Annotated in this window: 51 protein-coding genes (2 of these 51 cut by a window edge); 24 read left to right on the top strand and 27 right to left on the bottom strand. The window is 72.4% G+C overall.

Annotated features, from left to right (window positions below; genetic code table 11):
• The 3 genes from MKW14_RS20340 to MKW14_RS20330 all read left to right on the top strand — a co-directional run.
• A protein-coding gene (locus MKW14_RS20340; protein WP_240864246.1) for a Pls/PosA family non-ribosomal peptide synthetase crosses the window boundary here: on the top strand, window positions 1-2682 show its 3' portion. Its footprint begins 1185 nt before the window's first position; only the last 2682 of its 3867 coding nucleotides appear in the window; the start codon falls outside the window, past its left edge; its stop codon occupies window positions 2680-2682.
• A gap of 119 nt (window positions 2683-2801) precedes the next feature.
• Window positions 2802-4172, top strand: coding sequence for a M1 family metallopeptidase (locus tag MKW14_RS20335; RefSeq protein WP_240864244.1), 1371 nt, complete (start codon window positions 2802-2804; stop codon window positions 4170-4172).
• Window positions 4173-4199: 27 nt separating this feature from the next.
• Window positions 4200-4625 (top strand): YchJ family protein, encoded by a 426-nt coding sequence (locus tag MKW14_RS20330; protein WP_240864242.1) that lies wholly within the window; start codon window positions 4200-4202, stop codon window positions 4623-4625.
• A gap of 15 nt (window positions 4626-4640) precedes the next feature.
• Here the strand turns inward: MKW14_RS20330 and MKW14_RS20325 are convergent, their stop codons facing one another.
• The 6 genes from MKW14_RS20325 to MKW14_RS20300 form a co-directional block, all read right to left on the bottom strand.
• Window positions 4641-6026, bottom strand: coding sequence for a M20/M25/M40 family metallo-hydrolase (locus tag MKW14_RS20325; protein WP_240864240.1), 1386 nt, complete (start codon window positions 6024-6026; stop codon window positions 4641-4643).
• Between the two features lie 92 nt (window positions 6027-6118).
• Entirely contained in the window at window positions 6119-7333 is a 1215-nt protein-coding gene (locus MKW14_RS20320) for a hypothetical protein (RefSeq protein WP_165955031.1), read from the bottom strand.
• 12 nt (window positions 7334-7345) lie between these two features.
• Complete coding sequence (locus MKW14_RS20315; protein ID WP_240864238.1) at window positions 7346-10354, bottom strand: carboxypeptidase regulatory-like domain-containing protein; 3009 nt, start codon at window positions 10352-10354, stop codon at window positions 7346-7348.
• Between the two features lie 120 nt (window positions 10355-10474).
• The gene (locus MKW14_RS20310) at window positions 10475-11884 is read right to left on the bottom strand and encodes a hypothetical protein (protein WP_240864236.1); all 1410 of its coding nucleotides are present in this window, start codon (window positions 11882-11884) and stop codon (window positions 10475-10477) included.
• A 275-nt stretch (window positions 11885-12159) separates the two neighbouring features.
• Entirely contained in the window at window positions 12160-13215 is a 1056-nt protein-coding gene (locus MKW14_RS20305) for a hypothetical protein (RefSeq protein WP_240864234.1), read from the bottom strand.
• A 22-nt stretch (window positions 13216-13237) separates the two neighbouring features.
• Entirely contained in the window at window positions 13238-14191 is a 954-nt protein-coding gene (locus MKW14_RS20300) for a hypothetical protein (RefSeq protein ID WP_240864232.1), read from the bottom strand.
• Between the two features lie 228 nt (window positions 14192-14419).
• Here MKW14_RS20300 and MKW14_RS20295 point away from each other — a divergent pair, with 228 nt between their 5' ends.
• Entirely contained in the window at window positions 14420-14815 is a 396-nt protein-coding gene (locus MKW14_RS20295) for a response regulator transcription factor (RefSeq protein ID WP_240864229.1), read from the top strand.
• Window positions 14816-14970: 155 nt separating this feature from the next.
• Here the strand turns inward: MKW14_RS20295 and MKW14_RS20290 are convergent, their stop codons facing one another.
• Complete coding sequence (locus tag MKW14_RS20290; RefSeq protein ID WP_240864227.1) at window positions 14971-15672, bottom strand: FadR/GntR family transcriptional regulator; 702 nt, start codon at window positions 15670-15672, stop codon at window positions 14971-14973.
• A 130-nt stretch (window positions 15673-15802) separates the two neighbouring features.
• Between MKW14_RS20290 and MKW14_RS20285 the strand changes: the two genes are divergently transcribed.
• The 5 genes from MKW14_RS20285 (at window position 15803) to MKW14_RS20265 (ending at window position 20774) form a co-directional block, all read left to right on the top strand.
• Entirely contained in the window at window positions 15803-16321 is a 519-nt protein-coding gene (locus MKW14_RS20285; protein WP_240864226.1) for a gluconokinase, read from the top strand.
• Between the two features lie 39 nt (window positions 16322-16360).
• Window positions 16361-17758: a GntP family permease gene (locus tag MKW14_RS20280; RefSeq protein WP_240864224.1), complete on the top strand. Its 1398-nt coding sequence runs from the start codon at window positions 16361-16363 to the stop codon at window positions 17756-17758.
• Window positions 17759-17772: 14 nt separating this feature from the next.
• A complete protein-coding gene (locus tag MKW14_RS20275; RefSeq protein ID WP_240864222.1) occupies window positions 17773-18531 on the top strand; it encodes an SDR family oxidoreductase in 759 nt (252 codons plus the stop codon).
• A gap of 14 nt (window positions 18532-18545) precedes the next feature.
• Window positions 18546-19577 (top strand): L-idonate 5-dehydrogenase, encoded by a 1032-nt coding sequence (locus MKW14_RS20270; protein ID WP_240864220.1) that lies wholly within the window; start codon window positions 18546-18548, stop codon window positions 19575-19577.
• A gap of 111 nt (window positions 19578-19688) precedes the next feature.
• Entirely contained in the window at window positions 19689-20774 is a 1086-nt protein-coding gene (locus MKW14_RS20265; RefSeq protein ID WP_240864219.1) for a hypothetical protein, read from the top strand.
• Here MKW14_RS20265 and MKW14_RS20260 read toward each other — a convergent pair.
• From MKW14_RS20260 to MKW14_RS20245, 4 genes are all read right to left on the bottom strand, one after another.
• The gene (locus MKW14_RS20260) at window positions 20712-21338 is read right to left on the bottom strand and encodes a cytochrome b/b6 domain-containing protein (RefSeq protein ID WP_240864217.1); all 627 of its coding nucleotides are present in this window, start codon (window positions 21336-21338) and stop codon (window positions 20712-20714) included. The two genes, MKW14_RS20265 and MKW14_RS20260, sit on opposite strands and share 63 nt — an antisense overlap.
• Window positions 21322-22074 carry a molybdopterin-dependent oxidoreductase gene (locus MKW14_RS20255; protein WP_240864215.1) on the bottom strand — a complete coding sequence of 251 codons (753 nt, stop codon included), beginning with the start codon at window positions 22072-22074 and terminating at the stop codon, window positions 21322-21324. Before MKW14_RS20255 ends, MKW14_RS20260 begins: the two co-directional genes overlap by 17 nt.
• Window positions 22075-22198: 124 nt before the next feature.
• The gene (locus MKW14_RS20250) at window positions 22199-23737 is read right to left on the bottom strand and encodes an APC family permease (protein ID WP_240864213.1); all 1539 of its coding nucleotides are present in this window, start codon (window positions 23735-23737) and stop codon (window positions 22199-22201) included.
• Window positions 23738-23770: 33 nt separating this feature from the next.
• Complete coding sequence (locus MKW14_RS20245; protein ID WP_240864211.1) at window positions 23771-24712, bottom strand: hypothetical protein; 942 nt, start codon at window positions 24710-24712, stop codon at window positions 23771-23773.
• A 394-nt stretch (window positions 24713-25106) separates the two neighbouring features.
• On the opposite strand from MKW14_RS20245, the gene MKW14_RS20240 reads away from it, so the two are divergent.
• The 7 genes from MKW14_RS20240 (at window position 25107) to MKW14_RS20210 (ending at window position 30305) form a co-directional block, all read left to right on the top strand.
• On the top strand, window positions 25107-26000 hold the full coding sequence (locus tag MKW14_RS20240) for a DMT family transporter (RefSeq protein WP_240864209.1): 894 nt from the start codon (window positions 25107-25109) through the stop codon (window positions 25998-26000).
• Between the two features lie 621 nt (window positions 26001-26621).
• Window positions 26622-27146, top strand: coding sequence for an NUDIX hydrolase (locus tag MKW14_RS20235; protein WP_240864207.1), 525 nt, complete (start codon window positions 26622-26624; stop codon window positions 27144-27146).
• On the top strand, window positions 27143-27535 hold the full coding sequence (locus tag MKW14_RS20230) for a YidH family protein (RefSeq protein ID WP_240864205.1): 393 nt from the start codon (window positions 27143-27145) through the stop codon (window positions 27533-27535). Before MKW14_RS20235 ends, MKW14_RS20230 begins: the two co-directional genes overlap by 4 nt.
• Complete coding sequence (locus MKW14_RS20225) at window positions 27532-27849, top strand: DUF202 domain-containing protein (protein ID WP_240864203.1); 318 nt, start codon at window positions 27532-27534, stop codon at window positions 27847-27849. Before MKW14_RS20230 ends, MKW14_RS20225 begins: the two co-directional genes overlap by 4 nt.
• A gap of 2 nt (window positions 27850-27851) precedes the next feature.
• The gene (locus MKW14_RS20220) at window positions 27852-28022 is read left to right on the top strand and encodes a hypothetical protein (RefSeq protein ID WP_240864201.1); all 171 of its coding nucleotides are present in this window, start codon (window positions 27852-27854) and stop codon (window positions 28020-28022) included.
• A 39-nt stretch (window positions 28023-28061) separates the two neighbouring features.
• A complete protein-coding gene (locus MKW14_RS20215; protein WP_240864199.1) occupies window positions 28062-29084 on the top strand; it encodes a phosphotransferase family protein in 1023 nt (340 codons plus the stop codon).
• 6 nt (window positions 29085-29090) lie between these two features.
• On the top strand, window positions 29091-30305 hold the full coding sequence (locus MKW14_RS20210; protein WP_240864197.1) for an acyl-CoA dehydrogenase family protein: 1215 nt from the start codon (window positions 29091-29093) through the stop codon (window positions 30303-30305).
• 30 nt (window positions 30306-30335) lie between these two features.
• Here MKW14_RS20210 and MKW14_RS20205 read toward each other — a convergent pair whose 3' ends face one another.
• The 3 genes from MKW14_RS20205 to MKW14_RS20195 are packed head-to-tail and all read right to left on the bottom strand — an operon-like array spanning window position 30336 to window position 33412.
• Entirely contained in the window at window positions 30336-30929 is a 594-nt protein-coding gene (locus MKW14_RS20205) for a TetR/AcrR family transcriptional regulator (RefSeq protein ID WP_133047194.1), read from the bottom strand.
• A 45-nt stretch (window positions 30930-30974) separates the two neighbouring features.
• Window positions 30975-32642, bottom strand: a complete 1668-nt coding sequence (locus MKW14_RS20200; RefSeq protein ID WP_240864195.1) for a class I adenylate-forming enzyme family protein — start codon at window positions 32640-32642, stop codon at window positions 30975-30977.
• On the bottom strand, window positions 32639-33412 hold the full coding sequence (locus MKW14_RS20195) for an SDR family oxidoreductase (RefSeq protein WP_240864193.1): 774 nt from the start codon (window positions 33410-33412) through the stop codon (window positions 32639-32641). Before MKW14_RS20195 ends, MKW14_RS20200 begins: the two co-directional genes overlap by 4 nt.
• 212 nt (window positions 33413-33624) lie before the next feature.
• Between MKW14_RS20195 and MKW14_RS20190 the strand changes: the two genes are divergently transcribed.
• Window positions 33625-34947, top strand: coding sequence for a serine-threonine protein kinase (locus MKW14_RS20190; RefSeq protein ID WP_240864191.1), 1323 nt, complete (start codon window positions 33625-33627; stop codon window positions 34945-34947).
• Between the two features lie 16 nt (window positions 34948-34963).
• Here the strand turns inward: MKW14_RS20190 and MKW14_RS20185 are convergent, their stop codons facing one another.
• Complete coding sequence (locus MKW14_RS20185) at window positions 34964-37744, bottom strand: penicillin acylase family protein (RefSeq protein WP_240864189.1); 2781 nt, start codon at window positions 37742-37744, stop codon at window positions 34964-34966.
• A 286-nt stretch (window positions 37745-38030) separates the two neighbouring features.
• Here MKW14_RS20185 and MKW14_RS20180 point away from each other — a divergent pair, with 286 nt between their 5' ends.
• The 3 genes from MKW14_RS20180 to MKW14_RS20170 all read left to right on the top strand — a co-directional run bounded on the left by MKW14_RS20180 (window position 38031) and on the right by MKW14_RS20170 (window position 40627).
• Window positions 38031-38633 carry a hypothetical protein gene (locus tag MKW14_RS20180; RefSeq protein ID WP_240864187.1) on the top strand — a complete coding sequence of 201 codons (603 nt, stop codon included), beginning with the start codon at window positions 38031-38033 and terminating at the stop codon, window positions 38631-38633.
• Window positions 38634-38744: 111 nt separating this feature from the next.
• Complete coding sequence (locus MKW14_RS20175; protein WP_240864185.1) at window positions 38745-39467, top strand: 3-keto-5-aminohexanoate cleavage protein; 723 nt, start codon at window positions 38745-38747, stop codon at window positions 39465-39467.
• A 92-nt stretch (window positions 39468-39559) separates the two neighbouring features.
• Window positions 39560-40627, top strand: a complete 1068-nt coding sequence (locus MKW14_RS20170) for an RNA ligase (ATP) (RefSeq protein WP_240864182.1) — start codon at window positions 39560-39562, stop codon at window positions 40625-40627.
• 33 nt (window positions 40628-40660) lie between these two features.
• Here MKW14_RS20170 and soxR read toward each other — a convergent pair whose 3' ends face one another.
• The gene (gene soxR, locus MKW14_RS20165; RefSeq protein ID WP_240864181.1) at window positions 40661-41143 is read right to left on the bottom strand and encodes a redox-sensitive transcriptional activator SoxR; all 483 of its coding nucleotides are present in this window, start codon (window positions 41141-41143) and stop codon (window positions 40661-40663) included.
• Window positions 41144-41297: 154 nt separating this feature from the next.
• On the opposite strand from soxR, the gene MKW14_RS20160 reads away from it, so the two are divergent.
• The gene (locus MKW14_RS20160; RefSeq protein WP_240864177.1) at window positions 41298-41759 is read left to right on the top strand and encodes a MaoC family dehydratase; all 462 of its coding nucleotides are present in this window, start codon (window positions 41298-41300) and stop codon (window positions 41757-41759) included.
• A 7-nt stretch (window positions 41760-41766) separates the two neighbouring features.
• Here MKW14_RS20160 and MKW14_RS20155 read toward each other — a convergent pair whose 3' ends face one another.
• The 3 genes from MKW14_RS20155 to MKW14_RS20145 form a co-directional block, all read right to left on the bottom strand.
• Window positions 41767-42393, bottom strand: coding sequence for a TetR/AcrR family transcriptional regulator (locus tag MKW14_RS20155; RefSeq protein ID WP_240864175.1), 627 nt, complete (start codon window positions 42391-42393; stop codon window positions 41767-41769).
• Between the two features lie 99 nt (window positions 42394-42492).
• Window positions 42493-42738 (bottom strand): YiaA/YiaB family inner membrane protein, encoded by a 246-nt coding sequence (locus tag MKW14_RS20150; protein ID WP_133047205.1) that lies wholly within the window; start codon window positions 42736-42738, stop codon window positions 42493-42495.
• Between the two features lie 76 nt (window positions 42739-42814).
• Window positions 42815-43966: an acyl-CoA dehydrogenase family protein gene (locus MKW14_RS20145; protein ID WP_240864387.1), complete on the bottom strand. Its 1152-nt coding sequence runs from the start codon at window positions 43964-43966 to the stop codon at window positions 42815-42817.
• Between the two features lie 93 nt (window positions 43967-44059).
• On the opposite strand from MKW14_RS20145, the gene MKW14_RS20140 reads away from it, so the two are divergent.
• The 3 genes from MKW14_RS20140 (at window position 44060) to MKW14_RS20130 (ending at window position 46635) form a co-directional block, all read left to right on the top strand.
• On the top strand, window positions 44060-44701 hold the full coding sequence (locus MKW14_RS20140; protein WP_240864174.1) for a TetR/AcrR family transcriptional regulator: 642 nt from the start codon (window positions 44060-44062) through the stop codon (window positions 44699-44701).
• Between the two features lie 47 nt (window positions 44702-44748).
• Window positions 44749-45459 carry an ArsR/SmtB family transcription factor gene (locus MKW14_RS20135; RefSeq protein ID WP_240864172.1) on the top strand — a complete coding sequence of 237 codons (711 nt, stop codon included), beginning with the start codon at window positions 44749-44751 and terminating at the stop codon, window positions 45457-45459.
• Between the two features lie 237 nt (window positions 45460-45696).
• Window positions 45697-46635: a DMT family transporter gene (locus MKW14_RS20130; protein ID WP_374116578.1), complete on the top strand. Its 939-nt coding sequence runs from the start codon at window positions 45697-45699 to the stop codon at window positions 46633-46635.
• A gap of 12 nt (window positions 46636-46647) precedes the next feature.
• Here MKW14_RS20130 and MKW14_RS20125 read toward each other — a convergent pair whose 3' ends face one another.
• The 8 genes from MKW14_RS20125 to MKW14_RS20090 all read right to left on the bottom strand — a co-directional run.
• A complete protein-coding gene (locus tag MKW14_RS20125; RefSeq protein WP_240864171.1) occupies window positions 46648-47727 on the bottom strand; it encodes a Zn-dependent alcohol dehydrogenase in 1080 nt (359 codons plus the stop codon).
• A gap of 11 nt (window positions 47728-47738) precedes the next feature.
• Entirely contained in the window at window positions 47739-49127 is a 1389-nt protein-coding gene (locus tag MKW14_RS20120; RefSeq protein ID WP_240864169.1) for an aldehyde dehydrogenase family protein, read from the bottom strand.
• Window positions 49128-49233: 106 nt separating this feature from the next.
• A complete protein-coding gene (locus MKW14_RS20115) occupies window positions 49234-50574 on the bottom strand; it encodes an ABC transporter ATP-binding protein (RefSeq protein WP_240864167.1) in 1341 nt (446 codons plus the stop codon).
• A gap of 161 nt (window positions 50575-50735) precedes the next feature.
• Window positions 50736-51458 carry a class F sortase gene (locus MKW14_RS20110; RefSeq protein ID WP_240864165.1) on the bottom strand — a complete coding sequence of 241 codons (723 nt, stop codon included), beginning with the start codon at window positions 51456-51458 and terminating at the stop codon, window positions 50736-50738.
• Window positions 51445-52170: a hypothetical protein gene (locus tag MKW14_RS20105; protein ID WP_240864163.1), complete on the bottom strand. Its 726-nt coding sequence runs from the start codon at window positions 52168-52170 to the stop codon at window positions 51445-51447. Before MKW14_RS20105 ends, MKW14_RS20110 begins: the two co-directional genes overlap by 14 nt.
• A 102-nt stretch (window positions 52171-52272) precedes the next feature.
• Complete coding sequence (locus MKW14_RS20100; RefSeq protein WP_240864161.1) at window positions 52273-53517, bottom strand: MFS transporter; 1245 nt, start codon at window positions 53515-53517, stop codon at window positions 52273-52275.
• 22 nt (window positions 53518-53539) lie between these two features.
• Window positions 53540-54937, bottom strand: coding sequence for a CitMHS family transporter (locus tag MKW14_RS20095; RefSeq protein ID WP_240864159.1), 1398 nt, complete (start codon window positions 54935-54937; stop codon window positions 53540-53542).
• A 138-nt stretch (window positions 54938-55075) separates the two neighbouring features.
• Window positions 55076-56232 carry the 3' portion of a molybdopterin oxidoreductase family protein gene (locus MKW14_RS20090; protein ID WP_240864158.1) on the bottom strand. The gene runs 1081 nt beyond the window's last position, so only the last 1157 of its 2238 coding nucleotides appear in the window; its start codon lies beyond the right edge, outside the window; the stop codon is at window positions 55076-55078.

Here is a 56232-nt window from a genome sequence, read left to right as displayed (position 1 = left end):
GACCTGGTGAAGGCCGAGCCGGAGGGGCTGGTGTTCCTCGGCCGCGCCGACGAGCAGATCAAGCTCGGCGGGCGGCGGATCGAGCTCGGCGAGGTGGACGCCGCGCTGCAGGCGCTGCCCGGGGTGGCCGGCGCGGCCGCCGCCGTGCGCACCGCCCGCAGCGGCAACCAGCTCCTCGTCGGCTATGTCGTCACCCAGGACGGCTGGGACCACGCGGCCGCGGTGGAGAAGCTGCGCGCCGAACTGCCCGCCGCGCTCGTGCCGTTGATCGCCCCCGTCGAGGACCTGCCGACCCGTACGTCCGGCAAGGTCGACCGCAACGCGCTGCCCTGGCCGCTGGAGGGTCTGGAGACCGGTGGTCCGGCCGAGCGGCTCTACGGCACCGAGGCGTGGCTGGCCGAGCAGTGGACGGAAGTCCTCGGCATCCCGGTCACCGGCGCCCGCGACGACTTCTTCGCGATCGGCGGCAGCAGCCTGGCCGCCGCCCAGCTGACGACGAGGCTGCGCACCCGCTACCCGAGCGCGGCCGTCCTCGACATCTACCAGCAGCCCACGCTGCGCAAGCTGGCCCGCCATCTGGAGGCGTCGGCGCAGGACGACGGCGCCCGGCGCACGATCGCCCCGGTGCCGGTCCGCGCCAAGGCGGTCCAACTGCTGCTCCTGGTGCCGCTGTTCACACTGCTCGGTCTGCGCTGGACGATCGTGCTGGCCGCGCTCGGCAATCTGCTGCCCGCCTGGTCCTGGCTGCCGACGGCGCCCTGGTGGCTGCTCGCGCTCGGCGGCGTCGCGCTGTTCAGCCCGCCCGGACGGCTCGCGATCGCCGCGGGCGGCGCCCGGCTGCTGCTGCGGGGCGTCGAGCCCGGCCGGTACGCGCGCGGTGGCGGTGTCCATCTGCGGCTGTGGACGGCCGAGCGGCTGGCCGAGTTCAGCGGGGCGACCACGCTGACCGGTTCCTGGCTGGAGCGGTACGCCCGCGCGCTGGGCGCCAAGGTCGGCCAGGACGTCGACCTGCACTCGCTGCCGCCGGTCACCGGCATGCTCAAGCTGGGCCGGGGCGCCGCCGTGGAGTCCGAGGTGGATCTGTCCGGCTGGTGGCTGGACGGCGACCGGCTGGAGATCGGGCAGGTCAAGGTCGGCGCGCACGCCACCGTCGGCACTCGCAGCATGCTCTTCCCGGGCGCCCGCGTCGGCAAGCGCGCCGAAGTGGCCCCCGGTTCCGCGGTGAACGGGCAGATCCCGACCGGCCAGCGCTGGGCGGGCGCGCCCGCGGTCAAGCTGGGCAAGGCCAAGCGGAACTGGCCCAAGGAGCGCCCGCAGCGCGGCACGTACTGGCGGGTGATGTACGGCCTGACGGGCCTGGTGCTGTCCGCGCTGCCCCTGATCGCGGGCGGGGCCGCCCTCCTCGTGGCGTACGCCCTGATCGATCCGGCCGCGCCCCTGCGCGGTGCGGCGGTCGCCCTCGTCCCGGCGACGCTGGCGTTCGGGGCGGCGTACGCGCTGCTGATCCTCGTCGGCGTGCGGCTGCTGAGCCTGGGCCTGCGGGAGGGGACGTATCCGACGCACAGCCGGACCGGCTGGCAGGCCTGGACGGTCACGCAGCTGATGGACCGCTCGCGCGAGACGCTGTTCCCGCTGTACGCCGGGCTGGTCACGCCGGTGTGGCTGCGGCTGCTGGGGATGCGGATCGGGCGGGGCGCCGAGGTGTCCACCGTGCTGGCGCTGCCCAGCCTGACGACGGTCGGCGAGGGCGCGTTCCTGGCCGACGACACGCTGACCGCGCCGTACGAGCTCGGTGGCGGCTGGTTGCGGATCGGGCGCGCGGAGATCGGGCGGCGGGCGTTCCTGGGGAACTCCGGGATGACCGCGCCGGGGCGCAGCGTGCCGGACGGCGGGCTGGTGGGCGTGCTGTCCGCGACGCCGAAGAAGGCGAAGAAGGGCAGTTCCTATCTGGGGCTGCCGCCGGTGAAGCTGCCGCGGAACGCCGAGAGCGGCGACCAGAGCCGGACGTACGACCCGCCGGCCCGGCTGCTGTGGGCGCGCGGGCTGGTGGAGCTGTGCCGGATCGTGCCGGTGTTCTGCTCGGCGGCGATCGCGGCCGGTACGGCGGCCGTGCTGTGTCTGCTCGGGCCGTGGGCCGCGCTGCTGTCGGGTGTCGTGCTGCTCGGGGCCGGTGCGGTGGCCGCGCTGGTGTCGATCGTCGCGAAGTGGCTGCTCGTGGGCCGGCACCGCACCGGGGAGCACCCGCTGTGGAGCGGTTATGTGTGGCGCAACGAGCTCGCCGACACCTTCGTCGAGGTCGTGGCGGTGCCCTGGCTGGCCGGTTCCGTGCCGGGCACGCCGGTGATGACGGCGTGGCTGCGCGGGCTCGGCGCCCGGATCGGCAAGGGTGTCTGGGTCGAGAGCTACTGGCTGCCGGAGACCGACCTGGTGACCCTGGAGGACGCGGCGACCGTGAACCGGGGCTGCGTCCTGCAGACCCACCTCTTCCACGACCGGATCTTGCGGACGGATACTGTTGTTCTCCGTGAGGGCGCCACGCTGGGCCCTGGCGGGATCGTGCTGCCCGGCAGCATGATCGGGGCCCGCACCACCCTGGGTCCCGCGTCGCTCGTCATGGCCGCGGAGTCCGTTCCGGACGACACCCGCTGGCTCGGCAACCCGATCGAGGCATGGCGTCCCTGAACGCGGGCCACTGGGAACCGGCCGCCGAAGGGGCGCGCCGTGGTCGGGAGGCGAAAGGTGTCGCGTGCGGGGCACCGGCGGGAGCGAGTGGTTCGACGGCGCAGGGAGCAGAAGCGGCAGTGGCAGTTCAGCAGTCGGGTGGTTCGGACCCGTACTTTCCGGAACACGGTGATGGCCGTTACCGCGTGCACCGGTACGAGCTCACGCTGGACTACCGTCCTGGTCCCAACCGGCTGGCGGGCAGTGCCCGGATCAGCGCCATAGCGGGTCGCTCGCCGCTCGCCGAGTTCACTCTGAACCTGGCCGACTTCAAGATCGGCCGGGTCAAGGTGGACGGCCGCCCGGCGCACTACACGCATCGCGGCGGCCGGCTGCGGGTCCGTCCCGCCAAGCCGGTCCGCCCGGGTGCCGCCTTCCCGGTCGAGGTGCACTGGTCGGGCAATCCCAAGCCGGTCGCCAGCCCCTGGGGCGGGCTCGGCTGGGAGGAGCTGGAGGACGGGGCGCTGGTGGCGAGCCAGCCGATCGGGGCGCCGTCCTGGTACCCGTGCAACGACCGGCCCGCCGACAAGGCCTCGTACCAGATCTCGGTCACCACTCCGTCCGCGTACGCGGTGGTCGCGGGCGGGCGGCTGCTGACCCGTACCACCAAGGCGTCCACCACGACCTGGGTGTACGAGCAGGCCGCGCCGACCTCCAGCTATCTCGTCGGTCTGGCGATCGGCAAGTACCAGACGGTGCTGCTGGGCGATCCGGGGCCGGGCGGGGTGCCGCAGCACGGGCACATCCCGGCGCATCTGCTGCCGGAGTTCTCCCGGGACTTCGCGCGGCAGCCGCAGATGATGGACCTGTTCCAGGAACTCTTCGGGCCCTACCCGTTCGACGAGTACGCGGTCGTGGTGACCGAGGAGGAACTCGATGTGCCCGTGGAGGCACAGGGGTTGTCGCTGTTCGGCGCCAACCACGTGGACGGGGCCCGGGGTTGGGAACGGCTGGTGGCGCACGAGCTGGCGCACCAGTGGTTCGGCAACAGCGTGTCCATCGCGGACTGGCGGCACATCTGGCTGAACGAGGGGTTCGCCAAGTACGCGGAGTGGCTGTGGTCGGAGCGGTCCGGCGGGCGCAGCGCGCAGCAACTGGCCGCCGCGGCGCACCGGTTGCTGTCCTCGCGGCCGCAGGATCTGCGGCTGGCCGATCCGGGACGCAAGTCGATGTTCGACGACCGGCTCTACGAGCGCGGCGGGCTGGTGCTGCACGCGGTGCGCTGCGCGATGGGCGACGAGGCCTTCTTCCGTATGCTGCGCGGCTGGGCGGGACTGCACCGGGGCGGGGCGGTGACGACCACGACGTTCACGGCCCACGCGAACCGCTACGCGGACGAACCGCTGGACGGCCTCTTCGACGCCTGGGTGTACGGCACCCGGCTGCCCGCGCTGCCGTCCCAGATCCCGGCGCGTCCCACGCACCCGCCGACCAACGCCGAGTCGGCGTAGGCGGGCGGGCCGGGCAGAATGGCCCCCATGTCCCGACGCCCCTCGCCGTCCCGGCGGCAGCACGGTTCCGCGCCCGTCCGCGCCGCCTCCTGTCCGTGCGGTCTTGCGGAGACGTACGACAAGTGCTGTGGCCGCTTCCACCGGGGTGAGGCGGCCGCACCCACGGCCGAGGCGCTGATGCGCTCGCGCTACAGCGCGTTCGTCCGGCGGGACGAGCCCTATCTGCTGCGCACCTGGCATCCGCGGACCCGCCCCGCCCGGGTCGACTTCGACCCCGGGATGCGCTGGACGGGCCTGGAGATCCTGGCCACCGCCGACGGCTCGCCCTTCCACACCACCGGCACGGTGACCTTCCGCGCGTCCTTCAGGGGCGGCACGCTGCACGAGCGGAGCCGCTTTGAGCGGGTGGAGGGGGCTTGGGTGTACGTGGACGGGGAGTTCCTCGAAGACTAGGGCTGGTTCCAGGGCCTAGAGCGCGCCGAGTTCCCCGTACAGGCGGACGCAGGTGTCGGTTCCCCGGTGCAGGCTGCTGAGGGCGAAGCGTTCGTCGGGGGCGTGGATGTTGTCGTCGGGGAGGCCGAAGCCCAGGAGCAGTGTCCGGGTGCCGGCGGTTGCGGCGAGGTCGCCGACGAAGGGGATGGAGCCACCCGAGGGCAGCAGGAGGGGCGGCCGGCCGAAGACGGGGGTGGTGGCCCGGCTTGCGGCGGCGACCGAGGGATCACGGAGGTCCATGCGGTACGGCCCGCAGGAGAAGAGCGGTGTCAGCCGCGCCCTGACCCCGCGCGGGACGCGCTGCGCGAGATGGGCGCTCAGGGCGCGGAACACGGTGGCCGGCCGCTGTCCGGGCACCAGACGGATACCGAGGTCGGCGCGGGCCCTGTGCGGGACGGCGGCGCGGGCCGCGGCTTGCAGGGCGGTGACGACCACGGCCGGGCGGACGGTGGCCCGTTCGAAGGCGGAGTGGCCGGGTTCGCCGTGTCCGTACCGGAGTCCCGCCGGGGCGAGGAACCGCTGGTCGGTCGGTCCGTCGCGGGCGAGGCGGGCGCGGGTGTCCGGGTGCGGGGGGCGTACGTCGTCGTAGAAACCCGCGACGGCGACACGGCCGTCGGGCCGGTGCAGGCTCGCCACCAACGCGCACAGCACCTGGGCGGGTTCGGCCACCGCGCCTCCGTAGGCACCGGCGTGCAGGTCGGTGGCGGGTCCGGTGACGTCGAGGCGGACGGCGAGGGAGCCGCGCAGGCCCGTGACGAGGACGGGGGTGTGCGCATCCCGCATCCGGGTGTCGGAGACGACGGCGAGATCGGCGCGCAGGAAGGCGGGACGGCCAGGCAGGTGGTCCCGGAGTGCGGGACTGCCGATCTCCTCCTCGCCGTCGAGGACGATCCGCAGGTTGACGGGCGGGCCCCCGGTCGCCAGCCAGGCCTCGATCGCGGCGAGTTGGGCGACGAGCTGCCCCTTGTCGTCGCCGGCCCCGCGGCCGTGGACGTACCCGCCGCGGACCGTGGGGCGGAAGGGGTGCGTGGCCCAGGCCGATCGGGGTCCGGCCGGCTGGACGTCGTAGTGACCGTAGACGAGCACCACGGGGGCGCCGGGTCGCCGCAGCCATGCGCCGGTGACGTACGGCGCGACGCGCCCCGCCCGCACGGTGACCGCGTCCAGACCGATGCGGCGCAGGTGCGCGGCGAGCAGCTCGGCACAGGCACGCAGGTCGGCGCGGTGGGCGGGGTCCGCGCTGACGGTGGGGTGGCGGATCAGGTCGCGCAGGAGGGCCAGGGAGCGGGGGCGACGGGCGCGCGCATGCCGGAGGGCGGCGGCCGTACGAGCGGAACCCGTACGGCCGCCCCCGAGTGGCACGCTCCCGCCGGGAACGTGGACCGCGGCAGCGGGCCGAACCGTTTCCCCGGGGGCTCTCCGCGCGCGGTCGGCGCCGGTCTCACCGCTTCGGCTCACACACGCGCCCCGTTGAGCGGTGCGGTGACACGGCCCCGTGTCCCGCCGGCCGGACCCGTGCCGCGGACCGCCGGCGGGGCCGGCGGCCGGGGGCGGGTGACGCGTTGGGCGCCTGCGACCGGCGCGGCGGAGCGGTCCCAGGGCATGCCCCGGCGGTCCTCCTGGCGGACGGCGACACCGAGCGACTGGGCACTGGTGAGCCATTCCTCCGCACTCTCGGCGATCTCCAGCAGGAGCGTCTCGAACTTGGCGCGCTGGGTCTGCAGCAGATGCGGCTGGGCCAGCCAGCGCAGGACCTCGCGGCCGGCGATGCCCATGCGCTGGCGCGGTGAGGTGACCAGGCGCTCGCCGAAGTACTGGGCGAGCACGATCTCCACGACGTCCCAGGCGGTGTCGGCGCCGTACAGCCGCCTGATGTCGTCGGAGCCCAGGATGCGGTAGGCCTCGTCGAGGAGTTGCATGACCTCGACGCGGAGCACGTTCACATGGCCGTACGAGGTGAACTTCAGGTTGTTGCGCAGGTCCAGGCCGGCCCGGCGGACCACGGCGATGCTGCCGAAGCTCGGGTCGTAGGCCCGCTCGCGCACCACGTCCGCGATCCGCTTGTCGCGGTGGAAGAGCGCGACCTGGTTGACGAAGTGCTCGAAGAGGCCGTGGAAGTCGCCGTTGGCGCGGGATCCGGAGGGGACGGGCGCCCTGCCGTAGCCGAAGGCGCGGCGGTAGGCGGCCAGTCGGTCCCGGCGCGTGTAGCGCAGCACCTCGCGGCGGTCGAACTGGTAGAGCGCGTAGGCGCCCGCACCGCTGGACAGGTACACGGCACCCGCGCGGAACAGCTCCTGGAGTTTCTGCACGGCGCGGAACACGCCGATCATCTCGTGCTGGTAGATGTAATAGAGGTCGGCCATCGCCACGAGCCGCTCGGACGACACCGTCTCGTCGTACGGCTCGATCGCCTGCGGCAGCCTGGTCTTGCCGAGGGCGTCGGCGGCCTGGTCGCCGATGCCGACCAGTTGGGCGAGGCCCTTGTCCGGCGGCGGCTTCTGCTCCAGGTCGGCCTTGACCGCGGACTGCAGCAGGTCGTCTATCTGCTTCGTCAGCACGTCCGCGAGCTGCGGATCTGCGACGAGCTGCGCGGACAGCCGGTCGGTGACGGTCTCCCGGAGGGCCGCGATGCGGTCGAGGAAGGCCTGGTAGTCCTGTTCGTTCGCCATGGGTCTCCTCCGTCAGGTCGTCAGCGCGTCGACCGTGTTGCTGCGGACGGCGCCCGGGTTGACCACCGTGATCAGCCAGGTGATCGGAGCGGCCGGCGTGCCGCTGGGCAGGAAGCCGAAGGTGAAGGTCGCCCGGCTGGACGGGCCCAGGACCACCGGCCTCGTGGCGGGGAACTCCCCGAACTGCGGCCGGCCCGCGGCGGTGAGCACGGCCTGCGAGCCGGGGACGAAGCCGCGCCCGACGACGGTCACGGTGGCGGGCAGCCCGTCGCCGCCGGCACTCGCGGCGTCGACGAAGACGATCTCCACGGCCTCGGGCCGCTGCACGGCACTCGCGAGCCCGCTTGCGTTGTCGAGTTGTCCGCCCAGTTCGCGCAGTGCCCGCAGGACGCGCGGGGTTCGGATGCCGTCCGGCAGCGTGGGGTCGCCGCCCTGGTTCGGTGGGGTGGTGACCAGCTGCGTGGTGAGACGGATCAGCCGGGCCAGTTGGTCCAGCACGGGCGCGATCGCGATCACCCCGTCCTTGCCGGCGTCCTGGATGAGCCGGGGGCCCTCCATGGTGGAGACGCGCACCACCCAGTCCAGCAGGTCGGACAGGAGGATCGGCGGGGTGGGCGGGGTGGCGTCGCCGAACCGCAGCTGGATGGTCTGGCGTTGCGCCGCGTCCACGAAGACCGAGTCCAGGGCGAAGACGGTCTCCTCCACGGACTGGGCGACGACGTCCAGACTGCGGGAGAGCTGGATGAGGACGGTGCCCAGCGAGGTCTGCGCGGTGGTGCCGGCGAACAGGTCACGGTCCTTGTCCCAGCCGGCGGCGAGCGCGAGGACGTGGTCGACGACGATACGGAAGTTGGTGACGATCCGTTCCTCGTCGAGCGTTCCGATCCGTGCGCTGGACAGGCCGAACCGGTCCCGCAGCTGGGCGAGTTGACCGCCCACGCTGTCCGGATCGAGACGGGTGCCGGGGTTGCGGGAACCGAGGAGCAGCACGAACAGCTCGTCCACGCGCTGGATGCGCGGGCCGCCCTCGACGGCCAACTCGTCGACGAGCTCGCCCAGTTCGGCGCGGATGATGGACCGGACCGCCTCGGTGTCCTGCGGGTCGGCGGCCGGGTCGAGCGGGGTGAGGCCGTCGAGCAGCGGGGTGATCTGGTCCAGCGCGTTCTTCGCCCGCTGGTAGATGCTCGCCTGTGCGCCGGTGAGGGCGCCGAGGTCGGCCTGAACGGCGTAGCCGCGGGGATGCCAGGTGAACTCGGTGTGGCCCTGGACGTCGCGGAGTTCGAAGGCGCCGGCCAGCGCGGCCTGGAATCCGGAGGTGTTGGAGCCCGGCCGCCAGCCGAGCACGTCCCGCAGGGCGCCCTCGACGGTCTGTCCGTACGACGATGCCCGGTCGGCGGTGCCGGAGCCCGCGGCCCGGCCGCCCGAGGTGCCGATCTCCTCGGTGAGCACCGGGAAGGTCGACAGGTCGACCAGGTTCTGGTCGGGGGCGGGCGGGGGCGTGGGGCCGGGCGGGCCCGAACTGCCGTTGACGCGGTGTGTGATGTCCATCCGGGTCGTGGAGTGCACCTCCACCGGGAAGCGGCGCACGGGCCTGCCGTCCTGGCTGACCACGCTCAGCAGGAACCTGCCGGCGGTGGGCGCGGCCCACTCGTAGCGCCCCTTGTCGTCGGTCTGGGTGGTGCCGAGCCGGGTTCCACCGTCGGCGCTTCGAATCTCGACGGTCGCGAAGTCGAGGGGTTGTCCGTTCTCGTCGCTGACGAAACCGAAGACGATGTGCGGTTCCTCGCCGAGGACCAGGTCAGGTGCCTCGTTGGTGCGCTGCTCGGCGACGGTCGCGGTGACGCCCTCGGGCGGGTCGGCGACGAGGCTGCGGCCGCCGACCGTCACCGGTGAGCGGGCGAGGGAGACCGTCCAGGCGCCGGCCGGCAGGTCGGCGACGGTGTAGCGGCCGTTGAGGTGGGTCTTCGCCCGCTCCAGGCGGTCGTTCTGGCGGGCGGCGATCTCGACGCCGTTCAGGGGCACGCCCGCGCGGTCCGTCACGAGGCCGGTCAGCGTGCCGGTGGCCGTCGTGGACAGCTCGAAGGCGAAGGAACCGGACAGGTCGAGGTCGTCGCCCGCACGGACGGTGAGGTTGGCGCGGTGCTGTCCGGGCACCGCGACGACGGAGCGCCGGGTGGTGCCGTACGTCGCCGCGGTGGTGTCGACGACGGCGACGGTGTAGCGGCCGGCGGGGACGTCGTCGAAGACGCAGGTCGTGTCGAGGGAGTCGGTCGCCCGGCGCACCGGCTCGGTGTCGGGGTCGTCGTGCCGGGTCAGTTCGAGGACCACGCCGGACAGCGGGGTGTCCTTGAGCCGGGGCGTGACGGTGAGCCGGGCCGGGGCGGGGCGGTAGTACACGTCGATGCCGTACTCCGGCGGTTCGCCGCCCTCCACGCCGGCGCGGTCGGCCTCGAAGGTCCCGTCTCGCGCGACGGCCCGGGCGCCGGGGTGGTCGCAGGGGATGACGGTGACGCGCTCGTCCGGGCAGGCGGCGTACACGGCGCCGTCGGCGCCGCTGAAGAACGGCTTGCCCTGCACCTTGAGCTCGGCGCCGTCGAGCGGCTCGCCCGACTCGAAGAGGGCGTGGAGCAGGAAGAGCCGTTGGTTCTCGGCGGGCAGGAGCACGATCTCCGCCTCGGCGGGCCGGTGTTCGCCCACCTCGATGTGGTGGCGGTCGTCGGTGCCGCCGTGGACCACGAGCGCCCTGCAGAAGGCTCCCGCGCCGTGCCGGACGCCGACCTTGTACCGGCCGGGCGGCACGTTCTCGTGCCGCAGGAAGCCGTGCTCGTCGGAGGCGTGCAGCGTGATCGGCCCGCGGTGCCCGCCGTGGCCCTCGTCGCCCTTCCCGCTCCGCGGTGCGTCGCCGTGCGTCAGCTCGATGACGACGCCGGAGGGGGTGGGCCAGCCGTCACGCCACCGGTGGGGCTTCTTCTCGTTCACGCGGCGCGGGCTGAGGAAGACCCGGATCGTGAGCTTCGGCATCGTGCTCTCCTTTCTCTCCAGGTCAGCGGCGTAGGCCGGACGAGGAGCGCATGGGGTCCTGCTGGGTGACGGCGGGCGCCGTGCGGCCCGCGGGCTCGAACCGGGTCATCGCCGTCACCGTCATCGCCGCGCCAGTTCCGTGTAGAAGTTGCGGGTGATCACGCCCGGGCGGGCGAGACGGCGGTCCAGGGCGGAGCGGGTGGCGCCGATCAGGAAACGGGCCGGGATGATGCCCGGGTCGGTTCCGGCGGCGAGGCGTTCGGCGGCTTCCCGCTGCATGGCGTACTCCTTGGTGCCGAAGGGCAGCACCTGGGCGAGGCTGCGGCGGCCGAGTTCGGGGAACGCCCGGAAGCACAGGGCGTCGACGACCGCGGGGTGGGCGGCCTCGAAGGTGGCCAGCAGCTCGCGGGGCAGGGTGCCGGCCCGCGGGTCGGGATAGATCGCGGCCCACAACCGCCCGTACCGCTCGGCCTGTTGCTCGAAGCCCATCCGCCGCAGCAGCTCGATCGAGATCCAGGCCCGGAACCAGGGCGTCGGATGCGGACCGTGCGGGCTGTATGTCAGGACGGTCGCCGGGGCGCGGCCGATCACGTCGAGCAGGGACCCGACCACGGCGGGGCCGCCGAGCAGAAGGGCGCACAGGTCGGCGTGGATCTCGCGGTTCCAGCGGACCCAGGTGCGCACGACGGCGGGCGGGCAGCCCTCGTCGAGGAGTCGGCGGGCGATCGCACGGGGGACGGCCTTGTCGAGGCCGAGGTCGCTCTGGAGGTTGTGGGAGACCTCGTGGAGCACCGCGCCCAGGGTCCAGGGATTGACCAGGCGGTGGTAGGGCAGTTGGACGAGCGGGAAGGGGTTGAGGCGACGGCCGAGGCGGCGCAGCGGGATGCCGCGGCGGAAGGTGGCCGGGGAGAAGCCGGTGCGCATGAAGGAGAACGGGGGCGGAGCCGGCAGCGGCTTGGCCTCGCCGACACCGAGGTAGGCGGCCTGATAGCAGGACAGGGCGATACGGTCGCACGCCAGCAGGGCGTCCGCGAACACGGACTGGCGCTGGCCGAACAGCTCGAAGTAGAAGTCCCAGATCCGCTCGACCTCACGCACCCAGTCGTGCGCCTGTTCCTTGGCCGTCAGCAGCCGCTGCAGCTGCCGGGTCGCGGGCCGCGCCTCGGCAGCGCGGGCCAGCTCCCGCACCTGCTCGCTCTGCCGCAGCAGTTCGGCACGCAGTTGTCCCAGCAGGGCGTTGACGGCCTGCAGATGGCCGGCGGTGGGCGCCGCCGCCCCGTTCCCGAACTCCCCCGCCCGGAAGGGGCGCAGGGCCGCGGCATGCCGGGTGACGTTCAGCCCCTGTGCGCGGAGCCACGGTCGACGGACGGGGACGACGACGGGAGCGGAACGCGCGGGGCGACCGGACTGGACGACGGCGGTGCCCGGATCCGGTGTACGGAGCGGAATCCCGGGGGCGCGACGGGCCTGCCCCCGGGGGCGGGCGGGGATGGCGCCGGCGGCGGCCATCCTGGGCTGTGCGGCCGGCACCGGACGGGCTCCTGAGTGAGGGGCGCCCGAGCGAGCCGCGCCCGAGGGAGAGTCGCCCGTACCCGATGTACGGGCCCGGTCGCGGGCCGTCGGCGCGCTCATCGTCGGCCTCCGGCTGAAATCCGGGAGCGGACCGCGCCCCGGGACCGCAGCCGCCGTACGGCACTTCGCGGCGTCCGCCCCGGGTCGGGCGAGGCGGCGAGGTGCGGGTTTACGGAAGGGACTTTCCGGGCTGCCCGGTAGCACGGCGTGGCTGCGGTCATCGTCGGCCTCCGTCAGAAGCCGTAGGGCCTGCGGGGGCGGGCCGGGCGATAGGCGGGGACCGGGACCCACGCGATGGACAGGGCGGGCAGACCGGCGGGCGGGGCGGCCACGCGGCGCGGCCCGTACCGGCGACGCGTCGTCGGGACGACCGCCGGCCGTCCGCGCAGTCCGGGGCCGCTCACGCTCGTCGGGACGGCCGCCACCGAGCGCACGGCTGCGGCCGAGACCGGCGCCAGCGCGGGAGCACCCGACCGTACGGCCTGGTGGTACCGGCGGTCCATGGTCCGGGCCCGCCGCAGCACCGCACGGCGCCTGCGCGGGTCGGACAGGACCGCCGCCGTCTGGCCGGCCAGGGTGCGGGCGGCCGAGCGTGCCGTGACCGGGCGGCCCCGGGCCACCTGCCGGGCCAGACTGCTGGTGGTGCGCACGGCGATGGTGGGGAGCGCCCGGACCAGGGGCCGTGTCGCGGGACTGCGGCGCAGGGTGCGGGTCACGCCCGCGAGGCCCCGGACGAGTTGCGGGGCGTGGCGGATCACGGCCGGCGCGGCCCGGCGCACCAGGCCCACGGCGATGGGCGCCAGCGCGCCGATGAACGCCTCGGCCTCCTCCTCGGACTCCGCCTCGGCGGCGGCATGTCCCAGGTGCTCCATCAGGGCGTCCGGGTAGATCCGCCGAAGGGGATTGGCCATCCCCTCGGACTCGTACTCGAACTCGCCCTCCTCCTCGTACTCGTGGAGGGCCTCCTCCTCGAACTCCCTGTGATGGAGGCCTTCTTCCTCGAACTCCTCCTCGAACTCGTCCTCTGCCTCGAAGAGATACTCCTGCTCCGGGCCCCCGCCGCTCAGTGAGCCCAGTGCCGAGCGCGCCGCCCGGCCGGCCAGTCCCGCGAGGGAGGACAGGAACTCCTCCCCTTCGAACTCGCCCTCGAACTCGCCTTCGTACTCGTTCTCGAACTCGTTCTCCAGGGCGCCTTCGTCCTCGTACAGGTTCTCCCACTCCCCCTCCAGCTCGGGGAGCGGCGCCGCGCCGGACGTCCTGGGGCCGGCACCGTTGGTGGTCGTGCTCATTGGCCGTAGTCCTTCCTGTGGCTCAGCGCGGGGCCGAGTAGCCAGGGCGGCGGGGCCGCGCGCCCGCGTAGGGGCGGCGGGTCCGGGCGGCGGGGCTGGTGGCACGGACCGCGGTCGCGGCGCGCACGTTGCGCTGCAGCGCCCGGGCCGTCTGCTGCGGGCTGCCCAGGACGCGCCGGGTCTGTCCGGCCATGACACGGGCGGCGGTACGGCGGTCCGCGGGCCGGCCGGCCGCGGCGCGGGCGCCGAGGACACGGGCCGTGCGGCGGACGATCAGCGGCACGGCACGCACGGCGGGCCGCGTGGCACGCTGCCGTCGCAGCAGCCTGGTGAGGACGCAGGTGGCCCGCACCAGATGCGGCAGCAGCCGGCGCAGGGCCGCCCGGTCCCGGGCGGACAGCGCGGAGACGGTCGCGGCACCGATCATCGCCTCGGCCTCGGCCTCGGTCCGGGCCTGCGCCGCGACGGCGGCCATCATCTCCGCCAGCGCCTCCTGCTGGGTCAGCGGCCGGGTCGACTCCTCCTCCGCCTCCGCCTCGAACTCGGCCTCGCCCTCCTCCTCGTAGAGGTACTCCTCCTCGAACTCGCCCTCGCCCAGCGCCCGGGCGGCGACGCTCCCGAGAGCCCCGCCGAGGGGTCCGCCGATCGCGGTGCCCACCATCGGGGCGGCCACCCGTGCGACCTGGCGCAGGATCGGGGCGGCGCGGCGGACGAAGGAGCGGATCCGGCGGAAGAAGGCCTCCTCCTCGGACTCGCCCTCCTCCTCGAACTCGCCCTCCCACTCGCCTTCGTACTCCCCCTCGAACTCGCCCTCGCCCAGGAGTCCGCCGAGCGCACCCGCGATCCGGCCGAGGAACTCCTCGCCCTCTTCCTCGCCCTCTTCCTCGTAGAGGTACTCCTCCTCGCCGGCGCCCTCGAACTCGCTCTCCAGGGCGGCCTCGTCCTCGTACTCCAGCTCGGCCTGGCGCATCTGCATCGCCGCCTCTCGTTACGCGGTCGGAGAACTCACCCTGGTCATGGCGGAGTTGGCGTACCAGTCGCACGTCCTGCGGTCGGCCGTACCGGTCGGGTTCGGATGAGCGTCCCTCGGACGTGCTACACGCAAATGGGGCACAGGGGGGCCTCGCCCGCTGTTAAAGTGCGCTCATGCCGACGGGCGTGGAACCGGGTGAGATCCCGGCCGCTGAAGGCAAGGGGGCTGGCGATGACGGACGGTGCGGGTACCGGACTACTGGCCAGGGAGCGGACCGCCGCCGAAGTCGAGGCGCTGGCGGTGGAGTTGATCGCCAAGCTCGCCGCCGGTGACGGACATGTGCTGCTGGACATGGAGATCGACGGGGTACGGTGCCTGGTCATGCGCGGCGACCGGACGGGGCCCGTGTCCTTACTGAGCCCGCGCGAGCTGGAGATCGCCCGCATGGTCGCCTGCGGTCACCCCAACAAGACGATCGCCTCGGTCCTGGAGATCAGCACCTGGACCGTGGCCTCCCATCTGCGCCGCATCTTCATGAAGCTCGACGTGACGTCCAGGGCGGCGATGGTGAGCCGACTGACCTCGGCTGATCCGCAGCTGACGCCCGATTCCGTGGAGCTTAGGTAGTCCTGGTTTCCCGATGGGACCGCCGGTGCCGGCAGGACGGGGCGAACTGGCTCGAGGTCTTCGGCGAGAGCGATCCCGTATCCGTCCCGCCGGCAAGCCTGTTCCCCACCGACCCGGATGCCCGGCGGGAGTTCACCGCTTCCGCTCCTCCTGCCCTAGGGCGCCAGGATGTCCAGTTCCTGGAGGGCGCCCACCGTGATCTCACGGGTCAGTTGTTCCGCGCGGGTGGCGTCGCCCGCGCGGACCGCCTCGGCGACCTGGACGTGGAGGGTGACGGCGGCGGGGTCGGGGTCCTCGAACATCACGTCGTGGTGGGTGCGGCCGGAGAGGACCTCGGCGACGACGTCCCCGAGGCGGGCGAACATCTCGTTGCCGGAGGCGGCGAGGATCGCGCGGTGGAAGGCCACGTCGTGGACGAGGTACCCCTCCAGCCGGTGGCCGCGGGAGTTGGCGACCATGCCGAGGGCGCACTGGGTGAGTTCGGCGCACTGTTCGGCGCTGGCGTGCTTCGCCGCGAGACCGGCGGCGACCGGTTCGACCGCCGAGCGCAGCACGGTCAGTGAGCGCAGCTGACGGGGGCGGTCGGCGCCGGCCAGGCGCCAGCGGATGACCTGCGGGTCGTACACGTTCCACTCGGCCTTCGGGCGCACCGTCACGCCCACCCGCCGGCGCGATTCGACCAGGTGCATGGACTCCAGGACCCGGACGGCCTCCCGCATCACCGAACGTGAGACGTCGAAACGCTGTGCCAGCTCGTCGGTGCGCAGAACGCTGCCCGGCGGGTACTCGCCCGCTGTGATCGCGGGGCCGAGGGTGTCCAGTACATGGCCGTGCAGCCCCCGGCCCGGTGTGCTCATGCACTCAGAGTACGGGGTGGATCACAGAGACAAAAAGTCAGACTTATTTATGCCAGGGTCTTGAATTCGTCGTACCTAATCGGTTTCAGTTACCTCGACATCATGTGTCGAAGAGGACAGTGAGGCAGCGATGAGCACCCCCCATGTCGTCGTGGTCATGGGCGTCGCGGGCACCGGGAAGACCACCATCGGTCCCCTGCTCGCGGCGCGGCTCGGCGTTCCGTACGCCGAGGGCGACGACTTCCACCCGCAGGCCAACATCACCAAGATGTCGGCCGGGATCCCGCTCGGCGACGAGGACCGGTGGCCGTGGCTCGACGCCATCGGCGCCTGGGCGCACGAGCGGGCCGGGCTCGGCGGGGTGGTCAGCAGCTCGGCGCTGAAGCGGTCGTACCGCGACCGGCTGCGCGCCGCCGCCCCCGGTGTCGTCTTCGTCCACCTCACGGGCGACCGCGCCCTGATCGAGGACCGGATGTCGCATCGGCAGGGTCACTTCATGCCGACGGCGCTGCTCGACTCCCAGTTCGCCACGCTCCAGCCGCTCCAGCCGGACGAGGCGGGTGTCGCGGTGGACGTCACCGGCAGCCCCGAAGAGATCACCGAACGGGCCATGAAGGCGCTGAGCGCACTCCCCCACCCGGCCCGGTAACACCCCCTACCCGACTCCCCGTACCTGCAAGGGAACACCGTGACCAGACTCAGCGTCGAGATGCTGGCAGCGGACGCACCCGAGCCGATCACCTCGGCCGGCCACGCTCAGCTGGGCATCGCCGTACTCGTGGGCATCGCCGTCATCGTCGTGCTCATCACCCGGTTCAAACTGCACGCCTTCCTGTCCCTGACCATCGGCTCGCTGGCGCTCGGCGCCGTCGCGGGCGCCCCGCTGGACAAGGTCATCACCAGCTTCACCACAGGACTCGGCACCACCGTCGCGAGCGTCGGTGTGCTGATCGCCCTGGGCTCGATCCTCGGCAAGATGCTCGCCGACTCCGGCGGAGCGGACGAGATCGTCGACACGATCCTCGCCAAGGCCGGCGGCCGGGCGATGCCCTGGGCGATGGTGCTCATCGCCTCGGTCATCGGGCTCCCGCTGTTCTTCGAGGTCGGCATCGTGCTGCTGATCCCGGTCGTGCTGATGGTCGCCAAGCGCGGCAACTACTCCGTGATGCGCATCGGCATCCCGGCGCTCGCCGGTCTGTCCGTGATGCACGGTCTCGTCCCGCCGCACCCCGGACCGCTGGTCGCGATCTCCGCCGTCAAGGCCAACCTGGGCGTGACACTGGCGCTGGGCATCCTGGTCGCCATCCCGACGGTGATCATCGCCGGCCCGCTGTTCTCCAAGGTCGCGGCCCGCTGGGTGGACGTCCCGGTCCCCGACCGGATGCTGCCGCCGCGCGCCTCCGAGGAACTGGAGAACCGCCCCGGCTTCGGCGCCACCCTCTCGACCGTCCTGCTGCCGGTCGTGCTGATGCTGTCCAAGGCCCTGGTCGACATCATCATCGACGACCCGGCGAACCTCACCCAGCGCGTCTTCGACGTCATAGGCAACCCGCTGATCGCCCTGCTCGCGGCGGTGCTGGTCGGCATCTTCACCCTGCTGCGGCCCGCCGGGTTCGGCCGGGAGCGGCTCACGCCGCTGGTCGAGCAGGGGCTCGCGCCCATCGCCGGCATCCTGCTGATCGTCGGCGCGGGCGGCGGCTTCAAGCAGACGCTGATCGACACCGGCGTCGGCCAGATGATCCTGGACATCTCCAAGGACTGGTCGATCCCGGCGCTGCTGCTGGCCTGGCTGATCGCGGTGATCATCCGGCTCGCCACCGGTTCGGCGACGGTGGCGACGGTCTCGGCGGCCGGTCTGGTCGCCCCGCTCGCGGCCGACATGTCGACCACGCACACCGCCCTGCTGGTCCTGGCCATCGGCGCCGGCTCGCTCTTCTTCAGCCATGTCAACGACGCCGGTTTCTGGCTGGTGAAGGAGTACTTCGGGCTGAGCGTCGGCCAGACCATCAAGACCTGGTCCGTCATGGAGACGATCATCTCCGTGGTCGCGGGCGGCCTGGTCCTGCTCCTGTCGCTGGTCATCTAGCTATGAGTACGAGGATGAGTCACCCCCTGTTCGACATCAGCGGCCGCAGGGCCCTGGTCACCGGCTCCAGCCGGGGCATCGGGCTGGCCCTCGCCCGGGGCCTGGCGGAGGCCGGCTGCACGGTGGTCCTCAACGGCCGGGACGCCGACCGCCTCACCAAGGCGGCCGCGGAACTGCCCGGGGACGTCCACACGGCCGTGTTCGACGTGACGGACGGTCCCTCGGTGAAGGCCGGCCTGGCGGACGTCGAACAGCGGGTCGGCCCTCTGGACATCCTCGTCAACAACGCGGGCATGCAACTGCGCGCCCCGCTCCTGGAGTTCACCGACGCCGACTGGCACCGCATCCTGGACACCAACCTCACCAGCGCCTTCCTCGTCGGCCGGGAGGCGGCCCGGTACATGACGGCCCGCGGTCACGGAAAGATCGTCAACATCTGCTCGCTGCAGAGCGAGGTGGTCCGCCCCGGCATCGCGCCCTACGCGGCCACCAAGGGCGCGCTGAAGATGCTGACCAAGGGCATGTGCGCCGACTGGGGCCCGCACGGTGTGCAGGTCAACGGCCTGGGTCCGGGCTACATCGAGACGGAGCTGACCGGGCCCCTCGTCGAGGACGAGGAGTTCAGCGCCTGGGTGCGCCGCCGCACCCCGGCCGGCCGCTGGGGCCGTACCGAGGACCTCGTGGGCGGGGTGCTCTTCCTGGCCTCGCCCGCCGCGGACTTCGTCGGCGGGCAGGTGCTGTACGTCGACGGCGGCATGACGAGCGTGCTGTGAAGGGGGCCGCGGGGATGCTCGGTTGTGTGATCCACGGTCAGGACGACCTGCGCGTCGAGGAGCTGCCGGTCCCCGAACCCGCCCCCGGGCAGGCCCTGGTGGCCGTCCGCTACGGCGGGGTCTGCGGGTCCGACCTGCACTACTGGAGGCACGGCGGGGTCGGCGACTTCCGTCTGAGGGAGCCGATGCTGCTCGGGCACGAGGTGGTCGGGACGGTCCTCGCGTACGGCTCCCCGTCCCCCGCGAGTCCCGCTGCCGGTACGGCCGTCGCCGTGCACCCGGCCAGTCCCTGCGGTGCCTGCCCGGAGTGCGTGGACGGACGCCGGAACGTCTGCCGGGACACCCGCTACCTCGGCAGCGCGGCCCGCTTCCCCCATGTACAGGGCGGTTTCGCGGCCCGGGTGGTCGTCCCCGCCGAGCAGGTGAGACCGCTGCCGGAGGGGCTGGAGTTGCGCCGGGCGGCGCTCGCCGAGCCGCTGTCCGTCGCCCTGCACGCGGTGCGCCGGGCCGGTGCCGTCAGGGGCAGGCACGTCCTGGTCACCGGGGCCGGGCCCATCGGCTGTCTGGTCGTCGCTGCGGCCCGGGCGGCGGGCGCCGCACGGATCACGGTCACCGACCTGCTCCCCGCCGCCCTGGAGTACGCCCGCCTCGCCGGCGCCGACACCGTCGTACGGGCCGACGACCCGGACGATCCCAGGTGGCCGTCCGAGGTGGACGTGGCCGTGGAGGCGTCCGGGGTGGCGGCGGGGCTGGACACGTGTCTGCGGCTGGTGCGGCGCGGCGGGGTCGTGGTCCAGCTGGGGATACTGCCGCCCGGGCCCTCTCCCTTCGCCGGCAATCTCGTCGTCAGCCGGGAGATCGAGCTGCGGGGCGCCTTCCGCTTCGACACCGAGTTCGACGATGCGCTGCGGCTGCTGGCGGCCGAGCCCGCGTTCGACGGGCTGGTCAGCGCGGTGGTCCCGGTGCGGGAGGCGGGGGCGGCCTTCGCGCTGGCGGCGGACCGCAGCCGCTCCTGCAAGGTGCTGCTGGACTTCGGGACTTCCTGAACATTCCCCAAGAATCAGCCCAATACGGCTTCCCCGGGCGCGTGGCCGACCGCATGATGAGGAGATCCCCGGGCCTGGGAGCTCCGGGGGCGGACCGTGTCGGGGGGCGTGATGGCGGTTTCCCTCGGGATGCGTATCTCGGGGCTGCTCGTGGCGGGAGCGGTGGCGGTGGCCGTCGCGGCCTTCGGCGGTGACGGGAGTGGCAGCCCGGACGGCGGGGGCGGCAGCAGCTCCATCGTGACCACCGGTCCGTCGGTCACCGACGGCCGCACGGCACCGCCCTCCCCGACCCCCCGCCAGTCACCGGCGGGGGAGGCCGAGGGGACCGTACGCCCGGACGTTCCGCGCCACCGTTCCGGCGCCGCGGCTCCCCGCCGCGACTCTCCCGCGTCCTCCCCCAGCCACAGCAACAGCCTTCCTCTGAGCGCTGGTTGGCTTCCGCCCGGCCCGGTCTCCCCGAACGCCGACCACGCGCCCGACCCGGCCAGTGTGTACGACCAGCTGAGGGACCCGGGCCGGTGCCGGGACGCCCGCACGGCCGTCCCGGCGGGCTCCGCCGACCCCGAGTGGCGGGTGCTGCGGGCTCTGGCCACCGCCTGTCTCGCCGTGCAGGGCCGGGGCGGGAGTTGGGCGACGGTCGCCGGGGAGTACACCGCGCTGGCCGGCGAGATCGACACGTGCAAGGGACGCGCCGCCTACGCCGTCCTCGGCGGGCTGCTGGAGCTGCACCGGCTGCATCCTCACGCCAGCGTGCGGCTGAAGGCCTCCTCGGGCTCCGCGCCCGCGTGCGCCTACCGGATCGCCGGGGTGGACACCGAGGTGGCCCAGCCCGGCGACACCGTCGGGATCGAGCTGCACGGCACCTACTTCGACCCCGCCGAACTGCCCGCTTTCGCAAGCGTGTCCATCGGCGGGCGCGCGCTGCCCGTGCCGCCCGTGCTGCGCTCCGTGTCGGGCGACGCAGTGGTGCTGTCGGCGGTCGTACCGGTCCTGGGCGCCTATCCGGCATCCGTGGACGTGGTCGTCCGGTACGGCGGCACCGAAGCACGTCTCAAAGATGCCTTCACGGTGGTGGCGCCCACCGTCACGGTCCCGTCACCGGGCCAGAGCTCGCAGCCTTCGGAACGACCCGGCTCACGGACGCCAGAGAGGGTGTTCGCGCTTCGCCCACTCCCGGCTCACCTTCCCCGTCCGTAGGCCGCCGCGTGCCTCCGGGTCGCCGATCGCCATGCCGATGTGCCCGGCGATGACGATCCCGATGGTCAGCGCCAGCCAGTCGTGCACGAAGGTCGCGCTGGTGCGCCACACGATCGAGGTGAGGTGGGTGAACCACATGATCAGGCCCGTGCCGAGCATCACCAGCGTGGCCCCGGCGATCCAGGACGCGTAGATCTTCTGACCGGCGTTGAACTTCGCCGCCGGACGCGAGGAGCGGCGCTTGTCGCGGCTGACGACGGCGAGCAGCCAGGTCCGGTCGTGCGGCCCGAAGCGGTTGAGGTGCCCGAGGTCGGCGCGGAAGTGCCGGGAGACCAGGCCCACCAGTACGGGCACCGGCAGGGCGAGCCCGGCGCACTCGTGGACGCGCACCACCAGCTCGCGGCGGCCGACCAGTTCCGCGAACTGCGGGATGTAGAGGAAGGCTGCCGTCACCACGCACACGCCCATCAGCGCGGCCGTGGTCCGGTGCACCCACTTCTGCACCGGGCCGAAGCGGCGGACCTCGGTGGCGGCCGGGCTGTGCGCCTCAGCTCGTAGGGTCATCGTCGCGTCCGTTCGACTTGCCGACCCAGGCGTCGACGTCGTAGCCCCGGTGCTCCCAGTAGCCGCGCTCCACGCGCTCGGTGACGGTGATGCCGGAGAGCCACTTGGCGGACTTGTAGAAGTACATCGGCGCCACGTACAGGCGGACCGGGCCGCCGTGGGCGTGGCCGATCTCCTTGTCCTGCATGCGCAGCGCGACCAGGACGTCGGAGCGGCGCGCCTGGTCGAGGGTGAGGCTCTCGGTGTACGCGCCGTCGAAGCAGGTGAAGTGGACCGCCCCGGCGCCGGAGCGCACGCCCGCCGCGTCCAGCAGGTCGGACAGTCGTACCCCTTCGAAGGGGGTGTCCGGGACCCGCCAGCCGGTGACGCACTGGACGTCCTTGACCAGCCGGGTCTGCGGCAGGGCGCGCAGGTCGTCGAGCGTGTAGGTCTTCGGGCGGTCGACCAGTCCGCCGACGGTGAGGCGGTAGTTCGAGGCGTTCTTGTGCGGTACCGAGGTGGTGACCGAGTAGTAGCGGAAACCGCCGCCGTTCGGGAGCAGACCGGTCAGGCCGGTGGGGTCCTTGCCGGCCGCGGCGCCGAGGAAGCTCTCCAGGGCGTTCTGCAGGGTGGGCGCGGTCACCACGCCGAGGGCGCCCAGGCCGATGGTGCCGAGCAGGACCCGGCGGCCGACCGGGGTTCCGCGTTGCGGGGGCGGCGCCGGCTTGCCCGGCTCCTCGGGTTGTTCGGGGTTCACGTATCCATTCGAACACCCGCGGGCCCGGCCGGACCAGGAATCGCGGGTGCTCGTCAGGGTTCCGTAAGCACTTCTTACGGCGTTCTCAGAAACGCGCCGGTGCGATGGCGTCGGCGCCGCGGTGCTACGCCGTCTCCTGGGCCGCCTTGTCCAGCTGGAACGCCTCGTTGCCGAGGCCGATGCGGGCGTGGGCCTCGGGTGCGCGCGAGCGCAGGAGAAGGCCCTGGAGGAGACCGACGACCAGGGCGAGGCCGATGGTGCCGGGCAGCACCCAGCTCAGCGCCGAGTCGGGGCCGGCGCCGACCAGGACGTCGAAGTCCTTGACCGTGTAGCCGGCGATCACCAGCAGGGCGACGGCGGCGAGTGCGGAGGTCACCAGCCGCCAGGCCTGCGCGGCCACGGCCCCGCGCCGGGCGAAGAAGACGATCACCGACACCGAGGCGGCCGCCATCAGCACGATCACCCCGAGCGCGCCGATGTTGCCGAACCAGGTGAACAGGTGCAGCACCGGCGCCGTCGGATCGCCGGTGGGCTTGTCGTCGGCGACCGCGAAGACGATCACGATCACCGCCGCGACGGCCGTCTGCAGCAGCGAGCCGGTGCCGGGGGCGCCGCTCGTGCCGGTGGTGCGGCCGAAGGCGCGCGGCAGCAGGCCCTCGCGTCCCATGGCGAAGGTGTAGCGGGCGACGACGTTGTGGAAGCTGAGCATGGCCGCGAACATGCCGGTCACGAACAGCACGTGCAGCACGTCGGTGAAGGTCCCGCCGAGGCGGGAGTCGGTCAGCGAGAAGAGCATGCCGGCGCTCTCCTTCTGCGCCACGCCGACGACCTGGGAGGGTCCCGCGGCGACGGTCAGCGCCCAGCAGCTGACGGCGAAGAAGACGGCGACGCCGCCGACCGCGAGGAACATCACGCGCGGCACCAGGATGTGCGGCCTGCTGGTCTCCTCCGCGTACACGGGGGCCTGCTCGAACCCGAGGAAGGCCGCGATGCAGAAGCACAGGGCGGTGCCGACACCAGCGCCGCTGAGGGTGTCCGGGTTGAAGGCGTGCAGCGACAGGCCCTGCTTCGCCGGGTCGGCCACCGCCGCGACGTCGAAGATCACCACCAGGATCACCTCGACGATCAGCAGCACGCCCAGCACCCGCGCGTTGAGGTCGATCTTCAGCCAGCCGAGCGCGCCGACGACCGCCAGCGCCACCAGCGCCGGTATCCACCAGGCGATGTCCAGGTGCGCGTAGGTGGAGAACAGCCCGGAGACCTCGAAGCCGAAGATGCCGTAGATGCCGACCTGGAGGGCGTTGTAGGCGACCAGGGCCACCAGGGCGGCGCCGGCGCCGGCGGTGCCGCCGAGGCCGCGGGAGATGTAGGCGTAGAAGGCGCCCGCGTTGTGGACGTGCCGGCTCATCTCGGCGTATCCGACGCTGAAGAGGATCAGCACCACGCCGAGGACGACGAACAGCAGCGGCTGGCCGACGATCCCCATCACCGCGAATGTGGTGGGCATGACACCCGCGACCACCATGAGGGGGGCGGTCGCGGCGAGCACGGACAGCAGCAGACCGCCCGTGCCGAGGCGGTCGGCCCGCAGGGCGCGCTCCTGGCCCTTGAACGTGCTGATGCCGGCGGCGGGTCTGCTCGCGCTGGATTTCTCGGTGGTCATAGGTGGACCGTCCTCGGGTCGGCGTCGGGTATGTCAGGCCGTGCCGAGCGCGGCGGTGCGCGCGGCACGGAAGGCGGGGTACGGATCGCGGTCGGGGTAGGACCAGGGGGCCGCGGTGGCGTGCTCGCCGATCCGGTGGAAGAGGGCGGCGGCCTCGGCGCCCCGGCCCTCGCAGACCTTGGCGTGGGCCAGGAAGTTCAGGTCGACCAGCCGGCGCGGGTGGCCCTCGTGCTCCCACTCCAGCCACCAGTCGAAGGCGGCCTTCATGACCTGCCGGGCCCGGCGTCCGGTCCAGTGGCGGGAGGCGGCGGGGTTGGCCGGTTCATGGCCGTGGGCGGCGAGGACGCGGTAGCGCTCGGCGTGCGCGATGACCGGCAGGACGGCGAGCGGGGAGTCGGCGGGGGCCTGTTCGGCGGCCCAGTTGGCGAAGTCGTAGACCTCGTGCAGCGGGTCGGGGCCGGTCTCGGCGTGCCGTTCGGCGAGGCGGGCGACCATCAGGTGGTGGGCGTGGTGGTGGTCGGCGTACCGGGCGCGGATCTGGCCGAAGATCCGCTCCGCCTCGTCCCAGGAGTGCTCCAGCAGGAGCAGTCCGAGCCAGGGCGTGGGGTCGGCGGGCAGCAGGGCCGCGGCGCGTCGGCAGGCCTCGCGGGCCTGGTCCGGCTTCTCCTTGCCGCGTGCGGCGCGCTCGACCAGGGCCAGCGCGAGAAGCAGGGCCCCGTCGCCGGAATCGGGTTCGGCGAGCAGCCAGTCCCGGGCCCAGGCGGCGGCGTGCCGCTCCTGCGCGAGCACGACCGCCCGGTGGCCGCGCCCGTCCCAGTCGTCCCCCGTGTGCACGAGCAGCGACCGCGCCACCTGCCACCGCCCCTGCGCCAGGGCGGCCCGGGCGGCGACGAGCTCGCCGTCGTCGAGCGCCGCGTCCATGACCTGGGCCGCACGTTTGCGGGCCCGGCCGAGGGGCGGTGGGGGTGGAGTCACCTCGGTCTTCCTCACGCGGCACGGTCGGCGTAGGGCTGCGGACTGCCTTCGACTGATCACGCACAGCAAACCGGCAGCCAATGGTTTACGTCAAGGGCCGACGAGCTCTTACACGCGTCAACTTCCGTTGCTCCAGTGGTAGTTGACATTCGGCCATCCGGGGCGCGGACGCGGGTCCGGTCCGGCGTGTGGCGTACGCCATGGCGACCGCCCCCGTTCGCCCCGCACCATGGCCGGACGGCCGTGTCACCGCCCTCGACCGACCCTTGATCGTCGGCGCGAAGTGACGGGTCCACCGCCCGAATACGGGGACTCCCAGGGGCACGCCGGGCACTGGGACGCTACAGTCACCCAAACGCCCCCGTAGCCCGGCCCAATGATCGAGGTACGCAGCGTGTCGGTTCTGGTTCTGGTCCTCGCCGTGAGCGCGGCATGCTGCCTGGGCTTCGGCTTCGTACTCCAGCAGAACGCGGCACAGCACGCACCCCTGGGCGACTTCCTCTCGCCCCGGCTGCTCCTGGACCTGATGCGGGTGCCGCGCTGGCTGGGCGGTATCGGGCTGATGGTGGTCGGGATGGTGCTCGGCGCCGTCGCGCTGAGCGAGGGCGAGATCTCCCTGGTCGAGCCGCTCCTCGCCACCAATCTGCTGTTCGCGCTGGCCCTCTCCCGCCGCCAGACCCGGCAGCCGCTAGGCCGACAGGGCTGGACCGGACTGGCGCTGCTCGCGGGCGGTGTCACGGCCTTCATCGTCGCGGGGCAGCCCCGCGGAGGCAGCGCGCTCACCGACCCCTTCCGGCACTGGCTGATCATCGGCGCCATGCTCGGACTGGCCCTGCTCCTGACGACGTACGCCAAGCGTTCCCGGCTCAGCGCCGCCCCCGTGCTGCTGGCCCTCGCCGCGGGCGTGCTCTACGGCGTCCAGGACGCCCTCACCCGGATCAGCGGCCAGCGCTTCTCCGCGGGCGGCTTCACCGAGCTGTTCACCACCTGGCAGCCCTACGGCGTGGCCGCGCTCGGCGTCACGGGCCTGATCCTGGTCCAGAGCGCCTTCGAGACGGCGCCCCTGCGGATGTCCCTGCCCGCCCTCACCGCCGCCCAGCCGCTGGCCGGCATCCTGTGCGGGGTCGGCTTCCTGGGCGACCGACTGCGCACCGACACCGGCGCCCTGGCCTGGGAGGCGGCGGGCCTCGCGGCGATCGTCGGCGGCATCGTCCTGCTGGGCCTGCACCCCTGCATGCCGACCGGCACAGCCAAGCCCGAACGAATCCGGGACCTGCAGCCCAACTGACACCCCCTGCTCTCGGCACCCACACCGCCGAACCCGGCAGCCACTCCCCCGCCACGCCGGACCACCACTGTCGGCGGACGGAGCCACGGCCTCCGCCGTCGCGAGCCAACCACGCCACACCCACCGCCCCGTTCCGGGGGCGAGCCCGAGCGGATCCGGGACCTACAGCCGAACTGCCCCCTCTCTCTCGGCAACCGCGCCGCCGGTCCGGCAGCCGCTCGGCCGTCGGACCTGACCCGACGGCCCCTGCTCGCGAACGGCGTCACGGCCCCCACCGTCGCGCGCCGCCCCCACCGCGCCGACACGGCCACCGAGCCCGTCCGGGGACGAGCCCGAGCGAAGCGGGAACCTGCAGCCGAATGGCTCCCACTCTCGGCACCCGCGACGCCGAACCTGGCACCGCTCGGCCGCCGACGGGACCCGACAGACCCCGCTCGCGGAAGGCTTCACGCCCCCCACCATCGCGGGCCAACCGCACCGCGCCGGCACGGCCACCGAGCCCGTCCGGGGACGAGCCCGAGCGGATCCGAGACCTGCGGCTGAACTGACGTCGGTCCGCTCCCGTGCCGTCGGCCTCGGTAGGCGCTCGGCTGTGACGGGGGGGGCTGGTTGGATGGTCGTATGACGAACCCGGCAGACGAGATCCTCGACATCGTCGACGAGCACGATCAGGTCATCGGCCAGTCTCCGCGCGGCGAGGCGTACGCGAAGGGGCTGCGGCACCGTTGCGTCTTCATCCAGGCCCGGGATGCCGAGGGCCGCGTCTTCGTCCATCGCCGCACCCCGACCAAGCTGGTCTTCCCCTCCCTGTACGACATGTTCGTCGGCGGTGTGGTCGGCGCGGGCGAGTCCTACGACGAGGCGGCCCTGCGCGAGGCCGAGGAGGAGTTGGGGGTGAGTGGCCTGCCCGCTCCCCGCTTCCTCTTCAAGTTCCTGTACGACGACCGCGCCGGCCGCACCTGGTGGTCGGCGGTGTACGAGGTGCGCTGCGAGCTGCCGGTCCGACCCCAGGTCGAGGAGGTGGCCTGGCACGACTACCTGCCGGAGGCCGAGGTGGAGCGGCGGCTCGCGGACTGGGAGTGGGTGCCGGACGGACTGGCCGCGTTCGAACGTCTGAAGGCGCACCGGATAAGGTCCTCGACGTGATCGACTTCGCACGAAACGTCCGGCTCTGGTTCGCCCCCGAGCAGGTCCGAGAGGAAGGCCACACCCCCGACTACCGCTTCTCCCTGGCCAACGAGCGCACGTTTCTCGCCTGGCTGCGCACCGCCCTCGCGCTGATCGGCGGCGGCTTCGCGGTGGACCAGTTCCTCCCCGACCTGCGCTGGGCCTGGCGCGTCGGCCTGGCACTCGCCCTGCTCGGAGCCGGCGTGCTGTGCTCGCTGCGCGCGGTCAACCACTGGATGCGCTGCGAGCGGGCCATGCGCCGGGGCGAGGACCTCCCGGTCTCCCGCTTCCCGGCCCTGCTCGGCGTGGTCGTCGCGATCGTGGCCCTCGCCATGGTCGTCGTGGTCCTGGTCGGGTGGGAGGGATGAGCACGGCCGAGACCCGCGACCCCGGCCTGCAGCCGGAACGCACCCGCCTGGCGTGGCGTCGTACCACCCTGGCGAGCACCGTGGCCGCCGTCCTCGCCATGAAGACGGCACTGCACGGCGGCGTCTCCGCGGTCGGGGTCGTCGCCTGCGCCCTGTGCTGCGTCCTCTGGCTGGCCTTCCTGCTCCTGGCCCACCACCGCATCCGCGCCCTCGCGGCGGACACGGTCCCCGAGGTCCTCGCCCCCCGCCATGCCACGGCCGCCATCCTGTGCACGGTGGCCATGGCGGTGTGCGGGGCGGCGCTGGTGTTCTGACCATGAGCGGCGAGACCATGAGCGGCAAGACCATGAGCGGCAAGACCCTGTGCGGCAAGACCCTGTGCGGCGAGACCCTGTGCGGCGAGACCCTGTACGAGCAGCGTCGGCGCGGGGTGGCCCCGGTCACTTTGGGTCCTAACACTGGACGACATACCGACCAGTCGGCATGATGGGGCGAGTCCCGTTCACGCGCCCGCGAAGGAGCACCGATGAGCCCCGATCATCCGCCAGGCCTCGATCTCGACCGGCTGCGCTCCCTGCTGGAGCGCGAGCGGCCCGGTCTGGTGCGGGGGCCGCTGAGCGGCCGGCTGATCGAGGGCGGACGCTCGAACCTGACGTACGCGCTCTCGGACGGCACCTCGAAGTGGGTCGTGCGGCGGCCGCCGCTCGGCCATGTCCTGGCCACCGCGCACGACATGAAGCGTGAGCACCGGGTGATCAGCGCGCTGCACCCGACGGAGGTGCCCGTGCCGCGTCCGGTGCTGCTGTGCGAGGACGAGGAGGTGCTGGGGGCGCCCTTCTACGTCATGGAGTTCGTCGACGGCACCCCGTACCGCACCGCCGGCCAGCTCGCCCCGCTGGGCCCGGAGCGGACCCGGGGCGCGGTGCTGTCGCTGGTGGACACCCTGGTCGAGCTGCACGCGGTGGACCCCGCCGAGGTGGGCCTCGCCGACTTCGGCCGCCCCGAGGGCTTCCTGGACCGCCAACTGCGCCGCTGGGGCAAGCAGTTGGACGCCTCCCGCAACCGCGACCTGCCCGGCATCGACGAGCTGCACGCCGAGCTCGGCCGCCGCCTGCCGTCCTCCCCCGCACCCACCGTCGTCCACGGCGACTACCGCCTGGACAACGTGCTGATCGGGGAGGACGACAGGATCAAGGCCATCCTCGACTGGGAGATGTCCACCCTCGGCGATCCGCTCACCGACCTCGGTCTGCTGGTGATGTACAGCCTGCCGCTCGGGATGCCCGACTCCCCCGTCTCGACGACCGCCGAGGCCCCCGGCCACCCGGCCCCCGCCGAGCTGGTCGAGCGGTACGCGGCCCGCTCCGGGCGGGACGTCTCCGCCGTCTCCTGGTACACGGCGTTCGCCTGGTTCAAGCTCGCCGTGATCCTCGAGGGCATCCACTACCGCTACACCCTGGGCCAGACGGTCGGCCGGGGCTTCGACCGCATCGGGGGCCTGGTCCCCGTCTTCATCGAGCACGGCCTGACGACCCTTCAGGAAGGCTGATCGGACATGGACTTCGCGTTCGACGCGCGCACCGAGGAGCTGCGCGCCACACTGCTCGCCTTCATGGACGAGTACGTCTACCCGGCCGAGCCGGTGGCGGAGGAGCAGCGCGCCGCGCTCGCGTCCCCGTGGGACACCCCGGCCGTCGTCGAGGAGTTGAAGGCCGAGGCGCGCAGGCAGGGCCTGTGGAACCTCTTCCTCCCCGACGCCGAGTACGGCGCCGGCCTCACCAACCTCCAGTACGCCCCGCTCGCCGAGATCACCGGCCGCAGCCCGCAGTTGGCGCCCACCGCCCTCAACTGCGCGGCACCGGACACCGGGAACATGGAGGTGCTCGCGCAGTTCGGCGACGAGCAGCAGAAGAAGCAGTGGCTGGAGCCGCTGCTGGCCGGTGAGATCCGCTCGGCGTTCGCGATGACCGAGCCGGAGGTGGCCTCCTCCGACGCCACCAACATCACCACGCACATCCGGCGCGAGGGCGACGAGTACGTCGTCACGGGCCGCAAGTGGTACATCTCCGGGGCGATGAACCCCGACTGCAGGATCTTCATCGTGATGGGCAAGACGGACCCGGACGGGCCCGACATCCGCCGCCAGCAGTCCATGGTCCTGGTCCCCCGGGACACCCCGGGCGTCACCGTCGAGCGCGCGATGCAGGTCTTCGGCTACGAGGACCACTACCACGGCGGCCACGCCGAGGTGGTCTTCGACCAGGCGCGCGTGCCGGTCACCAACCTGATCGGCGAGGAGGGCGGCGGCTTCGCCATCGCGCAGGCCCGCCTCGGCCCCGGCCGGATCCACCACTGCATGCGGCTGATCGGCATGGCCGAGCGCGCCATCGAGCTGATGTGCCGCAGGGCCGTCTCGCGCACCGCGTTCGGCAAGGCGCTGGCCCAGCAGGGCGTCGTGCAGAACTGGATCGCCGACGCGCGCGTGGCCGTCGAGCAACTGCGCCTGCTGGTGCTGAAGACGGCCTGGATGATGGACACCGTCGGCAACAAGGGCGCCCACACGGAGATCCAGGCCATCAAGATCGCCACCCCGCGCACGGTCGTCGACATCATCGACCGCGCGATCCAGCTGCACGGCGCGGGCGGCGTCAGCCAGGACTTCCCGCTCGCCGAGCTGTACGCGGGCGCCCGCACCCTGATGCTGGCGGACGGCCCGGACGAGGTGCACCAGCGCTCGCTGGCCCGCCGGGAGCTGAAGAAGTACCTGTGATTCCGAAGTACCTGTGATCCCGGCGGTCCGCTAGGGACGCAGAGCCCGTAGGAGGAGGTCGGCCAGGTGGTCGGCGACCTCCTGCGGGCTCATCGGTCCGTCGGGCCGGTACCAGGTCGACAGGTGGTGGACGGAACCGAAGTGGTAGTCCACCACCAGGTCCGCCGGGGTGGCCCGGGAGAAGACCCCGGCCTGCTGCCCCTCCTCGATCAGCGCACGGAAGCGCTCGTGGTAGCGCCGCCGCTCGGCGCGCACCTGCTTGTTCTTCTCCGGGCTGAGGTGGTGCATGGAGCGGAAGAAGATCATCGCGTCGTCGAGGTTCTCGATGGTCGTGACGACGACGTCCGCCGCCGCGCCCCGCAGCCGCTTCTCGATCGGCTCGTCGGCGTTGGCGAAGGCGTCGAGACGCTCCTGCTGGACGCGCAGCACGCGCGCGTACACCTCGTGCAGGAGGTCGTCCTTGGAACCGAAGTAGTGGTACAGCGCACCCTTGGTGACGCCGGCCGCCTCGACGATCTCCTGCACGGAGGTGCGGTCGTAGCCCTGCTCGGCGAAGAGCCGGGTGGCGGCGGCCAGCAGCCGCTGCGGGACGGGCGTACCGTCTCCGTCCGTCGTCCTGGGCACTGTGCCGCCACCTGCCTTCCGGGCTTTCCGCCGTGTTCCGGTGTTCTATTCGCTTGCTCGCCTGCGGGAACGAAGCTCCCGACGGAGGATCTTCCCACTCGCCGTCTTCGGCAAGTCGGGCAGGATCTCCACCTGCCGCGGGTACTTGTAGGCGGCCAGTCTCTCCTTGCAGTACACCGCGAGTTCGTCCGGGTCCGTCTCGGCGCCCGGACGCAGGCTGATGTACGCCTTGACGGTCTCGCCACGGTACCCGTCGGGCACCCCGACCACGGCCGCCTCGCGCACCGCCGGATGCGTGTACAGCACGTCCTCGACCTCGCGCGGCCACACCTTGAAGCCGGACGCGTTGATCATGTCCTTCTTGCGGTCGACGACGTAGAGCCAGCCCCGCTCGTCCATGAACCCGATGTCACCGGTGCGCAGTTCGCCGTCCGGGAAGGTCTCGGCGGTCGCGTCGGGGCGGCGCCAGTAGCCGGGCACGACCTGCGGCCCGCGGACCAGGATCTCCCCCTGCTCGCCGAAGGGCACCTCGCGCCCCTGGTCGTCCACGATCCGTACGACGGTCTCCGGCCCCGGCAGGCCCACGGCCAGCGTCCCGGACACCGGGTCGACCGGCGCTTCCAGACCGGGCGGCACGGAGGCGCACGGCGCGGTGCACTCCGTCAGCCCGTAGCCGTTGCGGATGTACGGCCCGAAGCCCGCCCGGAACCTCTCCACCAGCGCCGGCGGCACCGGCGCGCCCCCGCTGGAGATGTTGACGAACGACGAGAAGTGGTCCGGCGTGCAGTCCGGGTGCGCGCCCAGCGCCATGAACGCGGTCGACGGCCCCACGGTGTAGTGCGGCCGGTGCTCGGCGAACGCCTCCAGCACGACCCCCGCCTCGAAGCGGTACGTCAGTACGAGCGTCCCGGCGCTGTTGAGGCAGGCGCCGAGCTGGCACACCATCCCGGTGATGTGGAACAGCGGTGCGAGCGCGTAGTAGACGGGCGCGTCCGGCAGGGCGAGCCCGGTCCGCTGCCGCTCGGCGTTGTACATGATGTTGCCGTGCGTGTTGGTGGCGCCCTTGGGCGTGCCGCTGGTCCCCGAGGTGTAGCTGATCAGCGCGATGTCGGAGGGGCCGGGGTCCCGTCCGGCCGGCGCCTTGTGTCCCGCCCGCGCCACGGCCACCAGGTCCTCGGCGTCACCGGCCCGCGGCAGCCGCTCGAAGCCCAGCACACGCGCGTCGTCCCGCGTCTGGAAGTCCAGCTCGCACCCGGTCAGCACGATCCGCACCGGCGAGTCGGCGGCGGTCTCGCGCAGATACGACTCCCAGGCGCGGTCGGAGCAGACGAGCGCCGCCACCTCGCCGTCGCGCAGGACGTGCGCGACCTCCCCCGACGTGTACATGGGGTTGACGGGCACCACGACCGCCCCGGCCTTCCACGCCCCCAGCAGGGCGAGCACGAAGTGCGGGGAGTTCTGCAGCAGGATCGCCACCCGGTCACCGCGCTCCAGCCCCTGGGCGGCAAGGTACCCGGCCACCGAGTCGCTGAGTTCGTCGACCTCGCGGTAGCCGAGCCGCCCGTCGAAGTAGGCGAGGAAGTCACGGTCGGGCGCCTCGGCGACGGACCGCCGCAGGGCGTGCACCAACGAGTCGGCCGGCTCGACGGGCGCCCGCTGGGCGTCGTTCAGCAGCGCCACCCACGGCTTGTCCGCGTAGCGCGACCCGCTCATCGCACCTCCTCCCACTTCTGCTGGATGTGGTTCATGCTGGTCAGCCACTGGTCGGGGCTGGTGGCCCTGGCCCGGTAGTACCCGGCGACCTCGGGGTGGGGCAGGATCAGGAACCGGTCCTCCGCGATCCCCTTGAACAGCGCGTCCGCCACGTCCGCCGGTTCGATCGCGGTCGGCTGCAGCACCAGGTTCCCGGCGCTCCCGGTGGCCGCCAGCATGTCGGTCCGCACCCCCTGGGGACAGATGGCGTGCACCTTGATCCCCCGGTGCCGGTACGTCAACGACAGCCACTCGGCGAAGGCGTAGGCCCCGTGCTTGGTGACGCTGTACGAGGGCGCCCCGATCATGGTCAGCAGCCCGGCGGCGGACACGGTGGAGACGAAACGGCCCGTTCCGCGCTCCAGCCACCCCGGAAGCAGCGCCTCGGCGGCACGCACATGCGCCATGACGTTGACGTCCCAGGCGGTCGCCCAGGACTTCTCGTCGGCGGACAGCCCCTGGGCCCCGTCCTCGAAGGCGACCCCGGCATTGGCGCAGTAGACGTCGACGACCCCACCGAGGGCGTCCCGCGCGTCGCCGACGATCGCGGAAGCGTCCCCGGGCACGGCGATCCCACCGATCTCAGCGGCGATCGCCTCGGCCCGCTCCCCGTCCAGGTCATTGACGACGACCCGGGCCCCTTCAGCGGCGAACCGCCGGGCAAGCGCGGCCCCGATCCCGCCTCCGGCCCCGGTGACGACGACTCTCGCATCCCGCACGGCTTCCACCATCGGTCTCCTTCGACTGCGGCTCGGCTCCATCCCCGCGACGGCCAGACTAACCGGTCGGTATGTGTCAAGGAAGGGGTGACTGCCACGCCCCAAGGGGCGCGGGGCTCTCTAGAAATGAGTCCATAGAACCGGGTCACGCCGTATGGCCAACCTTGTCCCCGAGCAGGACGATGCGCCCACAGCGCATCGCTACGGGGGACGAGGGGGCCGTGATGGCACAGCCGACCATGAGTGTGACTCCTTACTGGGAACTGACCTTCGACGCGGACGGGGACGTCGACCCGCAGGAACGGGACCGGCTGCTCACCGAGGTGACGCGGCGCGGCGTGCGCGATCTGATCGTCTTCGCGCACGGCTGGAACAACGACCGCTCGGGCGCGACCCGCCTCTACGACCACTTCTTCGCACCCGTCCCGCACCTCGCGCCGCAGGCGAGGATCGGGTACGTCGGCGTCGTCTGGCCGTCGATGCGCTTCTGCGACGAGCCGATCCCCGACTTCCCGAAGTCCGTGGTCGCCACGGAGGCGGAGACGGCACCCGGGGACGCGCTGGACAAGGACACCCGGCACGCGCTGCTGGAGACGTTCCCCGGGCGGGCCACGGTCGTCGACCAGATCGCGCGGATGCTGGAGCAGCGGCCCGCGAACGGGGTGGAGGAGTTCGGCAGGCTGGTGCGGCTGCTGGTGGAGGTCGTACCGGGCGGGCCGCAGCCGCTGTTCGCGGCGGACACGCTCGCGGAGGGCGTCCCGCAGAGCGAACCGGTGCTGTTCACCGGGGACACCGAGTCGCTCTGCCGCGACTTCGCGCAGGCACTGGCCTCGCTCCGGTCCGGTGCCGGGGCCGAGGGCTTCACGCTGCCCAATCCCTGGGACGGGGCGAAGGAACTGCTGCGGCAGGCGACGTACTACGCGATGAAGCGGCGCGCGGGGACGGTCGGCGAGCGCGGGCTCGGGCCGGTCGTCGGGCGGCTGGCCGCCGCCGCGCCCGAGGTGCGGGTGCATCTGGTCGGGCACAGCTTCGGCGGGCGGCTGGTGTCGTTCGCGCTGGGCGGGCTGCCCGAGGGCGTGCGGACGGTGAAGTCGGTGACGCTGCTCCAAGGGGCCTTCTCGCACTACGCGTTCGCGACCCGGCTGCCGTTCGACGCGCGCGCGGGAGGGGTGCTGCAGGGCCGGCAGAACCTGATCGACGGTCCTCTGGTGTGCTGCTACTCGCACTTCGACTCGGCGCTCGGGACGCTGTATCCGCTGGCCTCCCGGATGGCGGGTGACGCGGAGGGTGTGGTCGAGGGGTTCGGCCTGGGGTCGCTGCTGGGCGACAAGTGGGGGGCGATGGGGCGCGACGGGGTGCAGGCGGTGCCCGGTACGCGCGCGTACACGCTGTCGGACGCGCTGGCAGCCACGCTGCCCGCCTCGGGGTGCGTCAACATCGACGCCGCCGAGGTGGTCAGGCGTGGCGGCCCGCCGTGCGGGGCGCACAGCGACATCGTGCACCCCGAGCTGGCGCGGGTGGTGCTGGCGGCGGGCCGCGTCCGCTGACCCGCCGCCCGCCGGGTCACCGGTGCGAGGTGTACTCCACCACCTGCTGGAAGGTGGGCCGGTTCTGCCAGCTGATGTTGTAGTGCTTGATGCCGCCCAGGGTGCGCTGGACGATCGAGTCGGCGCACCACTGGTCGCCCGCCGAGCACAGCGAGTCCCCGGGGTAGACGGTCGACGCGGACTCGCCGGCCGCCGTCCTCAGGGTGCTGATCAGGACGTCCCGGCAGCCGCTCACGGTGCCGTCGCCGCAGAACTTCTGCGTCAGGCCGCCCTGCACCGACTGTCCGAGCACCGCCCGGATGTCCTTGTCGACATAGCTCCACCAGCCGTACTGGAAGGAGCTTCCCGCGTGTGAGCCGGTGGGCCCGTGCGCGGCCGACGGGGACTCGTCGATGGGCAGGTTGTTGGTGATGTCGGTGTACAGGTCGCTGCCGAGGCCGGGCTGGAACTCCGCCTTCACCAGCAGCGGCCACCAGGCGTCCAGGATGCGGATGGCGTCGGCGTTGGCGTACGTCTTGGAGCCGGCCGAGGTCTCCGTGCGCTTGCCGCCCGCGGTGACCCAGGCCTGCAGCTTGCTCACCGCGGCGGCGGCCGTGGAGTCGGTCACCGTACTGCTGTTGATGACCTGGAGCAGCTTGGGCAGCACGTCCTCGGCGCGCAGGTCGGTCAGGGCGGCGTCGGCCATGGCCTGCACCAGCTTGGTGCGGGTCACCCCGCCGGCCGCGACCAGCTTCTTGACCCGGTCCTCAAGGAGGTTGCCGCGGTGCACGGAGCCGTCGCCCCAGCTGGCGGTGGTGTAGTTGAGGGCCTGTTTGTTGTTCCAGGAGATGTAGTAGTCCTGGTCGACGGAGTTGGGGTGCTGGGACGCGGGCGTGTAGTCGGCGGTGTTGGTGGTCGGGTCCCAGTTCTGCCACTCGTAGGCGGCCTGTCCCCACACCGGGAACTCGGGGTCGACGCCGCTCGCGCGCACCGGGTTGTCACCGCTGTTGTAGTACGCGGTGTGCTGGGAGTCGGCGTAGAACCAGTTGAAGGTGTAGTTGATGTGCTGCGCGGCGGCCTGGAAGTCCGCCGGTCCCTTCACGAAGCCGGGGTCGTTGAGCATCTGGAAGCCGATGATCGAGTCGGCCTCGTGCATGTAGGAGGAGCGCAGGGTGGTGTAGGCGACCTTCTTGCCGCCGACGGTCGCCCGGTACTCCACGGGTCCGTACTTCGTCTTCCACACCCGCATGGTGTACGAGCCCGCGGCCGTGCCGTCGGCCGTGGTCGGCTTCCATGAGTTGGTCTGTTCGACCTTGTCCATGGCTGTGCAGGTGCCGTGGTACAGGTAGTGGTAGTCGTCCTGGCACAGCTCGACGGCGTAGGTGTCGATGATGTCCTGGCCGGAGGTGGTCGCGGACCACGAGTAGTCCTGGCCTCGGCCGAGTTCGACGTACATGCTCAGGCCGGCGAAGGAGGCGCCGCGGGCGCTGATGCCGGGGCCCTGGATCTCCTGGAGCATGAGCAGCTGGGGGGCGAAGTAGCCGGTCTGCGGTCCGAAGACGGCGATGGGGTGGCCGCTGGCCGTGTACTTCCCGCTGACCACCAGCGCGTTGGACATCCCGCGCTTGGCGGAGCTGAGGGCGGTCGCGGTGGCGGCCTGGGAGGCGGCGTTGGCGCTCTGGCTCGCGCCGGTGCCGGTGGCGTCGTAGACCAGCGGCTCGGTGGTCACCGAACCGGCGTCGGGCAGGGCCTCGCCCTGGGCGGTGGCCGGCTTGGTTCCGTACGGGAAGCTCTCGCCGTTGTGGACGGTGACGACGGCCTCGGGGTCGTTGCGCTCGCGGAACGCCTCCCAGACCTTGGTGCCCTGCTCCACGCCGAACTTGGACTGGGCGGCGAGCAGGGAGATCGCGTTGTTGACCTCGCCGCCGCCGCCGGAGCCGAACAGCGAGCCGATCACGGAGGCCAGCGCCACCAGGTCGGTGATCTTGAAGTGGTCGATCGTGCCGGCGTTGGTGATCGAGTCCTTGTGGCCGGTGAGGACGTACTCGCCGGGGAAGTAGCGGCCCGAGTCGGAGGCGTCGATGTAGGAGTTGATGCCGGCGAGGTAGGCGTTGGCGTCCGCGAGGGCCTGCTGGCCGCGGGCGCCCGCGTTGGCCACGGCGTTGTCGATCTGCGCCTGCAGGTCGGCCTCGCTGTACGGGGCGTTGCGGTAGAACTCCTGCTCCAGGCCCTGGTTGGAGGCGGCGCCGCCCGCGAAGGTGGTCAGCTGGCCGCGGCCCACGTGCCGGAAGACGTCCATCAGCCACAGCCGGTCCTCAGCGGCGGCATACCCGGCGCCGAACTCGGTGCCGTATCTGGTGGTACCGGTGATGTGCGGTACGCCCGTCTTCTTGTCGCGGACGATCGTCACATCGGTGCGGCCCGCCGGCTTCTCCGTGGAGGCGACTTGATCGGAAGCGACCCCGAACGACGCGTCGTTGAAGAAGTTGTTGATCTTGGCGTCGGTCAGACCGGAGTACCCGGTGGCCAGGTTGGCGTAGGGGCCGAGCTGGTCCTCGGCGTGGTCGGGCTGGGAGCCGAAGGCCTGGTTGAGGAGGATCTGCGCGAGGGTCGCGTTGCCGTTCTCACCGGGCGGCAGGATGTCGGAACACTGGCCGCCGCAGTAGTCGTTGGAGGCCGCCGCCGAGGCCGGGGCCTGGGCCAGTGGGGACAAAAGACCCGCAATCAGGACGCATATGGATGCGGACTTCAGGAACCCGGTGAGTCTGCCGGGAGTTCTCAATCTGTCGAGGGTGGTGCGCACGGTACGCCGGGGCATGGCGGCTCCTGCCGATGAGGGGTGTGCCGGGACGTTACCGCCGGTATCCCCGGGATTGAAGATGAACAATCGTCAAGTTTTGGAAGTCGGCGCGTCGACTTATGGAGGCCATCGGAAATCGGATGGAGCCGAATCGTGTGTCGATACGTCTATTCGGCGACGTCGCGCGAAGTCGAGTGAAGTCGAGCGAAGTCGGCTGAAGTCGGAGTGAAGTCGGGTGACATCCGCGTGCGACGACGCCGAAGTGACCGAAGTACAGGTGCAGGTGTGACGGAGGTGCAGGGCGATGGCCGGTTTCCGGAGTCTGGCGAGACAGGTCCGTGACCCGCGGTGCGATCTGGCACTGCGGCGGTACTCACTGCGCAAGTGCCTCGAGCGGTTCGCTCCTTACGGGCACAGGGCGACCTGGGACCATTTGTGCTCCCGGGCAGGGTTCGGTCCCGAGGACCGCTCCCCCGACCCAGCGCGGCTCGTGGCCGCACTGGAGGAACTGGAGGAGGCGCGTTCGGTCTGGCTGGCCTACGAGGTCGAGTTCGCCGAGCGGCGCCGTAAGGAGAAGCACGACGGGCTGCGCCGGCCGGGCAGTGTGGACGACTGGCACCGGCTGACCTGGGGCGGCTTCGGAGTGGCGTGGTGCGACGACCCGCGGGTTCACCCCCGTGAGCCGCTGGCCGAGGTACTGCGCCGGCTGATCTCCGCGCTGGAGCGCGAACCGGGCGCCCAGTGCCCGGTCTGCGGCACGGAGCGGCTGATCTGGACCTACGACCTGGACCACGAACCCTCCTCGGGTCCGGTCTGCACGCACTGCGGAATCCTGGTGCCACGGCCCGTGCTCAAGCCCGAGGCCCTGGCGGACGCACGGCGCGGAAGGCTGCTGGTGTCGGCCTAGCACGGCGGGGGTGCGCCGGGGATGCCGCACCCCCTGTTTTCCACAGGCGCGTTGTCCACAGGCGGGGGCCGCTCGCGCACCGGTGTCGGTGGCGGCCGGCAGGCTTGGGGCATGGTGCAGGTGTGTCTCAACGGACCGCGGCAAGCGGCCGACGGCGCGATGGTTCCGCTGACTCCGGAGGCGATGGCCGAGTCGGCGGCGCGGGCGGTCGCGGCCGGGGCCACGGACGTCCACGTCCACCCCAAGACCCCGTGTGGACGGGACTCGTTGTCGCCCCGGGTGCTCGCGCCGACGCTGGAGGCGATACGGGCGCGGGTGTCCGTGCCGGTCGGGGTGACCACGGGCGCCTGGGCGGAACCGGATCCCGCGGCGCGGCTCGCCCGGATCCAGGAGTGGACGGTGCTTCCGGACCACGCGTCGGTCAACTGGCACGAGGAGGGCGCGGAGGAGATCGCCGCCGCGCTGATCGAGCGTGGCGTGGGTGTCGAGGCGGGCGTCTGGTCGGGCACGGACGGCGCCGCCCGGTTCGCCGGCTCGCCCCTCGGCCCCCGGGTGTTGCGCGTGCTCGCCGAGGTGACGGACACCTCGCCGGACACGGCCGAGGCGAGCGCCCATGCCCTCCTGGCCGAGCTCGGCACGGCACGGGGGCGTCCCGTGCTGCTGCACGGCGAGGACGGCGGGGCCTGGCCGGTGCTGCGGCTGGCGGGGCGGCTGGGCCTGCTGACCCGTATCGGCCTGGAGGACACCCTGCTGCTGCCTGACGGCGAACGCGCCCTGTCCAACGCCCAGTTGGTGGCGGAGGGACTGCGCCAGTACGGCGGCGCGCGACGGTAGCACCCGTAAATCCGCTCGCTCCACCCTTTTCCGGTCCGGACAGTTGGGAGGCGATGAAACCGAACTGAGCGACCCAGGAACCGAGGAGTCCCATGTCGACGCTGCGCGTCACCGCCGAAGTGCTGACCGTCCACGAACACCCCGACGCCGACGCTCTCGAACTGGCCCAGGTGGGTCTGTACCGGGCGGTCGTCGCCAAGGGCGCGTACCGCACCGGCGAGGCGGCCGTGTACATCCCCGAGCAGGCCGTGCTGCCGGCCGGGCTGATCGAGGAGCTGGGGCTGACCGGGCGGCTGGCGGGTCCGCACTCCGACCGGGTGAAGGCGGTCCGGCTGCGCGGTGAGCTGTCGCAGGGCATCGTGTGCCGGCCGAAGGCGCTGGCGGACATCGACCTCGCGCGGGCCGCGCTGGAGGGCACCGACTTCGCGGAGGTGCTCGGCATCACCAAGTGGGTGCCGCCGATCCCGCCCACGATGAGCGGCGAGGTCGAGTCCGCGCCCGATCTGCTGCCCTGGGTGGACATCGAGAACCTCCAGCGGTTTCCGGACATCTTCACAGCGGGCGAGGATGTGGTCCTGACCGAGAAGCTGCACGGTTCGGCCTGCCTGCTGACGTATCTCGCCGACGCGGGCCGGGTGCACGTGTCGTCCAAGGGGTTCGGCGCCAAGTCCCTCGCCCTGAAAGAGGATCCGCGCAACCTGTACTGGCGTGCCGTGCGCGGACACGGTGTCGCCGAGGCCGCGGCGCGGCTGGCCGAGCGGCTGGGGGCACGCCGGGTCGGGATCTTCGGCGAGGTCTACGGAGCGGGGGTCCAGGACCTCACCTACGGCGCGGACGGGCGGCGCGAGAGCCTGGGGTACGCCGTCTTCGACGTGTCCGCGGAGATCGACGGCGCCGTGCGCTGGCTGGACGCGGCCGAACTGCTGGACGGGGAGCTGCCGTCGGTGCCCCGGCTGTACGAGGGGCCGTACGACATCGACCGGGTGCTGGAGATCGCGAGCGGCCGGGAGACCGTGTCGGGGCGCGGGCTGCACCTGCGCGAGGGGGTCGTCGTCCGGCCCGCCGTCGAGCGGTACAGCCCGGTGACCGGTGGACGGGCCATCGCGAAGGCGGTCAGTCCGGCGTACCTGACCCGGAAGGGCGGGACGGAGTACGAGTGAGGGGGCACAGCGCTTGGCGGGGGCGGCGCGGTTCTACCGTTGCCGCCCCTGCCGGCTCCCCCGCCGCTCCACCATGAGCCGCGAGCCGGTCAGCCGGTCGCCGAAGACGTCGTCCGGGTTGGACAGGACGCAGGTGTCCAGGGAGAGGCAGCCGCAGCCGATGCAGTCGGTTAGGTGGTCGCGGAGGCGGTTGAGCTGGGTGATGCGCTGGTCGAGTTCGGAGCGCCAGGCCTCCGAGAGCCGGGCCCAGTCCTCGCGGGTGGGGGTGCGTTCCTCGGGGAGTTCGGCGAGGGCCTCGCGGATCGTGGCGAGGGGGATGCCGACGCGCTGGGCGGCGCGCACGAAGGCGACCCGGCGGAGGGTGTCGCGGTGGTAGCGGCGCTGGTTGCCGGCGGTGCGCCGACTGGTGATCAGGCCCTTGGACTCGTAGAAGTGCAGGGCGGAGACGGCGGCGCCGCTGCGCGCCGCGAGCTGGCCGACCGTGAGCTCGTGGATCTTCTCTGGGATCTGGGGCACTCATCGAACCCTACCCACCCCGTCCGGGCCACGATCCGTTGACAGAGCACCCCGACCCGACCATGCTAAGCAGTTGCTTAGACAATGTGGCGGGACATCAGCGGTGTGGACACAAAGGCACCGTGGACACAGAGGCACACAGGAAGGCCGGGACATGGCAGAGCCGAGGATCTTCTCCTCCGCCGACGAACTGAAGGCGGCGGTGGGCGAGCAGTTGGGGTACAGCGACTGGCTGGAGATCGACCAGAAGCGGATCGATCTGTTCGCGGACGCGACCGGCGACCACCAGTGGATCCACGTGGACCCGGAGAAGGCAGCGGCGGGGCCCTTCGGTACGACCATCGCCCACGGCTATCTCACCCTCTCGCTGCTCCCGCTCTTCGGTCCGCAGCTGATCAAGGTCGAGGGCGTGAAGATGGGCGTCAACTACGGCACCAACAAGGTCCGCTTCCCCGCCCCCGTCCCGGTCGGCTCCCGGCTGCGCGCGACGGCGACGATCAGCAAGGTCGAGGACGTGCCGGGCGGTGTCCAGGTGTCCGTCGCCTTCACCGTGGAGCGCGAGGGCGGGGACAAGCCGGTGTGCGTCGCGGAGTCGGTGTCCCGGTACTACGCCTGACGGGCGCCTACTTCGAGGCCCCGACCATCCGCAGCACGAGGTCGGCGTAGAGCGCGCCGACCTCGTCGGGCGTCCAGGGGCCGTCGATGCTGAACCAGCGGGCCACGTCGATGCAGAGCGAGAGCACCGCCAGGGTGGTGCCCTTGACGTCGAGCACGTCGAACTCGCCGGACGCGATGCCGTCCTCGATGATCCCGCGCACCTCGGCGTCGCACTGCCGGCGCAGCGCGACGATCTCGGCGCGGGCCTCCGGCCCGAGCGAGTCGAGCTCGTACTGCACGACCCGCGCGGTGGTACGGCCGCCCGCGTGCCAGCGGACGAAGGAGCTGACGGCGTCGGCGAGCCGCTCGGCCGCGGTGCCCTCGCGCCGGGCCGCCGTCCGCAGGATGTCCAGCGCCTTGGTGTGGCCGATCCGGCTGATGCGGTGGAGCAGCTCTTCCTTGGTCTTGTAGTGGATGTAGAGCGCGGCCGGGCTCATCCCGGCCCGGCCCGCGATGTCCCGGGTCGTCGTGGCGTGGTACCCGCGCTCGGCGAAGGCCTCCACGGCGGCGACCAGCAGCCGCCGGGCCGCGTCGGGCGTGACCTCGCCCCACGGCGCCACTTCGCCGCCGGCCGTCTCCTCCGCCGTACTCATCGCTCGCTCGCCCCTCTCGCCGACGTGAGCTCCTACCATACCGCCGAAGGTGAGCGAGCGCTTAGAGTCCCCGTTCAGGGCGGTCCACGGTCCGGCCGGTCAGAGCTTCTCGAACGGGTGGAAGGCGCGCTCGGTGGCCTCCTGCCGGTCGCGGATGACCTTGGCGAGGGTGAAGGCGGAGGTCACGAGGTACAGGACGGCGATGCCCAGGAAGGCCCGGACCCAGGCGTCCGCGTTCAGTTTGAAGATGCCGATGGCGGTCGCGGCCATGGCGACCGCGAAGGAGGCGACGGCCTGGCCGTAGAAGGCGGCCGTGTTCTGCTGCTTGCCCGGTGTGTCACTCATGGGGACAAGCGTCGGCGGATGCGGCCGGTCCCACATCCGCCGAAGTACCTAGGCAGTACTCAGAGCTGAGGGCGCTTCAGAAGGCGGAGACCCCCGTCAGCGCGCGCCCGATGAGCAGCTTCTGGATCTGGCTGGTCCCTTCGTACAGGGTCATCACCCGGGCGTCCCGCAGCAGCTTGCCCGCCGGGTACTCGTCGATGTAGCCGTAGCCGCCGAAGACCTGCAGCGCGTTGTTGGCGGCGCGCACGGCGGCCTCGGAGGCGAACAGCTTCGCCTTGGAGGACTCGACGGCGAAGGGCCGGCCTCGGTCGATCAGGTCGGCGACCCGCCAGGTCAGCAGCCGGGCCGCGTCCACGTCGACGGCGATGTCGCTGATCAGCTCCTGGACGAGCTGGTGATGGGCGATGGACCTGCCGAACTGCTCGCGCTCCCCGGCGTACCGCACCGCGGCGTCCAGTGCGGCCTGGGCTATGCCCACGCACCCGGCGGCCACCGACATCCGCCCCTTGGCGAGGGCCGACATGGCGACCGAGAACCCCTTGCCCTCCTCGCCGAGCATCGCCGAGGCGGGCACGCGGACGGCCTCCAGGGCGAGTTCGGCGGTCGCCTGGCCGCGCAGGCCGAGCTTGCCGTGGATGGTGCGGCGGGTCAGACCGGGGGTGTCGGCGGGGACGAGGAAGGCGGAGACCCCCTTGTGGCCGGGCGCGTCCGTGGAACGGGCGAACAGCAGCACCACGTCGGCCCAGGTGCCGTTGGTGATGAACATCTTGGTGCCGTCGATGACGTAGTCGTCGCCGTCCCGCACGGCGCGCGTGGTCAGGTTGCCGGCGTCGGAGCCGGTGCCGGGCTCGGTGAGACCGAAGCAGCCGACGTACTCGCCGGAGGTGAGCCCGGGCAGCCACCGCCGCTTCTGCTCCTCGCTCCCCCAGGCGGCGATCGTCTTCGCCACCAGTCCGAGCGAGACGGACACGATCCCGCGCACGGACGAGTCGCCCCGCCCCAGCTCCTCCGTCACCAGGCAGTAGGCGAGGTGGTCACCGCCCGAGCCGCCGTACTCCTCGTCCACGGTCAGCCCGAGGAAGCCGACCTCGCCGAGCTTCTTCACGACGGCCCGGTCGACCTCCTCGGCCCGGTCCCACGCGACGACATGGGGAGCGATCTCGCGGGCGACGAAGTCCCGGGCCAGCTGCCGTACGGCCGTCTGCTCCTCGCTCAGCCCCAGGTTCACCACGGGATCACCCCACTTGAAATCCGTACCTTTGACATCCGCACATTTAAATTAGCACTGCTAGTTTCCGTTCGCAGCCCTACTATGTGCGCCATGGCCCGACCGCGCAAGCCCCTGCTGAGCACCGACCGGATCGTCGAGGCGGCACGTGCGCTCGTGGACGCGGAGGGCCTGGCGGCCGTCTCCACCCGGCGGCTCGCGGCGCAGCTCGGGGTCAGCGGGCCCTCGCTCTACAACCACTTCCGCACCAAGGACGAGATCCTCGAAGCGGTCGCCGACTCGGTGAGCGCGCAGGTCGACCTGTCGATGTTCGAGGACGGCCGCGACTGGCGGACCGCGCTGCACGACTGGGCCGTCTCCTACCGGGACGCCCTGCGCGACCACCCCAACATCGTCCCGGTCCTCGCGACGGGCCCCGGCCGCCGCCCGGCCGGTCTGCGGCTCGCGGACGCGGTGTACGGCGCGATGGTCGACGCGGGCTGGCCTGCGGCCCAGGCGACGTCGATCGGCGCGCTGATGCGGTACTTCATCATGGGCTCGGCGCTCGGCTCCTTCGCCGGCGGCTTCGTGGACGACGCGACCGCCTACGACCCCGCCGACTACCCCCACCTCGGGCAGGCCCACCTCCTCGCCGAGCAGCAGGAGAAGATCGACGAGCGGGCCTTCGAGACGGGTCTGACGGCACTGCTGGACGGCCTTTCCCAGCAGTACGAGCAGGTACGGCGGCCGGTGTAGCGACCGTTCGGTGACCGCCGAAGTGTCCGTAGCCCATCCTGGGACGCATGACCACGAGGGATCCCCAGGCACCGCAGCTGGCCCGGCTGGCCGCGCTGATCGCCGACGAGACACGGGCCGCGTGTCTGCTCGCGCTGCTGGACGGGCGGGCGTGGACCGCAGGTGAGCTGGCCCGGCACGCCGGGGTCGCCCCGTCGACGCTCAGCGAACACCTCGGCAAGCTCGTCACGGGCGGCCTGCTGGCGGAGGAGCGCCAGGGCCGGCACCGGTACGTCCGTCTCGCGGACGCGCGGGTCGCCCAACTGGTGGAGGACCTGGCGGCACAGGTGCGGCCGTCAGACGCCGTACGGCCGCGCGGGCTGCGGGCGTCGAGCGCGGGGTCCGCGATGGCGCGGGGGCGGACCTGTTACGACCATCTCGCGGGGCGGCTCGGGATCGCGGTGACCGACGGACTGACCGCACGGGGGCTGCTGCGCCAGGACACGGGGTTCGCCCTCACGGATGCGGGGGTCGACTGGTTCGCCGGGGTGGGTATCGCGCTGGACCGCGGGGGCCGGCGTCCACTGGCCCGGGCGTGCCTCGACTGGACCGAACGCCGCGTGCACCTGGCCGGTGTGGCTGGGGCGGCGTTGTGTCGGCATGCGTTCTCGGTGGGGTGGTGCGTGCGGATCGGTACCGAGCGGGCGGTGAAGGTGACGGAGGTTGGTGAGCGGGCCTTGTGGGAGCAGTTGGGGATCGAATCGGGGGCGTTGCGGTGAGGCCAAGGGGGCGGGCGGATCGGTGGTGTGCCGGGTGCGGGTGAGTGGGGGTTGTTCGCGCAGTTCCCCGCGCCCCTGGAGAGGCGGCCGCTGCTTCCGGGGCGCGGGGAACTGCGCGACCGGCCACAGGCGACCCGCACCCGGCACACACCCCAGCCGTCCACCCCACTGGCCGTCCACACCCCACCGTCCGATATCCGCCAGCCCCGTCCCCACCCCGTGCCTAGCCTCAGGAGCATGATGAACGCCAGCCCGATCACGAACCGCACCGGCGTCCGAGCGGCGGCCGCCGCCGCCGTGACCGTCGTGCTGTGGGCCTCCGCCTTCGTGTCGATCCGGAGTGCCGGAACCGCCTACTCCCCCGGCGCCCTCGCGCTGGGACGGTTGCTGTCCGGCTCCGTCGTGCTCGGCGTCATGCTGGTCGTACGGCGGGAAGGGCTTCCGCCGCGCTCGGCCTGGCGGGGCATCCTGATATCCGGCGTCCTCTGGTTCGGCTTCTACAGCGTCGTGCTGAACTGGGGCGAGCAGCAGGTCGACGCCGGCACCGCGGCCCTGGTCGTGAACATCGGCCCCATCCTCATCGCCCTGCTCGGCGCGAAGGTCCTCGGCGACCCCATGCCGCCCCGGCTGCTGGCCGGCATGGCGGTGTCGTTCGCCGGGGCCGTCGCCGTGGGGCTGTCGATGTCCGGCGAGGGCGGTTCCTCGGTGCTCGGTGTCGTCCTGTGTCTGCTCGCCGCGATCTCGTACGCGGCCGGAGTCGTCGCCCAGAAGCCCGCTCTGAGACAGGCCGGCGCCCTCCAGGTGACGGCCTTCGGCTGTCTGGTCGGCGCGGTGCTGTGTCTGCCGTTCGCCGGGCAGCTGGCCCACGAGGCGGCGCACGCACCCGGGTCGGCGACGCTCAACATGGTGTACCTGGGGGTGTTCCCGCTGGCCCTGGCGTTCACGACCTGGGCGTACGCCCTCGCCCGTACGACCGCGAGCCGCATGGGCGCGACGACGTACGCCGTCCCCGCCCTTGTCGTGCTGATGTCCTGGCTCGCGCTCGGCGAGGTGCCGGGGCTGCTGACCCTCGCGGGCGGGGCGCTGTGCCTGGCCGGCGTCGCGGTGTCCCGCTCGCGGCCCCGGGCGACGGCGCGCACCGCCGTACCCGAGCCGCAGCGCGAGGAAGTGCCGTGAGCCGGGTCGGTCTCAGAAGACCACGAGCGCCCGGCCGCCCTTGCCCGCGAGCATGTTCTCGAAGGCGGCCGGGATGCCGTCCAGGGCGATCCGCTCGGTGACCAGCGCGCCCAGGTCGAGGCGGCCGGAGCGGACGTGGTCGGCCAGGACCGGGAGGTCCTTCGCCGGGTCCGTGTTGCCGTAGACGCAGCCCGAGAGGGTGCGGCCCCAGTGGAAGAGCTCCAGTGCGTTGAAGGTGACCTGCTGGTCCTTGCCGCCGATGCCGACGACCGTCGTACGGCCGCCCCGGCGGGTGGAGTCCCAGGCGGTGCGGATGGTGGCCGCGCGGCCCACGCACTCGATCGCCGCGTCGACGCCCTGCTTGCCGGTCAGCCCCCGGATCTCGCGGGCGGTGTTGTCGGACGCGAGGACGTAGTCGGTGGCGCCGGCCGCTCGCGCCAGCTCCTCCTTCTGCGGGGAGACGTCGACCGCGACGATGCGGGAGGCTCCCGCGATACGGGCCCCTTGCAGCGCCGCCAGGCCCACTCCCCCGACGCCGTACACGGCGACCGTCTCGCCGGGCCGGACCTTCGCCGCGTGGTGGACGGCGCCGTAGCCGGTGAGGACCGCGCAGCCCAGCAGGGCGGCGTCGGTGAGGGGGACGCCGGCGGGGAGGGGCAGGACGCAGCCCGCCGCGACGACGGTCTCCTCGGCGAACGCGGCCACGTTGAGCCCGGGATGCAGCTCGGTGCCGTCGGCGGTGCGGGCATACACGTCCGCCACGCCGTTCAGGGCGTTGGCGCACAGCCAGACCTCGCCCAGTGAGCAGGCGTGGCAAGTGCCGCAGGAAGGCGCCCAGTTGAGGACCACCTCGGCGCCGGGGGCGACGTGGGTGACGCCCTCTCCGACGGCGACGACCGTGCCGGCGCCCTCGTGGCCGAGCACGGCGGGCACCGGCACCCGCATGGTGCCGTTGGACAGGGACAGGTCGGAGTGGCACACCCCGGCCGCGGCGAGCCGCACCCGGACCTGGCCGGGGCCCGGGTCGGGCAGCTCGATGTCCGTGATCTCCAACGGGTCGCCCACTGCGGGCAGTACGGCTGCGCGAACCACGGAAACGCTCCTCAGAACTGCAGGGACTTGGTCTGGAGGTACTCGGCGAGACCGTGCGTGCCGAGTTCGCGGCCGACGCCGGACTGCTTGTAACCGCCGAAGGGGGCGAGGGGGTTGAAGCGGCCGCCGTTGATGTCGACCTGCCCCGTCTCCATCCGGCGGGCGAAGGCGACCGCCTCCGCCTCGTCGCCGGCCCACACGGCGCCCGCGAGGCCGTACACCGTGCCGTTGGCGATGCGCAGGGCGTCCTCCTCGTCCTCGTAGCGCAGGACGGACAGGACCGGGCCGAAGATCTCCTCCTGGGCGACGGTCATCTCGGGAGTGACGTCCGCGAGGACGGTCGGGGAGACGAAGTAGCCCCGCTCGCGCGGCGATTCGGGTCCGCCGGCGACCAGCCGCGCTCCCTCGGCGACACCCTTCTCGATGTAACCGAGCACCCGCGCCTGCTGTTTGGCGTTCACCACGGGGCCGATGCGGGAGCCGTACTTGGCGGCGGCGGTGGCGGCCATTTCGACCGCCTCCTCGTACTGGTCGCGGTGCACCAGCATCCGGGTCCAGGCGCTGCACGTCTGGCCGGAGTTGGACATGACGTTGGCGACGCCGACGTTGACCGCCTTGGCGAGGTCGGCGCTCGGCAGGATGACGTTGGCGGACTTGCCGCCCAGCTCCAGGGCGACCCGCTTCACGGCCGCGCCCGCCGTCGCGCCGATGCGCCGCCCCACGGCCGTCGACCCGGTGAAGGAGACCAGGTCGACGTCCGGGTGCTCGGCGAGGGCCTGCCCGGCGACCGGTCCGAGCCCGGTGACCAGGTTGAAGACACCGGCCGGCACGCCCGCCTCATGGACCGCCTCGGCGAAGAGCTGGGCGACCAGCGGGGTGTCCTCGGCGGGCTTCAGCACGACGGTGCAGCCCGCCGCGAGCGCCGGGGCGACCTTGGCGACGATCTGGTGGAGCGGGTAGTTCCAGGGCGTGATCGCGCCGACCACGCCGACCGGCTCCAGATGGACCGTCGAGTTCCCGTGCCTCTCCTCGAAGGCGTACGTCGTCGCGAGGTCGGCGTACGAGCCCGCCACGGCGATCGGCACGGCGGCGTGGACGTTCTGCGAGAACTGCGGCGGCGAGCCGAGTTCGGCGGTGACCGTCTCGGCGATCTCGTCCTTGCGGGCGACGAGGACGTCCCGCAGGGCGGCCAGCCGTGCGCCCCGCTCGGCGGGCGGGGTTGCGGCCCAGCCCGGGAAGGCGGCGCGGGCGGCGCGTACCGCCGCGTCCACGTCCTCGGCCGTCCCCGCGGGGACGTGCCCGATGACCTGCTCGTCCACCGGGTTCACGACGTCGATCACGTCCCGGCCCGCGGCGGAACGCCACTCCCCGTCGATGTACATGCCGTCATGTGCCTTCATGGTGCTCCTCAGGGCAGCGCCGTGGTTCGCGTCCCAACCTACCGACAGCCACATAAACTAGCGGCGGTAGTTTTGAAACGCCAGACACCGCGGTCCCCGGGGACCGTCAGCCGTCGAGATCCGGCAGCCTCGACGGGGACGGGCAGATCCGCTCACCGTGCCGGTCGAAGACGAACAGGTGGGCGATGTCGACCAGCAGCGGCACCTGGAGCCCCCGGCGCAGATCGATGTCGGGCGTCGTGCGGACCACCAGATCACCGGGGAGACGCGGCTCGGCCGGAGCGGGGGCCGGCTGCGTGTCCCGCGACTCCTCGTCGTCGAGCACCACCACGGGCCCGGCGCGCAGCGCCTCCGCCCGGTCCTTCAACCGGCCCAGGACGCTCGTCCCGCCGCGTCTGCGCCGGGACTGCCGCCCGGGGCGCGGGGCCTCCAGGTCCGGTACGACGGCGGGCTGGGAACCGGTGTTGAAGTGCACCAGCACCTCGTGCCCCTGGAACTCCACATGCTCGACCAGTCCGGTCAGCGGCACCTCCCCCGGCCGCGCGGAGCTGTGCTTGGCGATGCGGACGGCCTCCGACCGCAGGCCGACGATCACCTCCCGGCCCTGCTGGACCCGGAGCAACTGGTGGTCCAGGGACAGCGGTTCGGGCAGCCGCAGGAACTGCTTGCCCAGGCTGATGGTCATCGCGCCGTCCAGCGGGGCCCGCACCAGCCCCCGCAGCAGATTGATGCGCGGGGTGCCGATGAAGGCGGCGACGAAGACGTTGCGCGGCAGGGCGTAGACCGCGCGCGGGGTGCCCACCTGCTGCAGGACGCCGCCGCGCAGTACGGCGACCCGGTCGCCGAGCGACATGGCCTCGGACTGGTCGTGGGTGACGTACACCGTGGTCACACCCAGCTCCCGGGTGAGCGCGGCGATCTCCGCGCGCAGGTGGTTGCGGAGCTTGGCGTCGAGGTTGGACAGCGGCTCGTCCATCAGGAAGGCGGAGGGGTGGCGGGCGATGGCCCGGCCCATCGCGACCCGCTGGCGCTCGCCGCCGGAGAGCTGGCTGGGGAAGCGGTCCAGGAGGTCCTCGATGCCGAGCATGCGGGCGGTGGCGTCGACCCGGGGGCGCGGGTCCTCGCCGGGGTTCTCCACCCGGAGCGGGAAGCCGATGTTGCCGCGGCCGGTCATGTTCGGATAGAGGGCGAAGTTCTGGAACACCATCGCCATGTTCCGCTCGGACGGCAGCAGTTCGCCCGCCTCCTCGCCGTCGAGCAGCAGCCTGCCCTCGGTGATCTCCTCCAGTCCGGCGATCATCCTGAGCACCGTGGACTTCCCGCAGCCGGAGGGCCCCAGCAGGACCAGGAACTCGCCGGGCCGGATGTCCAGCGACAGCCGGTCCACCACGCGGACGCCCCGCGTGTAGGTCTTGGTCACGTCGTACAGAGAGATGGCGCGTGTCATGTCCGGTGCCCCCGGGGGCTGCAGGCGCTGGTGCTCCGCCGTCCGATGGCCTCGTGCGGGTCGTACGAGGTCCGTGGGTCACGGAAGTTAACGGAATGTGCGCGGCCGGGGGAAGAGTCAGGGCGGTCCGGTTCGAGCCGTGAGAAAGCGGATGACCGGGTTCAGTGTCCGGCCGGGGCGTCGAGGGTCTGTGTGAGGTGCGCGAAGACGACGACGTTGCTGGTGTAGCCCGTCCTGCGGGTGTAGAGGCCACCGCAGGTCAGGACCCGGAGTTCGGGGCGCCGGCTCGGGCCGTACACCTCCTTGTCGGGGAAGTGGGCCTTGTCGAAGACCCGTACCCGGTCCACGGTGTAGACGGCGGTACGGCCGTCGGCGCGCCGGGCCTCGATACGGCCGCCGCGCGGGACCTGCGCGAGGGCGGCGAAGACGGCGGGGCCGGTCGTGGTGTCGCGGTGGCCGACCGCGATGGCGGTGCCGTTCTCGCCCGGCGAGGGCCCGTCCCGGTACCAGCCGACGAGCTTGGGCTTGCCGAGCGGCGGGGTCTCGAGCTGCCGGTCGCGGCCGAGGCTCAGCCCGATGACCGGCGCGTCGATCCCCAGGGCCGGTACCCGCAACGCGGTCGCCGGCGAGCGGGGCAGGGGCTTGGGCGGGACGGCCGGTTCGGCCGAGGCCTTCCCCTCGGCGGCCGCGGAGCCTCCGGCGGCCACCGGGGCCGGGTCGGCGGGGGCCTGCGCGGACGCCCCGGCCCTGGCGGACGCATGCGGCTGGTGGTCGCCCCCGCACCGGACGACCGTCACCAGGACGGCCACGATCGCGGCCGTCCTGGTGAGGCGGTAGGCACGGGTGCGGTACCAGGGCCTGCGTGTGCGCCTACGCGGCACCATGCGAGCGGCGGCGGAGGATGCGGACGTACACGCCCGCGCTGATCGCGACGAGTCCGACGGCCGCGGCCGCGCTCAGCGGGGTGTACGCCTGCACCGTGTCGACGAGACCACCGCCGCCCGCGTGCACGCCGCCCTTCGGCCCAGGGTCCTCGTGGCCGCCCCCGGAGCCGCCCCAGGACCCGCTGCCGGGGCCCGCCGCCCCACGGCCGTGGTCCTCGATGGTCCGGCCCGGGTCCTGGGCCCGGTCGTGGTCGCGTCGGCTGTTGCAGTCGACGACGAAGACCTTCTCCTTGGGGGCGACGGTGGGGGTGGGGGTGGGGGCGCCGGGGACCGGCGGGATGGTCCACTGCAGCGTGTACCTGCCGTCGGCCAGGCCCAGGGTGTCGGTGTGGCCGGCGCCGCCGGCGAGCGCGATGGAGCCGCTCACGGTCGCCGCCGTGGGCAGCGGGGGCTGCGCCTTGATGGTGTAGTTGACGGTCGGCAGGTCGCCGAAGTTCGCCGCGTCCAGGTAGAACCTGCAGACGACGGGATCGTCCTTCGAGACACCGTAGGGCACCCGCTCATTGTGGATCCTGATGTCGGCTCCGTCTCCGGGGGCGGCCATGGCGGCCGGTGCCGCGGCCAAGGTGGCCCCTGCCGCGGTGAGGACGGTGAGGGCCGCCGCGGCGCCGAGGCGGGCGCCGACGGCGGACGGGGGCATCAAGGTGGGCATGGATGTTCCTCCGAGTCAGACGATTTTCACACAAATCGCTCTTTCACCTGACTCTCTTTCACATCCGCTCCACGACAGGCGGGCGTCCTGCCCGACGCGCCGTCAGATATCGCTCGACCGGCGCAACGGAGTGCCGGCCCGGCTCTCCCGGCGCACGGCCGCGGCCCCCGGACCGCCGCCCGGAGCCGACGACGACCGCACCGCCACGCCCGCCGACAGCAGCAACAGCCCGCCCAGCATCACGAACGGCGCCGCCACTCCGGCGACCCCCGCGACCAGCCCCGCCGCGGCCGGCGCGGCCACCTGGCCGAGCCGGTTGCCGGTCAGTCGCAGCGCGAGGGCGGTGGAGCGGGCGCCGTCGGGGGCGGCCTGCACGACCGTCGTCATCGACAGCGGCTGTCCGACGCCGAGACAGAAGCCGAGCGCGGCCAGGATCAGACCGAGCCCCCACACCGGCACCGGCAGGGCGATGCCCGCGCACAGCAGCGCGGCCAGCAGACAGGTCAGCGTCAGCAGCAGGGGGCGGCCGAGCAGCCGGAGCAACGGGGTCAGCACGAGCCGGCAGGCGATGGTCGCCCCCGCGCGCAGACTGAGCAGCACGCCGATCACCGCCGGCGCGATGTCCCGGGGCTGGCCGACGACCGGGAGATACGCGGTGAGGATGTCCGTGGCGGAGAGCACCGAGAGGCTGACGAGCATGCCCGCCGGGACACCCCGGGCGCGCAGGATGCCGCCGACGGGGACGCGATCGCCTTGTGGAGTACGGGACTTGAGGGCCGTACGGTCCTCGATGCGCCACAGCGACGTGAACGCGACGGCCGCGCCCGCCCCCGCGACCACCAGGGCGAGTGCGCTCGTGCCCGCCATGTCGGGGCCGCCGATCAGCGCGCCCGCGGCGATCGGGCCGACGAGCTGGCCGAGGGAGGCGCCGATGGTGAAGTGGCCGAAGTTGCGGTCCTGTTCGTGCGGCGCGGACTGGCGGGCGACCAGGGACTGGGCGCCGATCACGAAGCAGAGGTGGCCGAGGCCCATCACGCCGCTCCAGATCGCCATCGCCCACGGGGAGCCCGCGAGTCCGCTCAGTGCGCAGCCGCCGGCGATGAGGACGACGCCGACGGGCAGCAGGGGTGCGCAGCGGCCGTGGTCGGTGCGCCGGCCGAGCGGTACGGCGGCGAAGAGGGGGAGCAGGGCGTAGACGCCCGCGATGACGCCGACGGCGCGCTCGTCGGCGCCCAGCGCCAGGGCCCGGTAGGAGACGGCGGGCCGGGCCATCGACACCGCCCCCTGCGCGAAGGAGAAGGCGATGACGAGGCGGAGCAGCCAGCCGCGGTTTCCACCGGGCCTCATGGGTCGAACCTCCGTGGTGCGGTCAGATGATGCCGAAGGCAATCCCTGCCCCGAGCACGACCAGTGATGTGAGCGCGGCCCACTTGACCACGAACCTGGTGTGGTCGCCGAACTCCACCTTGGCCATGCCGACCAGGACGTAGACGGCCGGGACGAGCGGGCTGGACATGTGCAGGGGCTGGCCGACGAGGGAGGCGCGGGCGATCTCCAGGGAGGAGACGCCGTGGGCCTGGCCGGCCTCGGCGAGGACGGGGAGGATGCCGAAGTAGAAGCCGTCGTTCGACATGAAGTACGTGAGCGGGATGCTCAGGACGCCGGTGACGAAGGCCATGTGCGGGCCCATCCCATCGGGGATGTTGTCCACCAGCCACTTCGCCATGTGGTCGACCATGCCGGTGCCCTGCAGGACGCCGGTGAAGACGGCGGCGGCGAAGACCATGCCGGAGACGTTGAGGACGTTCTCGGCGTGGGCGCCGAGGCGGGCCTTCTGGTCGGGCATGTGCGGGAAGTTGACGGTGAGCGCGAGCGCGGCGCCGAGCAGGAACAGCACCGGGATCGGCAGCCACTCCATGATCATGGCGGTGAGCAGGGCGACCGTGAGCAGCGCGTTGAACCAGTAGAGCCTGGGCCGCAGGGTGGGCCGGTCGGGGTCGAGGCCCTGGAAGCCGTCGTCCTCGGGCCGCTCCGGGAGGTCCGTGCCGGTGCCCGAACCGCCGCCGCTCCTGGGGCTCTTGCCGCTACCCGCGCCGACCAGCGCCGTCTCCTGCTCGGCGGGCTCCTCCACCAGCGCCTCGTCCAGCGTCAGCACGCCGAGCCGCTTTCGCTCTCGGCGGCCGAGGACGTACGCGAGGGCGATCACGAAGAGCAGGCCCACGGCGAGTGCCGGGATCATCGGCACGAAGATGTCGCTGGCGTCGAGCTTCAGCGCGGTCGCCGCGCGGGCCGTCGGACCGCCCCAGGGGAGCGTGTTCATCACGCCGTTGGCCATCGCGGCCACACCGGTCATCACGACCAGGCTCATCTTCAGGCGCTTGTAGAGCGGGTACATCGCCGAGACGGTGATCATGAAGGTGGTGGAGCCGTCGCCGTCGAGCGAGACGATCGCGGCGAGGAGCGCGGTGCCGACGACGATGCGGAGCGGGTCGGCCTTGCAGAACTTCAGGATTCCCCGAACGATCGGGTCGAAGAGGCCGACGTCGATCATCACACCGAAGTAGACGATCGCGAACATGAGCATCGCCGCGGTGGGCGCGAGGCTGGTGACGCCGTCGATGACGTAGTCGCCGAGTTTGGCACCCTTGCCCACGAACACGCAGAACAGCGCGGGTATGAGCACGAGTGCCGCGATCGGCGACATCTTCTTCAGCATGATCAGGACCAGGAAGGTCGCGATCATGGCGAAGCCGAGGATGGTCAGCATGAGTGGATACCTAACGTTCGCCCTTGAACATCCCACCGGGCAGGCGGTGCGACGACGTTAGGTCCGTTCAAACGGCGTTAACAAGTAGTTGACCTGTGAGCAATAAGCGCAAAACCGCAGGTCACGGCTTTGCTCAGGTCAGACCGCCACGACGGCCGTGACCTCGACGGGCACTCCGTTGAGGACCGCGTTGCCCGACAGCGGGTCGAGGAGGCTGCCGTCGAGGAGCTGGTTGACGTTGACGCCGGGGTCGGTGGCGGCGTGGCGCAGCCGGGTGCCGGGCCGGTCGTGGCCCCAGCCGTGCGGCAGGCTCACCACGCCCCGGCGCACCCCGTCGGTGACCTCGGCGCGGGCGGTGACCTCTCCCCCGGCGCCCTTGACCCGCACCGGCGCCCCGTCGTCCACCCCGAGCCGCTCGGCGTCCTCGGGGTGGATGTGCAGGGTGCAGCGGTTGGAACCGCCAGTGAGGGCGGGGACGTTGTGCATCCAGCTGTTGTTGGACCGCAGATGCCGGCGTCCGACCAGCACGAGTCCGTCGGGGCGCTCGCGCAACGCCTGCCTGAGGCGGGGCAGATCGTCGGCGATCGGCTGCGGCAGCAGCTCGACCTTGCCGCTCCTGGTCTTCAGCGGCTGTGGAAGGCGGGGGCGCAGGGGGCCGAGGTCGATGCCGTGCGGATGCGCGAGCAGACGCTCCAGGGACAGCCCGTCCGGTCGTACGCCGAAGCCGTCGCCGTAGGGGCCGAGGCGCAGCATCATGTCGAGCCGCCGCTCCGGGCCGCTGACGCCGGTGAGTTGGGCGGCGAGTTCCTTGGTGTCGCGGCCGTGCACGGGCGAGTGGGGCTCCTTGACGGCCTTGCCGAGGGTCTGGCCGACGACCAGGTCGTCCACGGCGGAGGGGTCGGCGCCGTGCATGCCGGTCGCGGCCAGGATCAGCCGGGCGAGGATCTCGGTCTCGGCCATGCGGCCGGGCTCCAGCGGGACGGCGGGGCGGCTGTAGCGGACCTGGTTGCGCACGGCGAGGGTGTTGAAGGCGAAGTCGTGGTGCGGGCTCTGGGAGGGCGGGGGCGGCGGCAGGACGACGTCGGCGTGGCGCGAGGTCTCGTTGAGGTAGGGGTCGACGCTGACCATGAAGTCGAGGGAGTCCAGGGCCTTGTCGAGCCGGTCGCCGTCGGGCGCGGAGAGCACGGGGTTGGTGGCGACGGCGATCAGGGCGCGGATCGGCTCGCCCTCCGCGGTCGCCGTGTCGATCTCCTCGGCGACCGCGGAGAGCGGCAACTCCCCTTTCGCCTCGGGGT

Source organism: Streptomyces gilvus (assembly GCF_022513565.1).
Classification (GTDB): Bacteria; Actinomycetota; Actinomycetes; order Streptomycetales; family Streptomycetaceae; genus Streptomyces; species Streptomyces gilvus.
Note: the sequence above shows the minus strand (reverse complement) of the source record. Positions and strands in the feature narration are given on the sequence as shown.

Bases quoted from the DNA above. Each gene is read 5' to 3' on its own strand.
- MKW14_RS20300 (WP_240864232.1), bottom strand. From the start codon at position 14,191: ATGCAGATGCGCCAGGCCGAGCTGGAGTACGAGGACGAGGCCGCCCTG.
- MKW14_RS20270 (WP_240864220.1), top strand. From the start codon at position 18,546: ATGCTCGGTTGTGTGATCCACGGTCAGGACGACCTGCGCGTCGAGGAG.
- MKW14_RS20130 (WP_374116578.1), top strand. From the start codon at position 45,697: ATGATGAACGCCAGCCCGATCACGAACCGCACCGGCGTCCGAGCGGCG.
- MKW14_RS20320 (WP_165955031.1), bottom strand. From the start codon at position 7,333: ATGGCGAACGAACAGGACTACCAGGCCTTCCTCGACCGCATCGCGGCC.
- MKW14_RS20225 (WP_240864203.1), top strand. From the start codon at position 27,532: ATGAGCACGGCCGAGACCCGCGACCCCGGCCTGCAGCCGGAACGCACC.
- MKW14_RS20135 (WP_240864172.1), top strand. From the start codon at position 44,749: ATGACCACGAGGGATCCCCAGGCACCGCAGCTGGCCCGGCTGGCCGCG.
- MKW14_RS20290 (WP_240864227.1), bottom strand. From the start codon at position 15,672: ATGAGCACACCGGGCCGGGGGCTGCACGGCCATGTACTGGACACCCTC.
- MKW14_RS20305 (WP_240864234.1), bottom strand. From the start codon at position 13,215: ATGAGCACGACCACCAACGGTGCCGGCCCCAGGACGTCCGGCGCGGCG.
- MKW14_RS20265 (WP_240864219.1), top strand. From the start codon at position 19,689: ATGGCGGTTTCCCTCGGGATGCGTATCTCGGGGCTGCTCGTGGCGGGA.
- MKW14_RS20115 (WP_240864167.1), bottom strand. From the start codon at position 50,574: ATGACACGCGCCATCTCTCTGTACGACGTGACCAAGACCTACACGCGG.
- MKW14_RS20195 (WP_240864193.1), bottom strand. From the start codon at position 33,412: ATGGTGGAAGCCGTGCGGGATGCGAGAGTCGTCGTCACCGGGGCCGGA.
- MKW14_RS20180 (WP_240864187.1), top strand. From the start codon at position 38,031: ATGGCCGGTTTCCGGAGTCTGGCGAGACAGGTCCGTGACCCGCGGTGC.
- MKW14_RS20315 (WP_240864238.1), bottom strand. From the start codon at position 10,354: ATGCCGAAGCTCACGATCCGGGTCTTCCTCAGCCCGCGCCGCGTGAAC.
- MKW14_RS20285 (WP_240864226.1), top strand. From the start codon at position 15,803: ATGAGCACCCCCCATGTCGTCGTGGTCATGGGCGTCGCGGGCACCGGG.
- MKW14_RS20150 (WP_133047205.1), bottom strand. From the start codon at position 42,738: ATGAGTGACACACCGGGCAAGCAGCAGAACACGGCCGCCTTCTACGGC.
- MKW14_RS20155 (WP_240864175.1), bottom strand. From the start codon at position 42,393: ATGAGTACGGCGGAGGAGACGGCCGGCGGCGAAGTGGCGCCGTGGGGC.
- MKW14_RS20295 (WP_240864229.1), top strand. From the start codon at position 14,420: ATGACGGACGGTGCGGGTACCGGACTACTGGCCAGGGAGCGGACCGCC.
- MKW14_RS20260 (WP_240864217.1), bottom strand. From the start codon at position 21,338: ATGACCCTACGAGCTGAGGCGCACAGCCCGGCCGCCACCGAGGTCCGC.
- MKW14_RS20095 (WP_240864159.1), bottom strand. From the start codon at position 54,937: ATGCTGACCATCCTCGGCTTCGCCATGATCGCGACCTTCCTGGTCCTG.
- MKW14_RS20330 (WP_240864242.1), top strand. From the start codon at position 4,200: ATGTCCCGACGCCCCTCGCCGTCCCGGCGGCAGCACGGTTCCGCGCCC.
- MKW14_RS20215 (WP_240864199.1), top strand. From the start codon at position 28,062: ATGAGCCCCGATCATCCGCCAGGCCTCGATCTCGACCGGCTGCGCTCC.
- MKW14_RS20100 (WP_240864161.1), bottom strand. From the start codon at position 53,517: ATGAGGCCCGGTGGAAACCGCGGCTGGCTGCTCCGCCTCGTCATCGCC.
- MKW14_RS20275 (WP_240864222.1), top strand. From the start codon at position 17,773: ATGAGTCACCCCCTGTTCGACATCAGCGGCCGCAGGGCCCTGGTCACC.
- MKW14_RS20210 (WP_240864197.1), top strand. From the start codon at position 29,091: ATGGACTTCGCGTTCGACGCGCGCACCGAGGAGCTGCGCGCCACACTG.
- MKW14_RS20120 (WP_240864169.1), bottom strand. From the start codon at position 49,127: ATGAAGGCACATGACGGCATGTACATCGACGGGGAGTGGCGTTCCGCC.
- MKW14_RS20250 (WP_240864213.1), bottom strand. From the start codon at position 23,737: ATGACCACCGAGAAATCCAGCGCGAGCAGACCCGCCGCCGGCATCAGC.
- MKW14_RS20200 (WP_240864195.1), bottom strand. From the start codon at position 32,642: ATGAGCGGGTCGCGCTACGCGGACAAGCCGTGGGTGGCGCTGCTGAAC.
- MKW14_RS20140 (WP_240864174.1), top strand. From the start codon at position 44,060: ATGGCCCGACCGCGCAAGCCCCTGCTGAGCACCGACCGGATCGTCGAG.
- MKW14_RS20105 (WP_240864163.1), bottom strand. From the start codon at position 52,170: ATGCCCACCTTGATGCCCCCGTCCGCCGTCGGCGCCCGCCTCGGCGCC.
- MKW14_RS20220 (WP_240864201.1), top strand. From the start codon at position 27,852: ATGAGCGGCGAGACCATGAGCGGCAAGACCATGAGCGGCAAGACCCTG.
- MKW14_RS20190 (WP_240864191.1), top strand. From the start codon at position 33,625: ATGGCACAGCCGACCATGAGTGTGACTCCTTACTGGGAACTGACCTTC.
- MKW14_RS20185 (WP_240864189.1), bottom strand. From the start codon at position 37,744: ATGCCCCGGCGTACCGTGCGCACCACCCTCGACAGATTGAGAACTCCC.
- MKW14_RS20170 (WP_240864182.1), top strand. From the start codon at position 39,560: ATGTCGACGCTGCGCGTCACCGCCGAAGTGCTGACCGTCCACGAACAC.
- MKW14_RS20175 (WP_240864185.1), top strand. From the start codon at position 38,745: ATGGTGCAGGTGTGTCTCAACGGACCGCGGCAAGCGGCCGACGGCGCG.
- MKW14_RS20160 (WP_240864177.1), top strand. From the start codon at position 41,298: ATGGCAGAGCCGAGGATCTTCTCCTCCGCCGACGAACTGAAGGCGGCG.
- MKW14_RS20235 (WP_240864207.1), top strand. From the start codon at position 26,622: ATGACGAACCCGGCAGACGAGATCCTCGACATCGTCGACGAGCACGAT.
- MKW14_RS20110 (WP_240864165.1), bottom strand. From the start codon at position 51,458: ATGGTGCCGCGTAGGCGCACACGCAGGCCCTGGTACCGCACCCGTGCC.